This is a genomic window from Streptomyces sp. NPDC001380 (assembly GCF_042895785.1).
In the GTDB taxonomy this organism is placed as follows: Bacteria; Actinomycetota; Actinomycetes; order Streptomycetales; family Streptomycetaceae; genus Peterkaempfera.
In genome coordinates, this window is the sequence record NZ_JBIAWP010000003.1 from 1 (window position 1) to 57,671 (window position 57,671).

Below are 57,671 nucleotides of genomic sequence, written 5' to 3' on the forward strand. Positions count from 1 at the left end.
ACTCATCCACAAACTCGGACCCGGCCTCTACGCAGCCACAGCCTGGACCTCAACCCCCTTGCCACCAGCACAAACAGGCTAACTTCCCGGCCTTGTGGGGCACCCCGGTCGTCGCCGACGGCGTCCTCTTCGTGTCCAGCTTCGAGGTGCACGCCCTGGACATCGCCACCGGCCAGCGCCGTTTCAAGACCCGTGACGTGGCCTGGGCGACGGCCGTGGCCGACGGCCGGGTCCACGCCGCCGACGGCCCGAACCTCCACACCCTGGACGCCGCCGGCGGCGCCGAGCGGTGGCGCTCCGCCCTCGACGGCTGGATCTACTCCCTGGACGCGGCCGACGGCGTTGTCTGCGCGGGCACCCGCGGCGGCGGCGTGCAGGTCCTCTCGGCGGCGGACGGCACCGAGCTGTGGCGGGCGGGAGACGCCCAGCAGGACTACGAGACCCCGCAGTCCGGCCCGGCCCTGGTCGGCGGCTCCGTCCACTACTACGGCGGCGGCCTGCTGCGCGCCGCCGACCTGCGCACCGGCCGGATCCGCTGGACCGTCCCGGTCGGCGAGGACGTGCCGGCGCGGCCGGTGGAGCGCGAGGGCACCCTGTACGTGACCGCGGGCACCCGGGTGCTGGCGCTGGACGCCGCCACCGGCCGGGAGCACTGGCGCTTCGAGGCGCCGGTGGTGCTCTTCACCCCGCCGGCGCTCGACCCGCCCGCGGCGGGCCCGGCGGGCGGCACCCGCACCGCCCCCGGCGTGTACGTCGCCGACTACCTCGGCACCCTCTACGCGCTGGACGCCACCAGCGGCCGCCCCCGCTGGCGCGGCCGCACCGCCAGCCGGCAGGGCGCCGAGCCGGTCGTGGTGGCGGACGGCTCGGTGCTGCTCGCGAGCGGCGACACGGTCTTCGCCTTCGACACGGCCGGCGGCCGCGAGCTGTGGCGGTACGCCGCGCGCGGCGAGGTGGTGGGCTCCCCGGCGGTCTCCGGCGGGCTGGTGCACATCGGCAGCCGCGACCGGTCGCTGCACACCGTCGACCTCGCCACCGGGCGGCTGCGCTGGGAGCTGGGCACCAAGGGCGAGATCACCGGCTCGCCGGTGGCGGCCGACGGCCGGGTCTTCGTCGGCAGCAAGGACCGCTGCGTCTACGCCCTGGACTCGGTGTACGGCACGGCCATCCCCGACGAGCAGCGGTGACGGCGGGGCGGCGGCGGTGACCGCGGGGCGGCGGTGACGGCGGGTCCGTCCCCGGACGCTCCCCCGGACGCACCCTCTGACGCACCCCCGGACGGCACCGCGCCCGGCCCGCCGGCGGAACCGTCCGCCGGCGCGCCGGGCGCGTGAGGGCCGCCCGGGGCGGGGCGGGAGGAGGTACGGGCCGTCAGCCCCGCCGGGCCTCCGGGTGGCGGAGGAGCCAGCCCTCCCACGCGGAGGAGACCATCTCCTCCACGCCGTGGCGGGCGGTCCAGCCCAGCTCCCGGCGGATCAGGTCGGCCGAGGCCACGACCCGCGCCGGGTCGCCGGGGCGCCGCGGCGCCACCTCGCCGGTGGCGTCGTACCCGGTCACCCGCCCGACCACGTCGAGCATCTCCCGGACCGAGACGCCCTCGCCGCGGCCGATGTTGAGGACCAGCGACGTCGCGCCCGCCGGGTCGCCGGCCAGCCGCCCGGCGGCCGCGACGTGGGCGGAGGCCACGTCCGAGACGTGGATGTAGTCGCGGATGCAGGTGCCGTCGGGCGTCGCGTAGTCGGCGCCGAAGATCCGCGGCTCCTCGCCGGCCGTCAGCCGCTCGAAGACCATCGGCACCAGGTTGAGGACGCCGTCGTCGGAGAGCGCGGGGGAGGCCGCGCCCGCCACGTTGAAGTAGCGCAGCGCCACGGTGGAGATCCCGTGGGCCCGGCCCGCCGCCCGCACCAGCCACTCGCCCGTGAGCTTCGTCTCGCCGTAGGGGCTCATGGGGGCGCACGGCGTGGCCTCGGTCACCAGGTCCACGTCGGGCATGCCGTAGACGGCCGCGGAGGAGGAGAAGAGGAAGCGGCGCACGCCCGCGTCCACGACGGCGTCCAGCACCGTCCGCAGGCCCTCCACGTTCTCGCGGTAGTAGTGGAGGGGCCGCTCCACGGACTCGCCGACCTGCTTCTTCGCGGCGATGTGCAGCACCCCCGTGACCCCGTGCTCCCGCAGCGCGCGGTCGACCGCGCCGCGGTCCAGGACCGAGCCGCGGACCAGCGGCACGTCCGCGGGCAGGCGCGCCGCGTCGCCGGTGCTCAGGTCGTCGAGCACGGCGACCGGCTGCCCCGCCGCGCGCATCGCGTGTACCACGTGTCCGCCGATGTAGCCGGCTCCGCCGGTGATCAACCAGGTCATACTCGGATCATAGGACGGGTCGGCGGCCGCCCTTCCCGGTCCCGGAAGCCCCTCCCCGGCTGTCCGGTATGGTGGGGCGAGGACCAGTACGCTCATGAGGAGCGTGCCCGGCCACCGCCGCCCGGCCGGTCCGGGGACCGGTCAGGGATCCGGGCAGGACGCACGGCGGCCGCGGGGGGACTGCGGAGGGCCGGACGGCGGCCCTGCCGAGCCGCGCACGAGGGAGCAGGCACGCATGTCGGTTGGCGAGCCGCGGGTCAGTGTCGTCGTGATCGTTTTCGACGACGCGGACCGCATCGCCGAGGCCGTGCACTCCGCCCTCGACCAGGGCGACGCGGTCGGCGAGGTCCTCGTCGTCGACGACGGCTCCACCGACGCCACCCCCGAGGTCCTCGCCCGCCTCGCCGCCGGGAACCCCCGGGTGCGCGTCCTCACCCGCCCCGCCAACAGCGGCGGCTGCGGGACGCCCCGCAACGAGGGGATCGCCGCCGCCCGCGAGCCGTACGTCATGCTCCTCGACAGCGACGACGTGCTGCCGCCCGGCGCGGCCCGCACCCTGCTGGACGCCGCCACCGCGCACCGCGCCGACGTCGCCGCCGGCGTCGCGGTCCGCCGCGAACTGCCCGGCGGCCCCGACACCCCCTGGCAGCGCGACCTGTACCCGCCCGACGGCGCCGCGCCCCTGCTGCTCCCCGACGGCATCGGCACCCGGCCCGGCTTCCTGCGCGACACCCTCTCCGCCGGCAAGCTCTACGACCGCTCCTTCCTGGAGCGGCACGGCGTGCGGTTCGCCGACGGCGACGTGCACTACGAGGACTTCCTCTTCACCGCCATGGTCTACGCGGCCCGGCCGCGCCTGGTGGCCATCCCCGACCCCGTCTACCACTGGCACGTCCGCCGCGGCGCCGGACGCCAGTCCATCTCGCTGCGCCGCGACGAGATCCGCAACTGGCGGGACCGGGTCGACGCCCACGCCGGGGCGGTCCGGGCCCTGGGCGAGGCCGGGGAGAAGTCCCTCGCCGACGCCGCCGCCACCAAGTTCCTCGACTACGACCTGCGGATGTACGTCCGCGAGCTCGGCGGCCGCTCCGACGCCTACCTGGCCGAATGGTGGACGATCACCCGGGAGTACCTCAAGGGCTTCGACCCCTCCGCGGCCGCCGCGGCGCACCCGGCGGCCCGCTGGATCACCGCCGCGGTCCTCGCCTCGGACCGGCCCGTCGAGGTGAGCCGCCTCATCGAGCTCGCCGCCGGGCCCGCCCGCCTGGTGCCGCCGTACCTCACCGCCGCGGACGGCTCCCCGGTGCTCGGCGCCGGGGACGCGGCCGTCCCCCTGGACGGCCTGGACCGGCTCCCGCTGACCAGGCTGCCGGTCGCGGTGGACGGCGCGGTCCGCATCGGCCGCCGCTGCGAGGTGCGGCTGCGCCTCCACGAGCTGTACGGGAGGCTGGGGCCCGCCGCGCCCGAGTCGGTCGCGCTGGAGCTGCGCTCCCGCTCGGGCGCCCCGCCGGTCGCCCTGAGCCACGCGGCGCCCCTCGTCCGCTCGGCCGGCCCCGCCGCCGGCCCCTCCGACGGCCCCGCCCGCGCGGGCGGCACCGGCCGCCCCGGCGCCGCCGTCAACTCCGGCGACACCTGGACCGCCGCCCTGCCGGTGGACGTCTTCGAACTGGTCCGCGCCGGCCGGGCGGCCGCCCCGATGACCGCCTGGACGCTCTGGGCGGACGTCCGCTTCGCCGACGGCCGCACCCTCACCACCGCCGTCCGCGCCCCCGGCGGCGTCTCGCGCCGCTCCTTCGCCTACCGGCCGCCCGCGGCCTTCGCGCTGGTCCAGGCCCACACCACCGCCTCCGGCGGCCTCGGCCTGCGGATCGCGGGCGGCCTCTCCGGCGTCCGCGAGGTGGCCGGCGCCCGCCTCGCCCGGCTGCTGGCCCGGTTGCAGCACTGACCCGTCCGGCCCCGTCCCCGGGCCGCGGCAGGCGCCCGCGGCCCCTCCGGCCGCATGGCAGGATGAACCGGAGGGCGGTCGCCGAGACCACAGGGACCCGCAGAGCGTGGCTGCCGTCCCGCCGACCTGCTGATAAGGAACTCCTCGATGCCTTCCACCCAGGCGGCCCCGGAGGCCGCCGTGGAGCCCGCGGCTCCCGACGTCAGCGTCGTCGTCATCGTCTACAACGACGCCGACCGCCTGCCGCGCGCCGTGCGCTCCGTCCTCGGCCAGTCGCTGCGCAGCACCGAGGTGCTGATCGTCGACGACTGCAGCACCGACGGCAGCCACGACGTCGCCCTCCGCCTCCAGGCCGAGCACCCCGGACGCGTCCGGGCGCTGCAGCTCCCCGCCAACAGCGGCGGCTGCGGCGCGCCGCGCAACCACGGGGTGGCCGCCGCCCGCGGCCGGTATGTCATGTTCCTCGACAGCGACGACGAGCTCGACCTGCACGCCTGCCGCAACATGCTGGAGGCCGGCGAGCGCACCGGGGCCGACCTGGTCTCCGGCCTCAGCGTGCGCCGCCACCTGGACAGCCGGCACGGCAAGACCGTCGAGTGGTACCCGTGGCTCTACAGCCGCACCCGGCAGCTGGACTCCGTCGACGAGCTCCCCGACCTGCTGGTGTGGGACACCCTCTCCACCAACAAGTGCTACCGGCGCGACTTCCTGCTCCGCGCCGGCCTGGAGTTCCCCGTCGGCATCCTCTACGAGGACCTGCTCTTCTCGGCGCAGGCCTACCTGGCCGCCGACCGCATCGCCCTCATCCCCAACCGCGTCTACTGGTGGGACGTCGTGGAGCGGACGGCGGCCAAGTCGCTCAGCAACCGCCGCCACGAGATCTCCAACTTCACCGACCGCCTGGAGATCCACCGCCGCATCGACCGGATGCTCGCCGACCGGGGCATGACCGCCCTCAAGGCCCGCAAGGACGTCAAGTTCCTCAAGCACGACCTCGTGCTGCACCTGAGGGACCTGCCCTTCCTCCCGGCCGAGTTCCGGCACGAGTTCTCCGGGCACGCCCGCGACTACCTCGCCACCCTCTCCGCCGAGGCGTGGGAGCAGGTGCCCCCCATCCAGCGGATCTGCGCCTACCTCCTGGTCCGCGACGACTGGGCCAACCTCCTCCCCGCCATCGACACCCTGCTCAACCGCGACAAGCTCTCCGAGCCGCTGGTCGAGCGCGACGGGCGCGTCTACTGGTGCGCCGAGCACCTGGACGACGAGGAGGGCCGCCGGATCCTCGACGTCACCGAGGCCGGCTACCACGCCAGGCCCCTGGAGAAGCTCTTCCTCCGCAACCGCCTGACGGGCTACCGGGTCGGGCCCGCGGGCCTGCACCTCACCGGGCGCATCGTCAACCCGCTGGGGAAGGTGGCCCCCGGTGCCCGGCTGGCGGCCCGCCTGGAGTTCACCGCCCGCCGGCGCTCCCTGCAGTCCTTCGCCTTCCCCGTCCGGGAGCTCCGGCACGAGGGCGACGGGATCGCCTGGGAGGCCGTCGCCGACCTCGCCCGGCGCCTGCGCCCGCTCGGCGTCGTCGACGCCGTGTGGGACGTCCGGCTGGTCCTGGAGGCGGACGGACGCCGCACCACCACCCGCATCACGGTCGGCGACCACGGCCTGGAGGACGCGGCCGGCATGCCCGTCCGCCCGCGCCTCACCCGGCTCGTCGGCGACCGGCTGGAGCCGTCCGTGACCGCCCGCGGGCACCTCGCCTTCCACCTCACCGCCGAGGGCGCAGCCGCCCGCCGCACCACCGACCTCATCCGGCGCACCCTGCGCGGCGAGGCCGGGGCCGGCGCCCGCCGCGCCGTCGACGGGGCCAAGTCCGCGGTGCGCGGCGCCCGGAAGCTCAAGCGCAGCCTCAACGACGGCTCCACCAAGCTCCGCGTCTACCACGAGGTCCTGCTCCGGCTGCCCGTGGTCAAGGGGCAGGTGGTCTTCGAGAGCCACCTCGGCAAGCAGTACAGCGACTCCCCGCGGGCCCTCTACGAGGAGCTGCGCCGCCGCGGCGCCCCGATCAGGCCGGTGTGGGCCCACTCCGGCAGCCCGGAGGGCTTCCCCGAGGACGCCCGGCTGGTCAGGCGCTGGTCCTGGCCCTACCTGCGGGCCCTGGCCCAGGCGGAGTTCTGGGTCGACAACCAGGGCTTCCCGCTGAAGCTGGCCAAGCGCCCGGGGACGACCTACATCCAGACCTGGCACGGCTCGGCCCTGAAGAAGATGGGCTTCGACATGCCCGCCTTCAAGCGGATGCCCTACGCCGAGCAGGAGGAGTACCAGCGGGCGCTCGACCGCTTCGACCACTTCCTGGTCCGCAGCGAGCACGACGTGCGGACCCTCGCCCGCGCCTACCGCATCGGCGAGGAGCGCCTGCTGCGCACCGGCTACCCGCGCAACGACGTCCTGGCGCAGCGGAGGCCCCGGGACACCGCGCTGATGGAGAGCCTCGGCATCGACCCGGACAAGCCGGTCGTGCTCTACGCGCCGACCTTCCGGGCCGACGCCGCGGGCCAGGTGCGCGGGTTCACCCTCCCCTTCGACCCGGACGACTTCGCCGACCGCTTCGGCGACCGGCTGACCCTGCTGGTCCGCTGCCACTATCTCAACTCCGTGGTGCTGCCGCCCTCGGTGCGGGGCAGGGTCGTCGACGTCTCCCGGGTGCCCGACGTCACCCCGCTCCTGCTCATGGCGGACGCGCTGGTCACCGACTACTCGTCCGTGATGTTCGACTACGCGCTGCTGGACCGGCCGATGGTCTTCTTCGCGTACGACCTGGAGGAGTACAGCGAGGACACCCGCGGCACCTACTTCGACCTGGTCGAGAAGGCCCCCGGGCCGGTGGTGCGGGACACGGAGGCGCTGTACGCGGCGCTGGAGGACCTGCAGGCCTCCGGGGAGCGCCACGCCGACGCCCGCCGGCGGTTCGTCAAGGAGTACGGCGAGTACGACCAGGGGGACGCCGCCGCCCGGATCGCCGACCTGTTCTTCACCGGAACGGCCCGGGACGGAGCACGCCCGGGCAGCACCCCGCCCGGGGACGCCGCCCCCGGCGCGAGGAGGGACGGAAAGTGACCAGCACCGCCGCAGACACCGCCCCCGCCGGGGCCGCGCCGTCCGCCGCGCGCACCCGCGACGTCTTCATCGTCTCCAACAGCGTGGACGAGATGGGGGGCGTGTGCAGCTGGGCCCACCGGATGGCGGGCCTCCTCACCGATCGCGGCCACCGCCTGCACCTCGTCGGGGTCGTGCCCGTCCCGGAGGACCGCCGGCAGGTGTTCTCCGCCGAGCCGCCGTACCCGATGACGACGCTCTACACCGAGCACCCGCCGCCGGCCTGGTCGCCGCGCGGCGTCCGCGGGCGGCTCGACCTGGCCGCCCGCCGCCGGAACGCGGCCCGGGAGGCCGGGATGGACGCCGCCGCCGCCCGGCTGTCCGCGGTCCTCCGCCAGGCACGCCCCGGCGCCGTCGTGATCGTCACCCAGGTGTGGGCGATGGAGTGGGTGGCCAGGGCCGACCTCTCCGGCCTGACCGTGATCGGGATGAGCCACGAGTCCTTCGACACCTGCCGCGCCTCGTCCCGCTTCGCCCGCGTCAAGCGCTGGTACCGGGACGTCGACCGGCTCGTGGTCCTTACCCCGGAGGACGCCGACCGGTGGATCCGCGAGGGCATGAACAGCACCTGCGGCATCCCCAACCCGCTCCCCTTCGAGACCCCCGCCCCGTCGCCGCGCGAGGAGCGGACCGTCCTCTCCATCGGCCGGCTCTCCGAGGAGAAGGGCTACGACATGCTCCTCGACGCCTGGGCCGAGGCGGTCCGGGGCCGGGAGGGCTGGCGGCTGCGGATCCACGGCAGCGGGCCGGAGGAGGAGCGCCTGCGGCGGCAGTGCACCGCGCTGGCGCTCGACGGCTCGGTGGAGTTCGCCGGCCGCACCGGCGACGTGCCCGGGGCGCTCGCCCGCGCATCGGTCTTCGCGCTCTCCTCGCGCGGCGAGGGCTTCCCGCTCTCCCTGATGGAGGCCATGGAGTGCGGCGTGCCGTGCGTTGCCTTCGACTGCGCCCCGGGCGTGCGGGAGATCGTGCGCGACGGCGAGGACGGCCTGCTCGTGCCGATGGGCCACACCACCGGGCTGGCGCACCGGCTCGGCCGCCTGATGGACGACCGGGAGCTGCGGGACGCCATGGGCGACCGGGCGCGGGCCAACATCGCCCGGTACGCGCCGGAGGCGGTCGTCCGCCGCTGGGAGGAGCTGTTCGACCTGCTGGAACGGTGAGGGACCGTCCGGCGCGGGAGCGCCGGACGCCGGGCCCCCCGGTGCGGGGCCCGGCCGCCCGCACGGGGCCGGCTCTCAGCGCACGGCGACGTGGACGGCCTTCGACCGGGCGGGCCCGGTCCACTTGCTGCCGGCGAACACCCACCGGTACCAGCCGGACTCCGTGAGGCGGACCCCGGCCGACACCTGCCCCAGGGGGTTGGTGACCTCGTCGGCCACCGGCGTCCAGGTGTCGCCGCCGTCCGGGCGGAACAGCAGCTGCAGGTGGTCGTCCGGGCTGCCGTGGTAGTCCCCGCTGTCCCACCACACGCGGGAGAGCCACCCCTGCGCGGTCGCCCGGGACCCGGCCGGGGCCCGGGCGGGCAGCCCGTAGACGCCCAGGCGCGAGGCGCGCTTGAGCGAGAAGCCGCCCGCCGCGCCCGACCGGGCGTCGTCGCCGTCGTTGGCGTTGGCCTGGGCGTCCACGAACCAGGTGCCCGCCTCGTCGTTCCAGACCTGCTTCCGCCCGGTGTCCACCGACACCGTCCCGGTGCAGGTGGAGGTTGTGGCCGACTGCCGGACGCAGCGCATCGGCGAGACCTTGAGGATGCCGTACTTCGGCCCCCACACCCCGACGGGCGAGACCGACCTGATGCCGGAGTCGTCGGTGGCGGTGACGGAGACCCGGAAGGTCTCCCGCCGGTCCGCCCCGAGCACCACGGTCCGGCCGTCGTTGACCACCACGGACGTGATCGCGGTGTCCCCGTGCGAGGGGCTGGTCGCGATCGACGGCACGGTGATGGCCGCCGTCGCGGCGACCGCGGACACGGCGAGGAAGGCTGATCGTCTGCGCATAACCCCCCCAGTATCCCCGTCCGGCCCGGTGGTCCGGCCCGTGCCGCCCGCCGGCCTGGCCCGCCGCCGGTCAGTGCTCCCCGGCACGCAGCGCGCGGAGGTCGACCCGGACCAGGCGCTCGCCCTGCGGTCCGGTGGCGACGGTCGTGAAGACGCGGCCCTTCGGCACCGGCGCCTCCGAGGACGACGTGACGATCCACCGCACGTGGCGGCGGATCAGGATCTCCCGCTCCCGGGCCGCGGTGGTGCCCCGGGCGAAGAAGTCCGCGGTGTCCTTCCACCGCTGCCGCTCGTCGGGCAGGAAGAAGTCCGGGTAGGCCGGCGCCACCGTGGTGGCGCCGTAGGCGGGTGCTATCCGCAGGGCGTGGTAGTCCTCCGTCAGGACGACGTCCCCGTACCGGAGGTAGGGCGTGATCCACCGGTAGTCGCCGAAGAGCGGGACCTGCTGCACCCCCAGGCGGTCCGCCGCGTGCCGGGCCTGCGGCAGGACGAACACGGCCGCCCCGGCCTGGGTCCACGCGCCGACGGCCAGCGCGGCCGCGGTGGCCGCCCCCGCGGCGCGGCGCAGCGCCCCGGGCCGCATCGACGCCAGCTCCACGGCCAGGGCGAGCTGCGCGGCGAGCATCACGCCGGGCCAGACGCGGCCCCACGACCAGTGGCCCAGCAGCCCCCCGGCGGCGAAGAGGGCGCCGCACACCGCGAAGACCAGGACCAGCGGGTCCAGCCCCCGGGTGTGGCGGGCGCGCGCGGCCAGGGCGGGCAGCGCGAGCAGGGCGAGGCCGTTGCGGGCGGGCAGGTCCCGGTAGAGGTTGCGGTGGATCGCGGTGAGGTCACCCTCGGCGCCGGCCAGCCGCCAGACGTCGTAGTACGGCCACAGGACGAGCAGGACGGCCAGGGCGGCGGCGCCCGCCGCCAGGTTCCGCACGGCGCGCGGCGAGCGGGTGGCGGGGGCGCAGACCGCGACCGCGGCCGCCCCGACGAGCGCGACGGCCCCGGTGAACTGGTGCACCAGCACCACGACCCCCGCCAGCAGGCCCAGCAGCACGCAGGGCGCGAACCGCCACCCGGCGTCGCCCTCGCGCCGCAGCCAGGCCCACAGGTGGAGGGTGAGGCCGAGCGCGAAGGTGCTGGGGTAGGCCACGGTGAGGGTGAGCGAGGTGAAGGAGATCCACCCGCTCCACGCGAAGAGCTCCCAGCCCCAGAGCAGCACGACCGCCGGCAGGGCCAGCACGGGCGCCCAGGGGCGGGCGGTCAGGGTGCGGACGAACCGGTGCACGCCCGTGACGAGCGCCGCGGTCGCGGCCACGGCCGCGAGGGAGAGGACGGTGAAGGTGTCCCAGCCCGTGAGCCGTGCCACCGCCCCCAGGAGCAGCATCCACGGCGAGTAGTAGGGGCTGGGCGTGTCCTCGGCGACCAGCGGGTTGCCGGGGTCCGCCAGGTCGTGGCGCAGCCGCTCCACGACGGCGGCGTGCAGCCCCTGGTCGCCCGCCCAGGGGAGCTCGACGCAGAACGGCAGCATCACCAGCAGGGCGAGGAGGCCGAACGCCGCGTAGGGCAGGTGCGGCCGCAGCCTGGGCGCCCACGCGCCGCCGCCGGATCCCGAGGGGGCGTCGGTGCCCGTGCCGGAATCGGGGCCGGGCCCGCGGCCGGTGACGACACCCATGCCGGCGCGCGCGGCTGCGGAGGGGTCCTGGGCCATCTGTTCCGTCCGTCGTGGGGATGGGCGGGTGCGTCGCGGGCGTGCGGCCTCGCGGGCCCGGAACGCCCCGAAAAGGCTACCTGCCGGGGCGCGGCCCGCTGGTGCGCGGCCCGCCGGTGCGCGGCCCGCCCCTCACGGGCGGAGCAGCCACCGCAGCCGCGGCTCCACCAGCGGCCGCAGCACCCGCCGCACCGGGGCCGTCATCAGCACGGTGGCCGTCAGCACGGCCGCGGCGGTCAGGGCCAGCTCGCCGAGCGGGCCGTGCAGGCCGTCGTACCAGCCCCGGTACTGGGCGAGCTTCACCAGCATCGGGTGCAGCAGGTAGGCGTACATGGTGCGGGTGCCCAGGGCGGTGAACCAGGCGGTGCGGGCCGGCACCAGCGAGAGGAAGGCGGCGCAGGCCGCCAGGGTGCAGGCCAGCAGGGCCGCGGACACCGCCAGGTAGTGGGGGAGCGTGGTGTGCAGCTGCCCGTACCCGCGGTCGCGGTTGAGCCAGTCCAGGGTGCGCACGTGCGGCACGAGCACGTACGCCCCCGCCGCGAGCGCCGCCAGCACGGCGGCCGAGGCCGCCCGCACCCGGCGGGTGCGCAGCCGCGCGAGGTGCTCGGGCCGCAGCTGCAGGCCCAGCACGAAGAAGGGGAGGAACTGCAGTACCCGGCCGAAGGAGAGGATGTCGCCGTTGTCGGTCGTCCCGGAGAGCAGGGCGACCAGCACCGCCACGGCGAACGGGTGCCTGACGGACCGCCAGAGCGGCGTGCCCAGCCGCCAGAGGAACAGCGCGACCAGGAACCAGGACGCGTACCAGGGCCGCAGCAGGTCGAGGGAGATGTGCCGCTGGCCCAGGACCTCGCTGCGGAAGAGGCAGTACAGGCAGGTGAAGACCACGTACGGCACGAGGACGCCGCCGACCAGCCGGGCCGTCTGGTCGCGCCGGGCCGCGAAGCCGCGCGAGAGGTACCCGGAGACCAGCACGAACGCCGGCATGTGGAACAGGTACACCCAGGCGTAGGCGGCCCTGACCGCGGTGCTGTCCTGCACCGTGCGCGAGGCGGACCAGGTGTGGCCGGCCACCACCAGCACGAGCAGCAGGAACCGGGCGTTGTCCAGGGACGCGTCGCGGGGGCGGGGGCCCGGCGCTGCCGCGCCGTCCTGCTGCCGGGCCTCCGGTGACGCGGGGGGTGCCGGTACGGCGACGGTGTTCTCCACCGGCGCGATGCTACTCGGGCAGGCGTGGTTCGCACCCGATCCCCCGTGATACAAGAAACGTCAGCAACGAGCCAGAAGGCAAAATCCGGCAAAAGGTATGACCGTCGAACCCTCTTGCCTTGACAGATACGATGAACGGCTTGTGAAGCCGTCACGGGGGCGCTTCGAACGGACGGGGCGTACAACCTTCTCCGTACCCCCTTCGTCGATAGGCATGCTGGAACAGTGGATCGTCGTGCGGGGAGTGGAAGTATGAGCGGCAGTCCGGACGTCTCCCGGATCGTCTCCGCCTATCGGAAGGTCCTCCCCGCGTACACGCGGTACCGGATCGCCCAGCGCGTCACCCCCGAGATCCGCAGCCAGGTCAAGAAGCGCATCGCCGAGGTGGCGACCGTCCCGCAGCAGGTGGAGCGGATACGCGTCCAGCGCGCCGTGCGCCGCCGCCCCGACCTCTACTCCGGACCGGACCGGATCCCCGTCACCGTCGACCACCAGCCCCGCGCCGCCTTCGTCCACGAGGACCTCACCCCCCTGCTCGCCCGCCGGGAGAACCTCGACGCCGTGCTGGACGCCCTGGAGGGCGCGGGCATCGACCACTTCTGCGTCCGCGGCGCCTTCGACCGCTCCTCGACGGTCGCCGTCGCGGACCGGGACCGCCCCCGCGTGCTGCGCGCCCTCGCCCGCCTCTGCGAGCGGACCCCGGGCTGCGTGACCCCCATCCCGCCCGGCGAGAGCCGCGAGCCGCGCTTCTGCGAGCCCGGCCACCAGCCCGGCGTGTGGAAGCGGGCCGCCGCCGCGGGCGCCGTGCGGCTCACCTGGTTCCACACCGACCCCGAGGGACGGCTCGTCCTCGGCGTCCCCTACGGCTGCGACGTCGAGTTCTGGACCGAGGAGACCCCGGGCGTGCTCACCGCGCCGCGCCGCAACCGGGTCACCGAGGTCGTGCCCGCCTCCGGCGCCCCCGTCGAGGCGTCCGACAGCCTCTTCACCCGCCTCGCCCCGGCCGGCCGCGACCCGCTGCCGCCGGTCCGCACCCGCGCCGAGTTCACCGCGGCCCGCCCCGACGACGTCGACTTCCCCGTCGACGTCGTCTACACCTGGGTCGACGGCTCCGACCCGGAGTGGCTCCGCCGCCGCGCCCAGGCCGCCGGGCAGGCTTACCACGCCGAGGCGGCCAACGCCGCCCGCTACCTCAGCCGCGACGAGCTCAAGTACTCGCTGCGGTCGCTGCGGATGCACGCGCCGTGGGTCCGCAACGTCTACCTGGTGACGGACGACCAGATGCCGGCGTGGCTGGACACCTCCGTGCCGGGGCTGAAGGTGGTGAGCCACAAGGAGATCTTCAGCGACACCAGCGTGCTGCCGACCTTCAACTCGCACGCCATCGAGAGCCAGCTGCACCACATCGACGGCCTGGCCGAGCACTTCCTCTACTTCAACGACGACATGTTCCTCGGCCGCGAGGTCGTGCCCCAGGACTTCTTCCACGCCAACGGGCTCACCAAGTTCTTCCCCAGCCCCGCCAACGTGCCGCAGGGCGAGCCCTCCGAGCTGGACGTGCCGGTGTCGGTCGCGGGCAAGAACAACCGCGAGCTGATCGAGGAGCGCTTCGGCACCACCCTCACCCAGAAGATGAAGCACGTGCCCTACCCGCTGCGGCGCAGCGTGCTGCACGAGATCGAGGAGGAGTTCGCCGAGCGGCACCGCACCACCATGGGCAACCGGTTCCGCAGCCTGGACGACCTCTCCATCGCCTCCTCGCTCCACCACTACTACGCCTTCCACACCGGCCGCGCCGTCCCGGGCAACCTGCGCTACAGCTACGTCGACCTCGCCCTGCCGGAGACCCCCGACCGCCTCGCCCGGCTGCTGGCCCGCCGCGACCGGCACGCCTTCTGCCTCAACGACACCGTCTCCACCGAGCGGGACGTGGAGGCGCAGCTCGCCCTCCTGGGACCGTTCCTGGAGGCGTACTTCCCGCTGCCCAGCCGCTTCGAGAAGCGCTGAGGCCGACCGTCCTCCGCGGCCCGCCCCCGGGGCGGGCCGCACACGCATCACACCGATGGAAGAGAACGTGACTGACGTCCATGGCGCGCTGCCCGACACGGCGGCACCCGAGCGCTGCGAGCTGACCTACAAGCTGCACCCGGTCACCGGGTGGGTGCACTCCGGGCTCACGCCCCTGCGGTCCCGGCAGGAGAACCTGGACGCGGTCACCGGCGCCCTGGACGCGGCTGGCGTGGACTGGTTCGCCGTCCGCGGCTTCGACGACCTCGCCACGGCGCTGGGCGTCCACAGCGATGACCGCGAGCGCGTCTTCGCCGCGCTCGCCGACCTCTCCGCCCGCACGCCCGGCTACGTCCAGGCCGTCGTGCCGGCTCCGAGGACATCCGCCCCTCCCGCCCGCGGCGACGACCCGAAGACCTGGGCCAAGCTGGCGGAGGCACAGGTCGTCCGGGCCTTCTGGTACCGCACCGAGCCCAGCCGCTCCCTCGTGTGCGGGCCGGGCTACGGGTGCGACATCGAGTTCTGGGAGCCGGAGGAGCGCCCCGAGCCGGACGAGGACGCCGACGAGGCCCTGGCCGCGGCCCTGGAGGCGGCACCCGAGCGCCTGTCGGCGCCGCGGGCCAACCGGGTCGCCCGCCTCGTCCCCGCCGACGCACCGGCGGTGACGGCGCCCGGCAGCCTCTTCACCCGCCTCGCGCCGGCCAACGGCTCCCCCCTCCCGGCCCTGCGGACCCGCGAGGACTTCACCGTCCCCCTCTTCGACGACTTCGACTTCCCCGTTGACGTCGTCTACACCTGGGTCGACGGCTCAGACCCGGAGTGGCTGCGCCGCCGGGCCGAGGCGTCCGGTGAGACCTACCACCGCGAGTCCGCCTCCCACTCCCGGTTCGTCAGCCGCGACGAGCTGCGCTACTCGCTGCGCTCCCTGCACATGAACGCGCCCTGGGTCCGCACCGTCCACCTGGTGACGGACGACCAGGTGCCGGAGTGGCTGGACACCTCGGCGCCGGGCATCCGGGTGGTGAGCCACAAGGAGATCTTCAGCGACCCGAGCGTGCTGCCGACCTTCAACTCGCACGCCATCGAGAGCCAGCTGCACCACATCGAGGGCTTGGCCGAGCACTTCGTCTACTTCAACGACGACATGTTCGTCGGACGCCCGGTCGGCCCCCAGCTCTTCTTCATGACCAACGGCACCGCCCGGTACTTCCCCGCCCGCGGCCGGGTGCCGCAGGGCGAGGTCAGCGTGCTGGACACGCCCGTCGACGCGGCCACGAAGAACAACCGCCGCCTCCTGCTGGAGCGGTTCGGCCGTTCGGTCACCCAGGTCATGGAGCACGTGCCCTACGCGATGCGCCGCAGCGTGCTCGACGACCTGGAACGGGAGCACCCCGAGGTCTTCCGCGAGACCGCCTCCCACCGCTTCCGCAGCCTCCGCGACCACAACGTCCCCTCCAACCTCGTCCACTACTACGGCTACTTCACCGGCCGCGCGGTCGCCAGCAGCATGCGCCTCGGCTATGTTGCCCTGGCGGCCAAGGACCTCCCGGGCCGTCTGGCGCGACTCCTGCAGCGCCGCGACTGCGACACCTTCTGCATCAACGACACCTTCGCCGAGGACGAGGACGTCGCCGAGCAGGACGAGCTGCTGGCCTCCTTCCTGGAGGCGTACTTCCCGGTCCCCAGCCCGTTCGAGAAGTCCCCGGCGGGTGGCGCGTGAAGATCGCCTTCCTGGTCCACCACATCTACGGCATCGGCGGCACCGTCCGCACCGTCATCAACCTCGCCGAGGCCCTGGCTGCCCGCCACGAGGTCGAGATCGTCTCGGTCTACCGCCGACGCGACGAGCCGCTCTTCTCCATCGACCCCGCCGTCCGGCTCACCCCACTGATCGACCAGCGCCCCGACCCCGACGGGGCCGACCGCAGCGATCCCCTGTACGGCGAGCGCAGCCGCCTGGTCCCCCCGTCGGAGGAGTTCTTCCTCCAGTACAGCGCCCTGTCGGACCGCCGCATCGTCGAGTACCTGCGCGGCACCCGCGCGGACGTCGTCATCGGTACCCGGCCCAGTCTCGCCCTGCTGGTCGCCGAGTACGCGCCCGAGAAGGCCGTCCGGCTGGCCCAGGAGCACATGACGCACACAGCGGTCCCCGCCGGGACCCGCACCGCGATGGCGCGGCTCTACAAGCGCATCGACGCCGCCGTCACCGTCACCGAGGCCGACGCCGGGACCTTCCGCACCACCACGCCCGTCCCGGGCCTGAGGGTCCTGTGCATCCCCAACGGCGTGCCCGAGCCCGCCGTCGCCCCCGCCGACTGCACGGCCCGCACGGTCGTCGCCGCCGGCCGGCTGATCGACTGGAAGCGGTACGACCTCCTGGTCCACGCCTTCGCCAAGGTCCTCGCCCAGGCCCCCGACTGGAGGCTGCGGATCTACGGGTCCGGCACCGAGCGCGGCGCCCTCGTCCGCCTGGTCCACGAACTCGGCGTCCAGAACAGCGTCACCCTCATGGGGAGCGTCTCCCCGATGGACGCCGAATGGGTCAAGGGCTCGATCGCCGCCGTCGCCTCCGACATGGAGCCCTTCGGCATGACCCTGGTCGAGGCCATGCGGTGCGGGGTCCCCGTCGTCAGCACCGCCTGCCCCGACGGACCCCCCGAGATCCTGAGCCACGACGAGGACGGCCTCCTCGTCCCGGTCGGCGACAGCGACGCCTTCGCCGCCGCCCTGCTGGAGCTCATCGGCGACGAGGACCGCCGCCGCCGCATGGGCCGGGCCGCCCTGGAGAACTCCCGGCGCTTCGACCCCGACGTGGTGGCCCGCCGCTACGAGCAGCTGATCGCCGAAATCCGGTCGGAGCGGGGACTCCCCCCGCTGGGGCCCTCGCGCGCGCCCGCCGTCCCGCGGACCGGCGCCGTCGTGACGGCCGCCGCCGCGGCCGCACCCGACGCGTCCCGGGGACGCGGCCTGCTGGGCCGCGTCGCCCGCGCCGCCGCCACCCGCGCCGGCCTCGCCCCGCAGCGCCCCGATACCGCCGCTGCCGACCCCGCCGTCCTGGGACGGGGGGAGCCCGTCGGAGGCTGCACCGCCGACCCCGCCGGCGCCGTCACCGTGACCGTGGACTGGCCCGGCTTCCGCGACGACCAGGCCCGCCTGGTCTGCCGGTCCCGGGCCGACCGCAGGGCCAAGGTCCGCGCCGCCCTCCGGCCGGGTCCGGACGGCCGCCCCGCGGCGCTCCTGCCGGCCGGGTCCGGCAAGCTCACCGAGGGGCGCTGGGACCTCTTCGTGGAGACCGGCGGCAAGCTCCGCCGCCTCCGCGCCGGCCTGTGCGACCTGCGCGCCCTGGAGGGGATCGCCGGACGCACCGTGCAGCTCCCCGTGCGCAGCCACCTGCCATACGCCACCCTGGACGGCTTCCTCGCCGTCCGCTCCTGGGTCCGGGACCGCCACGCCGAGGCCGGCGACATCCACGTCCTCGACGAGGGCATCTCCTTCGAGGGGCGCCTCGTCGCCGAGCCCTTCGGCGGCCGCACGCCCGTCCTCACCGTGCGCAGCCGCGAGGTGCCCGGGCTGGAGTACCGGTACGAGGGGACCAGCTCGGGCGGCGACGACTTCCGCTTCCTGATGCCCGTCGAGGAGATCGCCGACGCCCGGGTCCGCCGGCACGAGGACTGGGACCTGTGGGTCGGCTGCGAGGGCGTCCCCGGGGAGGCCCGGCTGGCCAGGATCCTCACCGACCTCGCCGACCTCAAGGGGGTCCAGGTCTACCCGGCGGTCAGACTCCGCGACGAGACCTCCGACGAGCTCGCGCGCGACATCCCCCGCACCGACGTGCGGGTGCGCCCCTACTGCGCCCAGACCAACGAGATCTCCGTGAACGTCGTCGAGCCCGGGTAGCGGTCCGCCCCGCACAGCCCCGCACAGCCCCGCACACCCCCCGGCCCCGCACCGCCCCCGTCCGGCGTCGCGGGCCCGTCCCGCGAGTGAAGGTCCCGCCTTGTCCACGAGCACGCTCCCCGCGCCGCCCGGCCGCGCCCTCCCCGAACCGTCCGCGCCCCGGACCCCGCCTGCGGGGCGCGACGCGTTCCTCGACAACGCCAAGCTCCTGGGCGTCGTCCTCGTCGTCCTGGGGCACACCTGGGGTCCCCTGGCGGGCGACCCGGGGCAGCACCGCGCGCTGCGCGCCGCCTACATCCTGGTCTACACCTTCCACATGCCGCTCTTCGTCATGATCTGCGGCTGGTTCTCGCGCTCCTTCGCCGAGAACGCCTCCCACCCCGGCCGCCTGCGCAGGCTCGTGACGAGCACGCTCGTCCCCTACCTGCTCTTCGCCCCCGCCTACACCCTCCTCCGCAACCACCGGCAGGGGCACTGGACGGCCCTGCAGCTGCTGAACCCCTGGTACCTCACCTGGTTCCTGGTGGCCCTCTTCGTGTGGAGGGTGACGGCACCGGTCTGGCGCACCGTCAGGGCGCCGGTCGCCGTCGCCGTCGCCGCGATGCTCGCCGTCGGCGCCACCCAGCCCTCCGGGGACCTCGCGCTGGGCCAGGTCGTCCACTTCCTCCCCTTCTTCGTGCTCGGGCTGACCGTCCGGCCCGCCCACCTGGAGAGGCTCCGGGCGTCCCGGTGGCTGCGCCGCGCCGCGGTGCCGGTCCTCGCCGCCGGCTACGCGTGCTGCTACCACCTCGCCCCGTCCGTCCGCACCGAGTGGCTGTACCGCCGCACCGGCCACGAGCGGCTCCACACCGGCCTCGGCACGTGGATGCTCACCACGACCCTCCTCGCCGCCGCGGCGTTCGTGCTCAGCGTCGCCTTCCTCGCCCTCGTGCCCCGCCGCGAGAACCGGCTCACCTCCCTCGGGGCGGGCTCCCAGTACACCTACCTGCTCCACGGCCTGCTCGTGCAGGCCGCCCTCCTGTGGGGCTGGTACCGGCTCGGCTTCACGGGGACCTGGTCGGGCCAAATCCTCCTGACCGCCGCCGCCGTCGCCACTGCCCTGCTGCTCGCCGTGCCACCCGTGCGGCGGCTGACGCGCTGGGCGGTGGAACCGGAGATGCGCTGGGCCTTCAGGGATGCCTGAGCACTGAGTGCCCGCCGCTCCCCCGGCGGAGCAGCAGCAGACCCGAGCGGCCCGTTCGTGGGCGCGATCCCGCCGGGTTCCGTTCCTGCCGTCGGCTCTGCGCCGTCCGACCGGCCCGGCAGGCCCGGACACCCGGTGCTGCCGAGCCCGGGTGCCCCTGCACGGCTTCCCGTCCCGTGCGCTGGCCCCGGGCGGCAGGGTCGGACGGGATCCCTGTCGCATGCCCTCCGGACGACCGGCCACAAGGGTTGATGCTCGTGGGCGGTCGGTGGTCGCCGGACGGGTTGTCCGCTCCGGTCGTCGTCCGGTCGTCGTCCGGTCGTCGTCGGGTCGTCGTCGGGGCGGCGGTGGCCGGTGGGAGGACGCACCGCACGACGCTGACGGGTCGTGGCCGTGGTGCCGTTCCAGGTCGGGCCGGCCCCTGATGTCCCGTCGACCTGCTCGACGACCTGGCGCAGTGGTCCGGACAGCTCGGCTCCGGCCCGCTCCGGTCCGCCCTTGCAGGTCGGCTGCGGCAGCCGGAAGCCGTATCCGACCGGCCGGTGCCCGGCGGCCCTGCGAAGGCGCTTGTTCTGGCCGGGTCGCCGGGACGGCCCCGGGGACGGGTGCCGCAGGCGAGCGCGGGCGCGGCCGAGCGGCTTCACCTCGGAGGTGAACCCGGGCGGGGCCTGCATCACTGCGGGGGTGGCCAGTTCGGCGCCGGTGGGTTTCGGGGTGATTCCGCCAGCCGGTCGCCGCGGCGCGGGATGCGGCAATGCCTGCAGCGGGTCGACCGCCTTCGCGTACGGCGCGATGCTGGGGGGCCAAGTCCGCAATCACGACTGCGCTTTGGGCCCCCTCGCCTCATGCGCGCAGCCGACCTCTCGGAACCGATCATCTAGGATGTGCCTGCCCCGCACCCCGCCCGCACCCCGGCCGCAGGACACCGATGGACTTCACGACCTCCCCCCGCCGGACCGCGCCCGCGCCCGCCCCGCAGGCGCAGGACGGCCCGGCGCCCTCCGCCCGGCGCCCCCTGCCGGCCGCCCTCCGGCGGCACGGAGGGGCCGCCGTGTCCCTCGCCGCTGCCGCCGTGATGCTCGCCGTGGGGCTGTGGGGCCTGGACCGCGGGTCGATGTGGCGGGACGAGGAGGCCACCTTCGACGCAGCGCACCGCACGGTGCCGCAGCTGCTGGCCATGGTCCGGCACGTCGACGCGGTGCACGCCGCCTACTACCTGCTGATGCACGTCTGGATGCTGCCCGGCGGCGGCGAGGTGTGGATGCGGGTCCCGTCGGTGCTCGGCGCGGCCGCGGCCGCCGCGCTGGTGGCGGCGCTGGGCGCCCGCCTGCTGCGGCCCCGGGCCGGGCTGTCGGCGGGCCTGCTCTTCGCGGCGACGCCGCTCGTCACGTTCTACGCCCAGGAGGGCCGCTCGTACGCGCTGGTCTGCGCGGCGGTGCTGCTGGCGACGTACTGCCTGGTGCGGGCGGTGGAGGCGCCGGAGGGCCGGCGCTGGTGGGCCGGGTACGCGGCGGCCGCCGCGGCGGCCTCGCTGCTGCACGAGTTCGCCGTGCTGGCCCTGGCCGCGCACGCCGCCACGCTCCTGCTGTCCCGGGTGCCGCGCCGGGTGTGGCTGCGCTGGGCGGCCGCCGCGGCGGCCTGCTGCGCGGTGCTGGCCCCGCTCGCGCTGTACTCCCGCCGCCAGTCCGGCCAGGTCGGCTGGCTGGAGCGGCCCGGCTGGGACGCCGTGTGGGGGCTGGTGCGGTCCCTCGCGGGCCCCGCGCCCGCCGCCGTGGCCGCGGTGCTCGTGCTGGCCGTGGCGGGCGCCGTCCTCCCGCCGCGCGGCCGGGGCCCGCTGAACCTTGCGGCGGTGGCCGCCCCGCTGGCCGTCGTCCCGCCCGCGCTGCTGCTGCTGGCGTCGCAGGTCCGGCCCGTGTACCACGAGCGGTACGTGCTCTTCTGCGCCGCCGGGCTGCCGCTGCTGGCCGCCGCCGGCGCGGAGCGGGCCGCGGCCCTCCTGCGGTTCCGGGGGGCCGCCGCCCTGCTGGCCGCCGCCGCGGTCGCGGCCGCGGTGCTGCCGCAGCTGCCGCGCCAGTCCGAGTTGCGTACCCTGCAGGCACGCCCGGACGACCTGGCGGGGGCGGCACGGGCCGTGGCGGCCGGGGCCCGCCCCGGCGACGGAGTGGTCTTCCTCACGCCGAACTACCGTGCGGTGGAGCTGGCCTACCCCGGGGCCTTCCGGGACACGGCGGACGTCGCGCTGGAGAGGACCCCCCTGGGGGCGGCCAACCTGCGCGGCACCGAGCGCAGCAGGAGGGAGGTCCGCAGGGCCGTGCTGGCCAGGGACCGGATCTGGCTGGTGGGGCGGGCGGGGCTGCGCGTCAGGGGCGGCGACTCCGGCGCGCGGAACAAGAAGGATGTACTCGGGGGGTCCTACCGGACGGTCACCACCGTGCACGTGCACGGGCTGGACGTGCGGCTGTACGAGCGCAAGGAGAAGGGCTAGCCATGGCCGGAACGACCGACGAGGACCGCGGGCGGAGCTTGCACACCGGGGCCGCCGAGCCTAGCCTCACCGGGGTGTCCACACCGCGACTTAGTATCATCATTCCGGCCTTCAAGGTGCAGGCGTACCTGCGCGAGTGCCTGGAATCCGTCCTCAACCAGTCGTACTCCGACTTCGAGCTGATCGCCGTCGACGACTGCTCCCCCGACGCCTGCGGGGAGATCATGGACGAGTTCGCGGCGGCGGACCCCCGCGTCGTGGTCATGCACCTGCCCGAGAACGTCGGCCTGGGCCGCGCCCGCAACGCCGGCCTGGAGCGCGTCCGCGGCGAGTACGTCCTCTTCCTGGACAGCGACGACACCCTCGTCCCGGGTGCCCTCGCCGCGATAGCCGGGCGCCTCGACGAGACCGGCGACCCCGAGGTGCTGGTCTACGACTACGCCCGCACCTACTGGTACGGCAAGGCGGAGCGGAACTCCCTCGGCGAGCTGCTCCAGCAGAAGGGCCCGGACGTCTTCGACGTCACCGAGCGCCCCGAGCTGCTCAACCTCCTCATGGTGGTGTGGAACAAGGCGTACCGCCGCGACTACATCGAGCGCGTCGGCCTCACCTTCCCGGGCGGGTACTACGAGGACACCCCGTGGACCTACCCGGCCATGCTGGCCGCGCGGACCGTCGCCGTCCTCGACCGCGTCTGCGTCCACTACCGGCAGCGCCGCCAGGGCGGGAACATCCTGCGCACCCGCAGCCGCAAGCACTTCGACATCTTCGAGCAGTACGACCGGGTCTTCTCCTTCGTCGACTCCCGGCCCGAACTGGCCCGCTGGCGCACCCTGCTCTACGAGCGCATGGTGGAGCACCTCGTCACCATCCTCAACAGCCCCGACCGGCTGCCGCCCGAGGCCCGGAACGACTTCCTGCGCCGCTGCGCCGAGCAGTGCCGCCGCTACCGCCCCGCCGGCTTCGTCCCGCCCGTCGGCCGCCCCGGCGTGTACTTCCGCATGGTGGAGCAGGGCTCGTCGCACACCTTCAGCGGCCTGCGCACCGCCCGCACCGTCGCCCGCCGCACCCTCAAGGCCGGCCGGGCCAAGGGCAAGGCCACCAAGAAGCGCCTGATGGACCGGGACTACCAGCTGCAGCGGCTCCGCCCGGTCGACCCGGACCTCGCGGTCTTCTCCGCCTACTGGGACCGTGGCTACGCCTGCAACCCCGCGGCGATCCACCGCAAGGTCCAGGAGCTGGCCCCGGGCATCCGCTCCGTCTGGGTGGTCCGCGCCACCCACAAGCACCTGGTGCCCGAGGGCATCGAGACCGTGCAGCCCGGCTCCCGCGAGTACTGGCACGCGATGGCCCGCGCCAAGTACTTCGTCAACAACGTCAACTTCTCCGACGGCTGGGTCAAGCGCCCCGAGCAGGTCCACCTGCAGACCCACCACGGCACGCCGCTGAAGTCGATGGGCCTGGACCAGCAGGAGTACCCGGCCAGCGGCAACGGCATGAGCTTCCGCAAGCTGCTCAACCGCGTCGACCGCTGGGACCTCAGCCTCTCCTCCAACCGGCACTCCACCCTGGTGTGGGAGCGGGTGTACCCCTCCTCCTGGACCGGTCTGGAGCTGGGCTACCCCCGCAACGACGTGTACTCCACCGCCACCGCCGAGGACGTCGTGCGCATCCGGCGCGAGCTGGGGATCGAGGAGGGCGTCCGCGCGCTCCTGTACGCGCCCACCCACCGCGACTACCGGCGCACCTTCGAGCCGCGGATCGACTTCGAGCGGTTCTGCAGCGAGATGGGCGAGGACACGGTGCTCCTCACCCGCGCCCACTACTTCTACGCCGCGGGCGGCGCCGAGGCCATGTCCCGGCTGAAGCAGGAGGGCCGGCTGATCGACGTCACCGAGCACCCCTCCGTGGAGGAGCTGGCGCTGGCGTCGGACGCGCTCATCACCGACTACTCGTCCCTGATGTTCGACTACGCCAACCTGGACCGCCCGATCGTCGTCTTCGCCGACGACTGGGAGACGTACCGGGAGGCCCGCGGCACCTACTTCGACATCACCGAGCAGGCGCCGGGCGCCGTCGCCCGCAGCGAGGACGAGCTGATCGACGTCCTGCGCACCGGCGAGTGGCGTGGGGTGCAGGCCGCCGAGCGGCGCGCCGCGTTCCGCGAGCGCTTCTGCCCGTGGGACGACGGCCTGGCCGCGGAGCGGGTGGTCCGCCGCCTGTTCCTGGGGCAGGAGGACGGCCTGCCCGCGCCGGTGCCGGTCGCCGACCGCACCCCCGCGCCCGCGCCGGACCGGGCGTACGCCCTGCTCAAGGGCCGCGTCCCCGGCAGCCGCGTCTCCGCCGACACCGCGACGGTGCTCCAGCCCTGACGGCCGTGCGGCCGCGGGAGGCCGGTGCGCTGCTGCGCGCACCGGCCTCCCGCATGTCCCGGGCCGTGCCGGCCCGTCCGGGGACCGGTCAGCCGCGCCCATACCGGTCCTCGGCCTTCCAGAACCAGACGTAGCCCGCCGTCAGCGAGAGCACCGCCCACCCGGCGGCGACCGCCCAGGTCCAGACCGGCACCGCCGGGTAGCTCTCCAGCAGCGCACCGCGGACCAGCTCGATGTAGACGGCGCCCGGGTTCGCCCTCAGCGCCACCGCCGCCGCGTGCGGCAGGTGCCCGCTCACGCGGTCGATGCTGTACATCACGCCGCAGGTGTACATCCAGGTGCGCATCACGAACGGCACGACCTCGCCCAGGTCGCGCACGGTCGCCACCACCCGGGCCAGGACCATCGCCAGGCCGGTGTTGAAGAGGGTCTGCAGGGCCAGCGCCGGCAGGGCCAGCAGCCAGGAGGCGGTCAGCGGCTCGCCGCTGCCCAGCACGACCACCGCGACCACCAGCAGCGACATCAGCAGCTGCTCCAGCTGCACCAGCACCGCCGCCAGCGGCAGGCAGGCCCGCGGGAACTGCACCGCGCGGATCAGGTCCAGCCGGTCGGCCACCGACTTGCCGCCGGTGGTCACCGACTCGCGGGTGTAGGTGAAGACGAAGATGCCGATGCAGAGGAACGAGATGTAGTTGCCGCCGCCGGTGTTGTGCCGCTGCTTCAGCAGGACGCCGAAGATCAGGTAGTAGACGGCGATGTTGAGGACCGGGGTCAGCACCTTCCACAGCTGCCCCAGCCGGGCGCCCGTGTACATCGTGGTCAGCCGCGCCTGGGTGTAGGCGAGCGTGAAGTGGCGCCGCTGCCACAGCATCCGCGTGTACGCGCCGAGCGGCGGCCGCGCCCCGGGCCGGACCAGCCCGTACCGGGCGGCGAGCTCCTGGGCCCCGGGCGGGGCGGGGAAGACGGCCCGGTCGGGCGCCGGGGCGGTGGGTGCGTGCGTCATCAGGCGGTCACCGGGGAGATCATCTCGAGGCCGTGGCGGCTGCGGGCGGAGGCGGAGACGTCCGTCAGGAAGCTCAGCGAGCGGGCGGACGCGTGGGGGGTGAGCCAGTCCGCGTCCACCGCGCAGATCTTCACCCGCACCCCGGTGCCCTCCAGCACCAGGGGGAGGGTGTGCACCACGGTGGACGGGAAGCTCAGCAGCGTCGAGGAGACCGGGCCGCGCCGGGCCTCGACCTCCAGCGGCAGCTGCGGGCGGACGATCTCGGCGCCGGTCGCGGCGGCGATCCGGGCCAGCTTGTCGGGGTGCTCCCGGCGGTGCGCGAAGTACCGGCGCACGCCGTGCTCCGCGGCCAGTCCGGCGACGGTCGCCAGGTAGCGGTCGGCGGCCACCACGCCGGTCTCCACCAGGGAGCTGCCCAGCAGGTCGGCGCCGGGCAGCACGCGCGGCGGGCCGAAGCGGGCCCGGGTCCACGCGTAGTGGTTGGCGGTGCCGCGGGCGCCCGGCGGCGGCTCGACCGCGAGGGAGGTGAACAGCTCCAGCCGGCGCCGCGGGTCCGGCCCGAGGCGGCGGGCGGCCCGCACGGCGGTGCCCGGGACCGGGCCCTCCCGGTGCCAGCGCACCAGCGGCCGGCCGGTGTTCAGCAGGCCGACCAGTTCCACGGTGGCCGTGCCGTCGTCCACCACCACGAGCTCGGCCGCACGCGACAGCGGCAGCAGCGACTGGATGAGCCCGGAGAAGGCGTCGCCTATGAGCAGCCGCGGCGCCCGGGCCACCCGGGGCGCCAGCGCGGCCAGCGAGCGGGCCCGGCCCGCCGCGCCGCCGCGCGGGTCGTAGGCGGTGACCCGGACGCCCTCCGCCGCCGCGAGCACGGACAGGGCCGCGAGCTGGGCGCGGGTCACCGGGTCCACCGGCTGCAGGACGGCTATCGACAGCATCGACGGCGGGGACGGCGGGGACGGCGGCCGCGCCGCCGCGCCGGGGCGCTGCGACGGTACGGCGCCCGCGGCGGGCCCGGCGCCGCGGGCCCGGGCCTTCGCGGGCAGGACGCCGCCGGGCAGCACGTCGTCGGGGAGCACGTCGTCGGGGGAGGCGTCGTCGGGCAGGACGTCGGCCGGCGGCTCGACGGGGAAGTCGGGGAGGGGGAGGCCCGGCAGCGGGTGCCGGGTCCCGGCGGGAGCGCCCTCGCCCCGGTCGGGCCCCTGTGCGTACCGGTGCGCCCACTCCAGAGCGTTCAGCAGCTGGACGGGGCTCTCGACCAGGGCGAGGGTGCGGGTCACGCGGGGACGACCTCCTCGGCGGCGCCCTTCACGCGGCGCAGCTTCTTCATGGCGGCCAGCTCGCCGTCGTAGACCTTCTTCACGCCGTCGCCGAGCGCCTGCTCGATGACGCGGATGTCGCGGACGAGGCGCTGCAGGCCGCCCGGCTCGACGGAGGCCGCCTGGTCCGAGCCCCACATGGCGCGGTCCAGGGTGATGTGGCGCTCGACGAAGACGGCGCCCAGGGCGACCGCGGCGAGGGTGGTCTGCAGGCCGATCTCGTGGCCGGAGTAGCCGATCGGGATGTTCGGGTACTCGGCGCGGAGGGTGTCCAGCATCCGCAGGTTGAGCTCCTCGGCCGGGGCCGGGTAGGTGCTGGTGGTGTGGCACAGCAGGGTGTTCTCGCTGCCCAGCACCTCCACCGCGTGGCGGATCTGGCGCGGCGTCGACATGCCGGTCGACATGATCACGGTGCGGCCGGTGGCGCGCAGGGCGCGCAGCAGGTCGTCGTCGGTGAGGCAGGCCGAGGCGACCTTGTGGGCCGGCAGGTCGAACTTCTCCAGGAACTCCACGGAGGGGACGTCCCACGGGGAGGCGAACCAGTCGATGCCCCGCTTGCGGCAGTGGGCGTCGATGGCGGCGTACTCGGCCTCGCCGAACTCCACGCGGTGGCGGTAGTCGATGTACGTCATGCGGCCCCAGGGGGTGTCGCGCTCGATCTCCCACTGGTCGCGGGGGGTGCAGATCTCCGGGGTGCGCTTCTGGAACTTCACGGCGTCGCAGCCGGCGTCGGCGGCGGCGTCGACCAGCGCGAGGGCGTTCTCCAGCTCGCCGTTGTGGTTGATCCCGATCTCGCCGACCACGTAGACGGGGCGGCCCGGGCCCACCTGGCGGTCGCCGAGGGTGCGGGTGCGGTGGGTGGTCATGGGGAGGGGTTTCCTTTCGACGGGGCTGTGCGGTGCCGCCGGGACGGCCGCGTGGGAGGCGGCCGGTGAGGCCCCGGTGGCGGGGTGGGGGACAGGGGACGGGTGCGGGTCGACGACGGGCGCCAGGGCCCGTGCGCGCGCCAGGTCGGCGGGCTCGTCGATCTCCAGCACCCGTGCGGGGTCGGTGCGGACCAGGGCGACCCGCCCGAAGAAGCGGTGCCCGGCCGCGCGGAGGCCGTCGACGCGCATGGCGTACGCGGCGCCGGTCTCCAGCAGGTCCTCGGGGCGGTCCTGGCGGCGCGGGCGGAACCGGTTGTCGTGGTTGACGCCGACGGCGCCGTACGGGCCGTCGGGCGCGCCGTCGCCGGGCGCGCCGCCGACGGCCGGGGAGCCGCCCGCTGCGGGGGCGGCCGGCACCTCCTCGGCCCGCCACAGGAAGCCGTGGAAGGGCGCGGCCGTCAGGGCGCTGTCGGCGCCGCCGTCGACGACCGCGGCGACCAGGCCGCCGACCTCCTTCGGGGTGACGAACGGCGAGGTGCACTGCACCATCAGCGCCACCTCGGCCGGACCTCCGTGGCGTGCGGCGAGCTCGTCCAGCGCGTGCAGCAGGGCGGACTCGCTGGTGGCCGTGTCGCCGGAGATCGCCGCCGGGCGGCGGACGACCTCCGCGCCGGCGGCCGCGGCCGCGGCCGCGATGCCGTCGTCGTCGGTGGAGACGGCGACCAGGTCGACCCCGGCCGCAGCCAGGCAGGCGCGGACGGCGCGGACGACCAGCGGCACGCCGCCGACCTCGGCGAGGTTCTTGCCGGGGACGCCCTTGGAGCCGCCGCGGGCCGGCACGACGGCGACGACGCGGGGCGGGGGCGTGGTCCGGTGGGTCATGGGGGTGTGCTCCGAGGTCTCGGGGGGCCCTGGGGGCCGGGTGGGCCCGGGGGCTCCGGCGGTCCCGGGGGCCGCGGCGGTGGCGGGGTGCGCCGTCCCGGGCGCGGTCACAGCTGCCCCCAGCGGCGGATCGCGGGCGCCACGTGCTGCACGCCCATCCGGTAGGCCCCGCGGGCGCCCTGGGCGAGCGCCCGGCGGACGGCCCGCCGCGGCCCGGCGCTCTCCGCGCCCGTGCGGGCGGCGGTGGGCAGCGGGGAGCCGTCGGGCGCCAGGCCGTAGCGGGCGAGGACCCCGGGCAGGTAGGCCGGGGCGTTCTCCGCCGTGTAGTAGGGGGAGAGCGGGGGCATCGCGGGCAGGGCCCGCAGCTCCGCGACCCGCTTGCGCAGGCCCTCGTACGGCGCCGGGTCGAGGACGCCCTGGTCGCGCAGCCAGTCCTCGTCGGCGGCGGGCAGGTGGCCCGCGTCCAGCCGGTCCCAGGAGGTGACGCAGCCGGAGCCGGTGAAGTAGTGGTTGCCGAGGGCCTCGCGGACCCCGGCGTCGGCCAGCACCGCGGTGGGGATGCCGCGCTGCAGCGACTCCAGGGCGGCCGTGGAGCTCACCGTGACCAGCAGGTCGGTGCGGTCCAGGACCTCGCCCATGTTGCCGTACACCAGCTCGCAGTTGGCGGGTAGCGGACGGCCCAGCCGCGACACCAGCCGCTGGTACGGGTGCTCCTCCAGGTGCGTGGTGTGCTCGCCCGGCCGGCTGCGCAGCTTCACCAGCACCCGGCGGTCCGGGTGCAGCTCGGCGTGGCGCACGCACCGCTCCAGCAGGTGCAGGCGGGCGTCGCGCGGTTCGGGCACGGAGGGCTGTGCGGCGAAGCAGACCGTGAACGGCCGGTTCTCCGAGGGCCGGTAGCGCTCGCCGGTGCCCGCCAGGAACGGCAGCGCGGCGCGGACCACGCTGCCGGTGTCGACGCCCAGCGGCCCGTACAGGTCGCGGAAGCGCCGGGCGTCGAAGGCGCTGTTGGCCAGCACCGCGTCGGCGCCCGCCCGCAGCAGCAGGCCGTCCGTCAGCTTCTCGTAGACGACGCCGACGTAGCCGGTGACGACCACCGGTCGGCGCGCACGGCCGCGCCAGGCGCGGGCCAGTCCGTGCACCAGCGCCTGCACGCCGCCGCCGACCAGGGCGAGGACGACGACGTCGGCGTCGGCGGGGCCGCCGGGGCCGGGTTCGGCCGCGTCGGCGAGGAAGTCGGCGACCGTGGTCTCCCGCAGGGACGCGGGGGAGACGCCCACCTCGGCGAGCTGGCGCTCGGTCGGGGTGGCCCGGCCGCGCAGCAGGTGCGCGTGGACGTCGGCGCCGCCCTCCGGGCAGAGCTGTCCGGCCAGCAGGGCGCCCCATTTCCAGCGGGTGTCCGAATCGGCCAGGACATCGATACGCATGGAGTGCTCCGGTTCTGTGTGACCCGGCGAGCATAGGGATGCGACCATGGCGCACGGAGGGCTCCACGGAGTCGATCGGAGAAATGAAGAATGGACGGACGGTGAACAGCCCGGCCGCATATCCACCGCGGGTTGACGGAGTGTGGAATTCCGTCCGACATCACGTGAACTCCCCGTCAACGTCGGGCGAACCGGCAGGTCAGGGCGGTCCGGGCTTCATCCTGTGCGCGCCTGCGGGTAGAGTCCGCAGCGAATCCGGTACCTCGGCGGAAGCCGCGCCCCGGATTCCCCGGACCGCCGGTCCGGCCATCCCTCCCCGGGCCCGGAAGGCCCCTCGCCCGGAGCACACGGACACATGCGCGCGTGGAATGCGGACGCGCACGCGGGCCCTGCAGGAGAGAATTCACGTGAAGCTGTCGGTCATCGTCCCCTTCTACAACGTGCAGGCGTACGCGCCCGACACCCTGCGCAGCCTCGCCGCCAACACCCGGCCCGACTTCGAGTTCGTCCTCGTCGACGACTGCTCCACCGACGGCACCCTCGCCGTGCTGGAGCAGTACGCCCGGACCCTCCCCGGGGCGGTCGTCGTCCGGCCCGAGCGCAACCGCGGCCTCGCCGGCGCCCGCAACGTCGGCCTGGAGGCCGCCCGCGGCGAGTACCTCACCTTCCTCGACGGCGACGACTGGATCTCGGCCGGCTACCTGGAGCGGCTCGTCGGCGCCGTCGAGCGGCACGGCTGCGACTTCGTCCGCGTCGACCACGTCCAGGTCACCGGCGTGAAGCGGCAGGTCCAGAAGGCCCCGCAGGCCCGCCGCGACGAGGTCCTCGACCCCCGCGACGGCATCCTCCCCGCCGACCGCGCCACCATGGTCGACTACCCCTACGCCTGGGCCGGCGTCTACCACCGGCGGCTGCTGGAGCGCGGCGCCCTCCACTTCGACGAGGGCCTGCGCACCGCCGAGGACCGCCCCTGGATATGGCGCCTGCACCGGCTCGCCGACTCCTACGCCGTCACCGGGCTGCGCGGCGTCCACTACCGGCGCGCCGTGGCCACCTCGCTCACCCAGGTCGGCGACGAGCGGCAGCTCGACTTCATCCGCGCCTTCGACCTCGTGCTGGAGCAGCTCGCCGACGACCCCGACGCCGAGCTGCTGCTGCCCAAGGCCGTCCGCACCTACTGCGCGGTCCTCGTCCACCACCGCCGCAACGCCGACCGCCTGGAGCGCGACGTCGCCCGCCGCCTGCGGACGCTCTCCGCCGAGGCGCTGCGCCGCATGCCCCAGCACCACCTGGCCGACGCGCTCGACGCCATGGACGCCGAGCGCGCCGCCGTGATCCGCCGGCTGCGCGGCTCGCTGACCGCGGTGGGCGCCCGATGACCGCGCCCGCGACCCCCGGCCCCCGTGAGGAGACCCCCGCCGCCGTGTCCCGTCCCGCCGCCGCACCCGTACCCGCCGCCGCCCCCGCCGGCACCGTGCAGATCTTCGCGGCCTCCACCCTCTACGGGGCCGCCACCGTCTGCGCCGCCCTGGACGCCGGGCTCTTCGGCCCCCGCGCCGACCACCGCCGCATCCTGCTGGTCTGCAACAACGCCGCGATCCCGGAGAATGCCGTCCCGCTGGACCGCACCGCCTCCTTCGCCGCGCTGCGCGACCGCTTCGACGAGGTCCGCTCCTGGAACGAGGAGATCGAGCCCTACCACCCCAGCGGCTGGACCCCCCGCCCGGAGGACGTCCCCATCCTGCAGCGGCTCATGCGGCGGACCTGGGGGCTCGGCGACGCCCCCGTGGAGATCGCGGTCGAGTCCATCCAGGTCAGCCCGGCCCGCGCGATCACCGCCGTCTTCGACGAGGGCCCGGTCCACGTCTACGCGGACGGCCTGATGAGCTACGGCCCCACCCGCAACCCGCTGCCGTACCTGCTGCACGGCCGCATCCGCCGCCTGCTCCACCTCGACCTGGTGCCCGGCCTGCGCCCGCTGCTGCTCTCCGAGTACGGGGTCGAGCCGCAGGCCGTGCCCACCGGCGCCTTCCTCGACGTCCTCGCCTCCGTCGGCCGTGCCGCCCCGCCCACCCCGGCCGTTCCGGCCGTTCCGGCCGCTCCGGCCGCTCCGGCCGCTCCGGCCGGGGTGGACGTCCCGGCCGCCGGGGACGGGTCCGCCCCCGGCCCCGCCCTGCTGCTCGGCCAGTACCTCTCCGCGCTCGGCCTGATCACCCCGGCCGAGGAGGAGGAGCTGCACGCCCGCATGCTCCGCGGCGCCGTCGCCGCCGGCCTCACCGACATCGTCTTCAAGCCGCACCCCAGCGCCCCGTCCCGGCTCTCCCGGGAGCTGGAGAAGGCCGCCGCCGACGCCGGCGCCGCCCTGCGGATCCTCGACGACCCGGTGCTCGCCGAGACCCTGTACGAGCGGCTGCGCCCGTCCCTCGTCGTCGGCTGCTTCTCCACCGCGCTGCTCACCGCGGCCTCCCTGTACGGCATCCCCGCCGCCCGGGTCGGCACCGGGCTGCTGCTGGAGCGCCTGGCCCCGTACGAGAACAGCAACCGCATCCCGGTGACCGTCGTGGACGCGCTGCTGCCCGACCTGGAGGCGCCCGGCTTCACCGCCGCCCTGCCCGACCCCGGCCCGGAGGGGGCCGCCGGGCGGCTCGGCCCGCTGGTCACCGCCGTCGGCTACTGCATGCAGGGCAAGGCCTACCCGCACCTCGCCGCCGAGGCCGCCGACTGGCTGCACGCCCACTACGGGCCGGACACCGCCCGGTACTTCAAACGCCGCCGGCTCACCGCGCTCGGCCTGCCCGGCGGCCTGCCGGGCGGGTTCGCGGGGGGCGTGCCCGCCGGGGCGCGGCTGCTGGGCAGGTCCCCGCTGGTCCGCCGCGTGGTGCGGCAGGCCCGCGCGCGCAGGTCCTCGCCCGGCGTCTCCTGACCCCCGGCGCCCCCGCGACCGCACCCCCGCCGACCGGCGGGGGTGCGACCACGACCGAGGGACGACGTAGTCCCGACCTTCCGTTAGGGTGTGCGGACCGTCGCCCTCCCCTCCGGACGGCGAAGGTGCGCGTACGGAGATGTTCCATCCACGATCCGTTCACGGCAGAAGCGAACGGAACCGACGTGAAGGGCGGCAGCGCCGAATGACCACCCTGGATGCCCCTGCCGCCGAGGCACCGGACACCCGAATAGGGACGGTGCCGGCCCCCCGGCAGCGCGCACACGCAGCCGGGCGCCGGACCGGATCGGCCCCGGGCCGCCTCTACGCCCTCGACGGTCTGCGGCTGCTCGCGGCGCTGTCCGTCCTCCTCTTCCACTACCTCGCGCGGGGCGGCAACGCCAGCCACGCCTGGGGGCAGCAGAGCCGCACCGTGCTGCCGGCCCTGGACCCGGTCGCCGACTACGCCTGGCTCGGCGTGGAGTTCTTCTTCATCATCAGCGGCTTCGTGATCTGCATGAGCTGCTGGGGCCGCGGCCTGGGCCAGTTCTTCCGCTCCCGCGTGACCCGTCTCTACCCGGCGTACTGGACGGCGATCGTGCTCATCGTCGTCGCCGAGACCCTGTACCCGGTCGTGGTGAAGAGCCGCATGAGCATGCACGACATCCTGCTCAACCTGACGATGCTGCACGAGCCGCTCGGCTCGCCGCACGTGGACGGCGTCTTCTGGACCCTCTGGGTCGAGATGCGGTTCTACCTCCTCTTCGCCCTGGTCGTCTGGAAGGGCGTCACCTACCGCAGCACGGTGCTCTTCTGCTCCGTGTGGACCGCCGCGTCGGTGATCGCGGCCATGGTCGACCAGCCGCTGCTCAACGCGGTCCTGGTGCCGAAGTACTCGGCCTACTTCGTCGGCGGCATCGGCCTCTACCTGATCCACCGCTTCGGCTCGCACGCCCTGTCGTGGGGGATCGTCGGCGTCTCCTGGCTGATCGCCCAGAAGATGGTCACCAAGGAGACGGAACGTTTCGGTGACATGATCCACACCCACCTCTCGGGCGCGGTGGGCGCGGCCGTGGTCACCGCCTGCTTCGCCGTGCTCGCCGCCGTCGCCCTCGGGTGGACCTCACGCGTCCGGTGGCGCTGGCTCACCACGGCCGGCGCCCTCACCTACCCGCTCTACCTGGTCCACGAGCACCTCGGCCACCTGGTCATCTACAACCTGCGCGACCAGCTGCCCCCGGCGGGCGTCCTGGCCGTGACCACGGCCGCCATGCTGCTGCTCGCCTGGCTGGTGCACCGCCTCGCGGAGAAGCCGCTCGCCCGGCGGCTCAAGCGGGCCCTGGAGAAGCCGCTGCCGCGCCCGGAGACGGCGGCCGCCGGAGGGCGCTGACACCGGACGGTCCGCCTCCCCGAGGGCCGGTCCGCGCCCCACGGCGCGGTCCGGCCCTCGGCGTGTGCGGGGCCCGGTGCGGCGGGGTGCGCGGCGTCCCCGGGCCGCCGGGCCGCCGGGCCGCCGGGTTGCGGGGTTGCGGGGGTGCCGGGGTGCGGGGTTGCGGGGTTGCGGGGTTGCAGGGGTGCGGGGTTGCGGGGTTGCAGGGGGCCGCCCCGCCGACCGCCGCGGCCACCCGGTGTTCACCCTTCCGCCGGTCCCCGGCCCGCGGGCGTTCGCGGGTGCGCCGCCTCGCGGGCCGAGGGTGCAGGTGCACCCCGGGCCGTGACGGAGCGGGGCGTACCGCCCGCCCGTCGCCCGTCGCCCGTGCGGGCCGCAGCCGCAGGAGCCTCCGCGCGTGATACCGCCGGCCGTCCGACCGAAGCCGCAGCCGCAGGCGCCGTCCGTCCTCGCGGCCCCCACCCGTCCGGCTGCCGCGCCGCCCGCCCCCGCGGCCCGCCCCGGACCCCCGCGCGCCCGCCGGGGCGGCCGGCTGCGCGCCCTGGACGGGCTGCGGCTGGTGGCGGCGCTGATGGTCTGCGCGTACCACTACGCCGGCCGCGGCGGCACGGTGCAGCAGGCGTGGGGGCAGTCGCCCCGCGAGCTCTTCCCCACGCTCCACGGCGCCTTCTCCTACGGCTGCCTCGGCGTGCAGGTCTTCTTCGTGATCAGCGGCTTCGTGATCTGCATGTCGTCGTGGGGGCGCACCCTCAAGGAGTTCTTCGCCTCCCGGGTCTCGCGGCTCTACCCCGCGTACTGGTGCGCCGTCCTGCTGGTCACGGCGGTGCTGGCGCTGCGGCCGGTGGTCGCGCGCCCGCTGCCGCTGGAGGAGGTGCTGGTCAACCTGACGATGCTGCAGCAGCCGATGGGCGCCCACCGGGTGCTCGGGGTGTGCTGGACACTCTGGGTGGAGGCCCGCTTCTACCTGCTCTTCGCCCTGGTGGTGTGGCGGGGGGTCACCTACCGGCGCTCGGTGGCGTTCTGCGCGGTCTGGCTGGTGGCCGCGGTGCTGGCGGCCGCCGCGCACCTGCCCGCGCTGGACCTCGTGGTGATGCCCGACTCCGCGCCCTTCTTCGTCGGGGGCCTGGCGCTCTACCTGGTGAATCGTTTCGGCAGCCGGCCGCTCCTCTGGTCGGTCGTCGGCATGAGCTGGGCACTCGGCCAGTACCAGGCCGTCCGCGGCCTGGTCGGGCCGCAGACGCCCGGCGCCTTCCACCACCGCTCCGCCTGGGTGGTCGTCGCCGTCGTCACGGCCGGCTACCTCGCGGTGGCCGCGGTCGCGCTCGGGTGGCTCGACCGGGTCGACTGGCGGTGGCTCACCGTCGCGGGGGCCCTCACCTATCCCTTCTACCTGGTGCACGAGCACCTGGGCTGGGTGGTGATCGAACTCCTGCGGCGGCAGGCCGGCCTCTCCCCGCACAGCGTCCTCGCCGCCACGGTGGCGGGCATGCTGCTCCTGGCCTGGGTGATCCACCGGCTGGTGGAGCGGACCGTCGGCCCCCGGCTCAAGCGCGCCCTCCTGGCGGCCCCGCGGACGGACTGAGGGGCCGGCCGCCCCCGCCCGCGGCCGTCCCCCCGCCTCCCGGCCGTTCCCGTCCGGCTCCGTCCGGTCCTGTCCGTCCGCGCGGGTCCGTCCGAGCGGGTCCGCCCGCGCCGGTCCGGGATGCCCCGGGCGCCCCGGACCGGCGGCGCGAACGGGTCGGCGTGCCGACACCGCGACCGGCGCCATCTCCGACAAAATGCCTATAACGGACAAGCGGTCCCGGGCATGACCCGCACCCCGGCCGGAGGGCCGCCCACCCCGGGCGGATCCGCTCCCGGACCCCGACCGTCCCCCTCCGGGACCGGCGGCAGCCGTGCACACCCAGCGCAAGGGCCTGCACCGGACGCCGCCGCGTCCGGGCCCTCCCTCCAGGGGGGCCCGCTCCGGCCGGGGCGCGCCCGCTGCCTGTGCGCGCCCCGGCCGCAGTACCGACCCCGGCACCCCGCGGCGGCCCCGACCCCTGCCCGCCCCGGCCCGGTCGGACTGCCCCGCCCTGGTCGGACTGCCTCGGCCCGGTCGGGCTGCCCCGCCCCGGTCCGGCCGTCCCCGCAGGATCGGGACCGCCCTCCGCTCCTCAGCCGCGGACCGCCGTGCGGGTGTGCCAGGGGAGCTCGGCCGTCACCGTGGTCGGGCCCCCGGACGGGCTGTCCACGAGGAGCACGCCGTCGACCGCGCGGACCCGCTCGGCGAGCCCGGCCAGTCCGCCGCCCGCCTCCTCCCGGGCGCCGCCGCGCCCGTCGTCGCGCACCTGGAGCATGAGCCGGTCGCCGCTCCGCCACACGTCCACGGCGGCCGTGCGGGCGCCGGCGTGCTTGGAGACGTTCGTGAGCAGCTCGCTGACCGTGAAGTACGCGATGCCCTCCACGGCGGCCGCGGGCCGGTCGGGCAGGTCCACGGAGACCCGGACGCCGCCCGGGACCGTGCAGCGCGCGGCGACGGAGGACAGGGCCGCGTCGAGGCCGCGGTCGGTGAGGACGGCCGGGTGGATGCCGCGGGCCAGGTCGCGCAGCTCCTGCAGGGCGAGCTTCACCTCGCCGTGCGCCGCGTCGACCACGCGGGCGGCGGTCCCGGGGTCCTCGGCGAGGCGCTCCCGCGCGATCCCCAGGTCCATGGCCAGGGCGACCAGGCGGGCCTGTGCGCCGTCGTGCAGGTCCCGCTCGATGCGCCGCAGGTCGGCGGCGGCCGTGTCGACGACCGTGCCGCGGTCCTCCTCCAGCTCCCGCACCCGCTCCGACAGCGGCGACGGGCTCAGCAGCGCGGCCACCAGCGCCCGGTCCACGGCCGTCAGGCCGCGCACCACCCAGGGCAGCACGGGCCAGCCCACCAGCAGCACGGCCAGCGCCACGGCGAAGGTGAGGGCGCCCCAGGGCAGCAGCACCGTGAAGTACAGGGCCGCCCGCCAGCCCTGGCCGTCGGTGAGCACGGCGGCGATCCGCCCGGCCGCGCCGGGGCGCCCCGGCAGCGGCGGATCCGGCTCGGGGACGCGCAGGCCCAGCAGCCGCGCGGCCCGGACCCGCTCCGCCGAGGCCAGCGCCCGGCACCCCAGCAGGCCCGCGGCCAGCAGCGGCAGGCCCACCACCGTCACGGCCAGGCCGGCGCCCACCGAGACGAGGACGGCCGTGAACACGAAGCCGGCCAGGCCCACCGGCAGGCTCAGCAGCAGGTACGCCGTCGCCGCCCACGTCCGCGCCCCGTACGGGGCGTCGGCCCGGACGCCGGACCCGCCCGCCGTTCCGCCCGCCGTTCCGCCCGCCGGCCCGTCCGCTGTTCCGTCCGCCGGTCCGTCGGGCCGGGTCCCCGGCCCCGCCGCCGCGCTGCGCTGCGACCCCTCCATGGTGTGCACGTCCTCTCTCCTCCGATCCGCCCGGTCCCCGCTGCCCGGTCCCCGGCCCGCGCCCAGCGGCCCCGACAGCTCCAGCCTGCCGTCCCGGAGGCGTGGGGGGCCATGGGGTGGCCGCCCGGTCCGCCGGGGGGACAGCCCCACCCCCCGGGCGGGCCCGGGGCCTCCGCAGGCCCGGGCGGGGAGGCCCCCGCGCGCCTCCGCGCGCCGCACCGCCGGACCCCCGCCGTCCCGCACCTCGGGAGGGGTTCACGGCCCGGGGCCGGGTGCACCTAGACTCCCAGGCGTACGGAACGTCATGGCTGCGTAAAGGGACACCGAGGGACACCGATCATGGAGGCAACGCAGGCGCCCCGCACGGTGGGGCGGCTCGCGCAGTGGGCCGCCGCGTCGGCGGACGGCCCGGCGAGGGACGGCGGCTACTTCGACGCCTACGCCGCGGTCGGGCTGCTGGCCGTCGTCGGCGTGCTCTTCGTCACGGTCGCGTTCACGGCCAACCGGCTCATGCGGCCGGTGGTGCCCACGCCGGAGAAACTGCTCGCCTACGAGTGCGGCGTGGACCCGGTGGGGGAGGGCTGGGCCCAGACCCATATCCGCTACTACGTCTACGCCTTCCTCTACGTGATCTTCGCGGTGGACGCCATCTATCTCTTCCCGTGGGCCACCGTCTTCGCCGCCCCCGGCTACGGCGCCGGGACGCTGGTGGAGATGTTCGTCTTCATCGGGTTCCTCGCCGTCGGCCTGCTCTACGCCTGGAAGAAGGGCGTCCTGGCATGGACGTGACCCCCGTCCGCACCTCCGGGACCTCCGGGACCCCCGGGACCTCCGGCGGCCACAGCGCCGGCCACGGCCACGGTGCTCCGGCCGGCGGCCCGGTGCCGCTCGGCATCCCGGACCCGGCCCGGCCCGGCGCCGCCGTCGAGCAGCGCCGCCTCGGCCCGCTGGCCCGGCTCGCGCCCGACCCGGTGAAGGTCGTCCTCAACTGGGGCCGCCGCTACAGCCTGTGGTGCTTCAACTTCGGCCTGGCCTGCTGCGCCATCGAGTTCATCGCGGCCTCGATGGCCAAGCACGACTTCATCCGCATGGGCGTCATCCCCTTCGCCCCCGGGCCCCGCCAGGCCGACCTGATGATCGTCTCCGGCACCGTCACCGACAAGATGGCGCCCGCGGTCAAGCGCCTCTACGAGCAGATGCCCGAGCCCAAGTACGTCATCTCCTTCGGCGCCTGCTCCAACTCCGGCGGCCCCTACTGGGACTCCTACGCCGTGACCAAGGGCGTCGACCAGATCATCCCCGTGGACGTCTACGTGCCCGGCTGCCCGCCGCGGCCGGAGGCGCTGCTCCAGGGCATCCTCAAGCTCCAGGAGAAGATCGCCGGCGAGTCGCTCGCCGAGCGGTACGCCGACGGCCCCGACGCCGCACCGGCCGCCCCCCGCGTCCCGGACGCGGCGCTGCGCCGCCCGCTGGTCGGCGGCCCGGGGTCCGGCCCCGCCGCCGGCGCGTCCGGCACCCCGCGGTCCGGAGCGGACCGGTGACCCGCGACCGCACCCCGGAGGAGGTGGCCGCCGCCGTCGGACCGTGGGCCACCGCCGAGGAGACCTACGAGCTGCTCACCGTGGACGTCCCCGCCGAGCACTGGACCGAGGCCCTCACCGCCGCCCGCGACACCCTCGGCCTCGCCTACTTCGACTGGCTGAGCGCGGTGGACGAGCTGGCGGAGGGCTTCTCCGTCGTCGCCCACCTCGCCGCCGTCGGCGGGGCGGCCCCCGTCCGCCACCTGCTGCTGCGCACTCGCGTGCCGCGCGACGCCGCCTCCCTGCCGACCGCCACCGGCGTCTACGCCGGTGCGGGCTGGCACGAGCGGGAGACCCACGAGATGTTCGGCATCGGCTTCACCGGCCACCCCGGCCTGGCGACGCTCCTGCTGCCCGACGGCTTCGAGGGCCACCCGCTGCGCAAGGAGTTCGTGCTCGCCGCCCGGGTCGCCAAGGCGTGGCCGGGCGCCAAGGAGCCCGGCGAGAGCGACCACGGCGAGGGCCAGGCGGCGGGCCGCCGCCGGATGCTGCCGCCCGGCGTGCCCGACCCCAACGAGTGGGGGCCGCTCAAGGGCACCCTGCCCCCGGCCCCCGAGCGGCCCGCCCGCGGTGCCCGGGCGGGTGCCGCGGGACGCGCCGCCGCGGGCGCGGCCGGCGCCGCAGCGCCGGGCGAGCGGCCGGTACGGGCGGACCGCCCCCGCCGCGCCCGCAGCGTCAGCGAGGGCTCCGCCAGCCAGGCCACCCCGGCCGCCGGGCCTGCCGCCCCGGCCGGCGGTGACGCCGCCCCCCGCCGGGAGCGCCGCCGCACGCCGGACGCGCCCTGGCAGACCGCCCCGGAACCGCCCGCGACCTCCGCGGAACCGCCCGCGACCTCCGCGGAACCCCGGGTGCCCCGGCCCCCGGTGGACCCTGCGGTCCCGGACGCCCCGGCCGAGCCCGGAGCCCCCGCAGCCCCGCAGCCCGGCCCGGCGCCGCAGGCCGCCCCGGGGCCCGCCGCGCCCGGTACCCCCGGCGCACCCCGCACCCCCGCCGGTGCGGAGGGCACGGCCGAGGCCGACGCCCCGGAGGGCACCGGTGCCGACGGCGACCCCGCCGCCTCCGACGCCCCGCACCCCGAGGCCGATTCCCGCCCCGACCCCGCATCCCGCCCCGACCCCGCATCCCGCCCGGACGGAGACAGCGCATGACCCTGCTCGACGCGCTGCTCCGCTGCGTCGCCGTCCTCGCCGTGTTCCTGGTGTTCCCCCTGGTCATCGGCCAGACCGAGCACAAGGTGATGGCCCACATGCAGGGCCGCCTGGGGCCGATGTACGCCGGCGGCTTCCACGGCTGGGCCCAGCTCGTCGCCGACGGCGTGAAGTTCGCGCAGAAGGAGGACGTGGTCCCCGCCGAGGCGGACCGCCGCGTCTTCCAGCTGGCCCCGGCCGTCGCCCTGCTGCCGTACCTGGTCGTGCTGATCGCGATCCCGGTCGGACCGCACGGCCTCGTCGGCCAGGCGGTCGACGCGGGCCTCTTCTTCGTCCTCGCCGTGATGGGCGTCGGCGTCCTCGGGTCGCTGATGGCCGGCTGGGCGTCCGCCAACAAGTTCTCCCTCCTCGGCGGCATCCGCACCGCCGCCCAGCTGATGTCGTACGAGCTGCCGATGCTGCTCGCCGCCGCCTCGGTGGCCATGGCGGCGGGCACGCTCTCCCTGTCCGGCATCGTCGACGCCTTCCACTGGTGGTGGGTGCCGTGGCAGGTGGTCGGCGGGTTCGTCTTCTTCACGGCGGGCCTCGCCGAGCTGCAGCGTCCCCCGTTCGACATGCCGGTCGCCGACTCCGAGATCATCTTCGGCGCCTACACCGAGTACACCGGACTGCGGTTCGCCCTCTTCCTCCTCTCCGAGTACGCGGGCATCCTCGTCCTCTGCGCGCTGACCACCGTGCTGTTCCTGGGCGGCTGGCACGGGCCGTTCTCCGACGGCCTGGGCTGGCTGTGGACGCTGCTCAAGACCTTCGCCCTGGCCTTCGTGGTGATCTGGCTGCGCGTGACCTACCCCCGGCTGCGCGAGGACCAGCTGATGCGGTTCGCCTGGACCGTCCTCATCCCGCTCTCCCTCGCCCAGCTCGCCCTCACCGGCGTCGTCAAGGTGGTGATCTCCTGATGGCCCCCCTCCCCGGCCGCGGCCTGGCCAAGGGCCTGGCCGTGACCCTGCGGACGATGACCCGCAGGTCCGTCACCGCGCAGTACCCGGACGTGCAGCCGGAGCTGCCGCCCCGCAGCCGCGGTGTGATCGGGCTGCTGGAGGAGAACTGCACGGTCTGCATGCTCTGCGCCCGTGAGTGCCCGGACTGGTGCATCTACATCGACTCCCACAAGGAGACGCTGCCCGCCGCGGACCCCGGCGCGCGGGCCCGCACCCGCAACGTGCTCGACCGCTTCGCCATCGACTTCTCGCTCTGCATGTACTGCGGGATCTGCATCGAGGTCTGCCCCTTCGACGCCCTCTTCTGGTCGCCGGAGTTCGAGTACGCCGAGACCGACATCCACGAGCTGACCCACGAGCGGGACCGGCTGCGCGAGTGGATGTGGACCGTCCCCGCCCCGCCCGCCCTGGACCCCGCGGCCGAGGAGCCCAAGGAGGTCGCCGCCGCCCGCAAGACCGCGGACAAGCAGGCGGCCGCGGCCGCCGCGGCGCGGGAGGCCGCTGCGGCGCCCGCCGCCGTGTCCCCGTCCCCGGACAGCGCAGAGGAGCAGCAGGACTCGTGACCGCCCCCGTCCTCGGCCCCGGCCTCGCCGCCGGACCCCTCGCCGCCGGCTCCCTCTCGCCCCAGGGCCACTCCTTCCTGTCCCCGACCGGGGTCGAGATCGTCTTCGTCCTGGTCGGCCTCGCCGTCCTCGGCGCCGCCGTGCTCTCCGTCACCACCCGGCAGCTCGTCCACGCCGCCCTGTGGCTGGTGGTGGCGCTCGGCGGCCTCGCCGTCGAGTTCCTCCTCCTCACCGCCGAGTTCATCGCCTGGGTGCAGGTCCTCATCTACATCGGGTCCGTCGTCGTGCTCGTCCTCTTCGGCCTGATGCTGACCAGGGCGCCCATCGGGCGCTCGCCGGACGCCGACTCGCGCAACCGCCCCGTCGCCCTCGGCACGGCCGCGGCCGCGGCCGCCACCCTGGTCACCCTCGTCGTCGACGCCTTCCGCACCACCTGGGTCGACCTGGACGCCGGGACCGGCAGCGCGAGGGCGACCGGGTCCAGCCTGTTCCGGCACTGGGTGCTGCCCTTCGAGGCGCTCTCCGTCCTCCTCCTCGCCGCCCTGGTCGGCGCCATCGTGCTCTCCCGCCGCGACGGGGACCGCACCCCGCCGCGCCCGCCCCGCCCCCGGCCCGGCCGGGCCGTCTCGGCTGCCCGCCGGACCCCGGCCGCCCCGGTCGCCCCGACCGCGACCCCCGCCGCCCCCGGGACCTCCGCGAACCCCGCGACGAACCCCGCGACACCCCCGCAGGAGCGCTGACCGCCGATGCACCTCGCCTATCCCGCCGTCCTCGCCGTCCTGCTCTTCAGCGTCGGCGTCTACGGCGTGCTCGCGCGGCGCAACGCCGTCCTCGTACTGATGTCCGTCGAGCTGATGCTGAACGCCGTCAACCTGAACCTGGTGGCCTTCGACGTCTGGCTCCGCGACACCCTCCACGCCGGCCAGGCGCTCACCCTGTTCACCATCACCGTCGCCGCGGCCGAGATCGGCCTCGGCCTCGCCGTCGTCCTCATGGTCTTCCGCAACCGCGGCACCGCCGACGTGGACCGGCTCCGCGACCTCGCCGAGAACGCCGAACCCGCCGACGGCGCCCTCCCCGCCGGGCACCCCGGCCCCTCCCGGGCCGCCGACCAGGAGAAGGGCCGGGCCGCCGCATGACCGTCACCCTCGCCGCGCTCGTCCCCGCGCTGCCCGCGCTCGGCGCCGCAGCCGGCCTCGCCGCGGGCCGCCGCGCGCCCGGATTCGTCCGGCCGCTCGCCGTCCTCCCCGTCGCCGCCTCCGCCGTCCTCGCCCTGCTGGTCGCCCTCGACCTCGGCACCGGCCGCACCCTGGACGCCGCCACCCGGCTCACCCCCACCGGCGGCCCCGCGATCGACCTCGCGATCCACCTCGACGGGCTCGCCACCGCCGTCGCCGTGCTGGTCGGCACCGTCGCCACCTGCGTGCAGGTGTACTCCACCGCCTACCTGCGCGACGACCCCCGCTACCCCTCCTACGCGGCCCTGGTCTCCCTCTTCACCGCCGCGATGATGCTCGTCGTCTACTCCGGCGACCTCATCGTGCTGCTGGTCGGCTGGGAGGTCATGGGCATCTGCTCCTACTTCCTCATCGGCCACCACTGGGAGACCGCGGACGCCCGCTCCGCCTCCCTCAAGGCGTTCCTCGTCACCAAGCTCGGCGACGTGCCGTTCCTCTTCGGCCTCTTCGCCCTCGGCGCCGACGCCGGCACCTTCCGCATCAGCGGCGTCCTGGACGCCGCCGCCCACGGGCACCTCGGCCACCCCACCCTGGTGGCGCTGCTGCTCCTCGCCGGCGTCGCCGGCAAGTCCGCCCAGTTCCCGCTCCACACCTGGCTGCCCGACGCCATGGCCGGCCCCACCCCGGTCTCCGCGCTGATCCACGCCGCGACCATGGTCGCCGCCGGCATCTACCTGGTCGCCCGCCTCCTCCCGGTCTTCCTGCTCTCCGCCGCCGCGCTCGTCGTCCTGGCCGTCCTGGCCGCCGTCACCATGGTCGGCTCCGGCCTGTGCGCCCTCGCCCAGGACGACGTCAAGCGCGTCCTCGCCTACTCCACCGTCGGCCAGCTCGGCTACATGGCCGGCGCCCTCGCCTCCGGCGACCGCGACGCAGCCGTCTTCCACCTCCTCGGCCACGGCTTCTTCAAGGCGCTGCTCTTCCTCGCCGCCGGTGTCGTCATCCACGCCGCGCACACCAACTCGCTCACCGCCATGTCCCGTATGCCCGGGCTGCGCCGCCGCGTCCCCGACGCCTCCTGGACGATGGGCATCGGCCTGGTCGCCCTCGTCGGCCTGCCGCCCCTCACCGGCTTCTTCACCAAGGAGTCGGTGCTCACCGCCGCCGAGCACGCCGCCACCGGCGAGGCCCTCACCCGCGGCCTCGGCCCCGCCGACGCCGTCCCCGCCGCCGCGGGCTGGATCGTCCTCGTCGCCGGAGCGGTCACCGCCCTGCTCACCGGCGCCTACGCCACCCGGCTCTGGCTGCTGGCCTTCCACGCGCCCGCCGCCCGCCCCGTCGTGTCCGCCCTCGCCCCCGACGACGCCCCCGACGGCGCGGCCGGCGGCCGCGCCGCCGAGCCGCACGCCATGCGCTGGCCGCTGTGGGTGCTCGCCGTCCCCACCCTCGCCTTCGGCGTCGCGGGCCTGCGCACCGACTGGCTGCCCTCCCTCCTCGACGGGGGATCGCTCCGCCCCTCCTCCGACACCGCCGTCCTCGGCACCGGCCTCGCCGCCGCCGGCGTCCTCGTGGCGTACACCGCCTGGCGCGCCGCCTCCCGGCAGGTCGCCCGCGCCCAGGCCGACGCCGCCAACACCGCCCTGGAGCGCGCCGCCGCCGAACACGCCGTCCGCCCCGCGGGCACCGAGGCCGCCCCCGAGGAGACCCCGGCCGACCTCGCCGCCGACCTCCCCCCGGCCCGGCCCGCCGGCGCCCCGCCCACCCACGAGGCCATCGACGCCGCGATCGCCGCCGCCGAAGCCGTCGCCCTCACCCCCGACCCGGCCCGCACCCTGCTCGGGCCCCTCCTCACCCCCGCCACCCGCGGCTTCGGCCTCGACCGGCTCTACGCCGCGGTCTTCGCCGCCCCGACCGCCGCCGCCGCACGCCTGGCCCGCTTCCTCGACCGCGAGGTCGTCGAGGGCTACGTCCAGGGCAGCGGCCTCGGCGCCCGCCTGCTCGGCGCCGCCGTCCGCCGCGCCCAGAACGGCAACGCCCAGGCCTACCTCGGCGCCCTGCTCGCCGGGGCCGTCGTCCTCGTCGTCGCCGTGGCGGTGGGCACATGACCGGCCGCCCCGCCACCGCGCCCGCAGCACCAGCCCCCCTCACGGAGACCGCCCGGTGAACGCCGTCCTCATCGCCCTCCTCCTGCTGCCGCTGCTCGGTGCCGCCGCCACCCTCGCCCCGCGCACCTTCGGCGCCGACCCGGAGGTCCGCGGCCGCCGCGCCCTGCGCTTCGGCACCGCCGTCACCGGCCTGGTGCTGCTCCTCGCCGTCGCCCTCGCGGCCGGCTTCGACCACGGCGACCCCGGCCGCATGCAGGCCGTCACCGACGTCCGCTGGATCCCCGCCCTCGACGTGCGGCTCCACCTCGGCGTCGACGGCGTCTCGCTGCCGCTGCTCGTCCTCACCGCGCTGCTCACCTTCCTCTGCGCGCTGTACTCGACCCGCCGCCTGCCCGACGGCCCCGGCACCCCCTCCCCGCTCGCCTTCACCGGCCTGCTGCTCCTCCTCGAGGTCGGGATGCTCGGCACCTTCGCCGTGCTCGACCTGCTGCTCTTCTTCCTCGCCTTCGAGGTCGTGCTCATCCCCATGTACTTCCTCATCGCCCGCTGGGGCGGGGAGGGGCGCGGCCCCGCCGCCAACCGCTTCATCCTCTACACGCTGCTCGGCTCCGCCGTCATGCTGCTCGGCCTGCTCCTGCTCGGCAGCGAGGCCGGCACCTTCGACATGACCGCGCTCGCCGCCCGCCACGGCGACGGCCTCTCCCGCACCACCCAGGTCACCGCCGCCCTCGCCATCGGCCTCGGCCTCGCCGTCAAGGCCCCGATGTGGCCCCTGCACAGCTGGCTGCCCGACGCCCACACCGCCGCCCCCACCGCCGGGTCCGTGCTGCTCGCCGGCGTGCTCCTCAAGATGGGCACCTACGGCTTCGTCCGCGTCGTGCTCCCCGCCACCCCCGACGGCGCCGCCGCCCTCGCCCCCTACCTCGGCGCCCTCGCCGCCGTCGGCATCGTCTACGGCTCCCTCGTCTGCCTCGCCCTCGCCCGCCCCGGCGCCGGGGGCGACCTCAAGCGGCTCATCGCCTACTCCTCCGTCGGCCACATGGGCTTCGTCCTGCTCGGCATCGCCACCCTCACCCCCACCGGCGTCAACGGCGCGCTCTTCGCCAACATCGGCCACGGCCTCATCACCGGCCTGCTGTTCTTCCTCGTCGGCGCCGTCAAGGACCGGTACGGCACCGCCGACCTCGACCGCCTCGCCGGGACCGGCACCGCCACCGGCGCCGCCCTCTACGGGCGCGCGCCCCGGCTCGGCGGACTCCTCGCCTTCGCCGCCGTCGCCAGCCTCGGACTGCCCGGCCTGGCCGGCTTCTGGGGCGAGCTGCTCGCCATGTTCGGCTCCTTCCACCCCGCCGCCGGGCTCTCCCGCCCCGCGTACCTGGTCTTCATGGCCCTGGCGGGCCTCGGCACCCTCCTCACCGCCGCCTACCTGCTCACCGTCGTCCGCCGCGTCTGCATGGGCGACCCCGCGCAGGCCCCCCGCACCGACGCCGTCCCCGCCACCGCCCCCCTCGCCGACGTGCGGGGCTACGAGGCCGCCGCCTGGAGCCCCCTCGCCGCCCTCACCGTCGTCGCCGGGCTGTGGCCCGCCGTCCTCCTCGGCCTGTCCGCCCCCGCGGTCAAGAGCCTCCTCGGAGGCGGCTGACCCGTGCCGCTCCCCAGCCTCCCCGCCACTCCCACCCCCGGGCAGCCCGCCATGACCGAGACGCTCAGCCTCACCGACCTCGCCGTGTCGCACGCGGGCGCGCTCATCCAGTCCGTCGACTGGACCGCGATCGCCCCTCCGCTCGTCGCCGCCGTCGCCGCGCTCGCCGTGCTGGTCGCCGACCTCTTCGTGCCCGCCCGGCGCAAGCAGCTGCTCGGCTGGGGCACCGTGGCCGCCCTCGCCCTCGCCCTGCTCGCCCTCGTCCCCCTGCGCCACGGCGACCGCGCCACCTTCTGCCTGAAAACCGTAGCGGGCACCACCGACAACGCCGGCTGCTCCTACGTCGCCGACCACTTCACGCTGGTCTTCCAGCTGATCGCCCTCGGCGGCGCCCTGCTCACCGCGCTGCTCTCGCTGCACACCGTCGACGAGGAGCGCCTCCCCGGCGGCGAGTACTGGTTCCTGCTGCTCTCCAGCGCCGCCGGGGCCGCCCTGCTCCCCGCCTCCCGCGACCTCGCCACCCTCGTCGTCGCCCTGGAGACGGTCTCGCTGCCCGCCTTCGCCCTGGTCGGCCTGCGCCGCGACCGCCTCGGCGGCGAGGCCGCCCTCAAGTTCTTCCTCTCCTCCGTCACCGCCACCGCGGTCATGCTGCTCGGCGTCGGCTTCCTCTACGCGGCCGGCGGCACCCTCCACCTCACCGCCCTCGCCGACGGCCTCGACCGCGCCCCCGCGCAGCTGCGGCACCTCGCCGAGGCCGGCGCCGCGCTCACCCTCGTCGGCTTCGCCTTCAAGGTCGCCGCCGTCCCCTTCCACTTCTGGCTGCCCGACACCTACACCGGCGCCCCCGTCCCCGTCGCCGCCTACCTGTCGGTCGTCTCCAAGGCCGCCGGACTCGCCGGGATCGCCCTGGTCACCACCCTCGCCCTGCGCCCCTACGCCCCCACCTGGGGCCTGCTGCTGGCCGTCCTCGCCGCCGCCACCATGACCGCCGGCAACACCGCCGCGCTCCGGCAGCGGCCCGACGCCCCGCGCGGCGCGGTCCGCCTCCTCGCCTGGTCCTCCGTCGCCCAGGCCGGGTACCTGCTGGTGCCGCTCGCCGCCGCCGGGTACGGGCACAGCGGCAGCAGCCCGCTGGGCGCCACCGCCGCGTACGCCCTCGTCTACGCGGTGGTCAACCTCGGCGCCTTCGCCGTGGTCGCCGCCGTCGGCCGCACCGCCCCCGGCAACCGGCTCGACGACTACCGCGGCCTCTTCTCCCGCCGCCCCGGCGCCGCCCTCGCGCTCGCCTTCGCCCTGCTCTGCCTGGCCGGCCTGCCGCCGGGCGTGGTCGGCGTCTTCGCCAAGGTCGTGGTCTTCCGCGCCGCGATCGACGGGGGCCTCGGCTGGCTCGCGGTCGTCATGGCCGCCAACGTCGTCGTGGCGCTGTACTACTACCTGGCCTGGACCGCCCGCCTCTTCGCCCCGGCCCCCGCCCCCGAGGCCGGCGCCGAGGGCGCCGCGGCCCGGCCGCCGCGCACCCCGGCCCCCCTGGCGGCGGCCGTGGCCCTCACCGCCGCCGCCGCGGTCGTCCTCTCGGCCGCCCCGCAGCTCGTCCTCCGGGTGGTCGACGCGGCGCTCTTCTGAGCCGCCCCTCCTCCCCGCGGCCGTCCGGGCCGCCCCGGACCGGCACCCGCCCCGTCCGGGCCGCCCCGGGCCCGCACCCGCCCCGTCCGGGCCGCCCCGCTTGTGCGGGGCCCGCCCGCGGGGGAGAAGGGAACCAGAGCAGCGCGTCCCCGCGTTGACCTGAGGAGAAGGCTTCCCCGTCGTACGTCTTGGAGGGCCGTCCGTGCACCGCCAGCACAACGGACTGAGGACCGCCGTCCTGCTCGGCGCCCTCTCCGCGCTGATCATCCTGATCGGCAGCTTCTTCGGCCGCACCGGCCTGCTGGTGGCCGTCGTCGTCGCCCTGGGCACCAACGCCTACGCGTACTGGAACAGCGACAAGATGGCCCTGCGGGCCATGCGCGCGCGCCCCGTCAGCGAGATCGAGGCGCCCTGGCTCTACCGCATCGTCCGCGAGCTCTCCACCTCGGCCCGCCAGCCCATGCCGCGCCTGTACATCTCGCCGACCCCCGCCCCCAACGCCTTCGCGACCGGCCGCAACCCGCGCAACGCCGCGGTCTGCTGCACCGAGGGCATCCTCGGCATCCTCGACGAGCGCGAGCTGCGCGGCGTGCTCGGCCACGAGCTGAGCCACGTCTACAACCGCGACATCCTCATCTCGTCGGTCGCCGGCGCGCTCGCCTCGGTGATCATGTTCCTGGTGAACTTCGCCTGGCTGATCCCGTTCGGCCGCAGCGACGACGACGAGGGCCCGGGCCTGGCCGGCATGCTGATGATCGCGATCCTGGGCCCGATAGCGGCCTCCCTGATCCAGCTCGCCGTCAGCCGCTCCCGGGAGTACCAGGCCGACGCCGACGGCGCCCGTCTCACCGGCGACCCGGCCGCCCTCGCGAGCGCCCTGCGCAAGCTCGACGCCGGCACGAAGCAACTGCCGCTGCCCCCCGAGCCGCAGCTCCAGACGGCGAGCCACATGATGATCGCCAGCCCGTTCCGGCCCGGCGAGCTCGGCTCGCGGCTCTTCTCCACCCACCCGCCGATGGCGGAACGCATCGCCCGGCTCGAGCGCATGGCGGGGTACCGGTCATGAAGACACTGCTGAACGTGATCTGGCTCGTCCTCTGCGGCTTCTGGATGGCGATCGGCTACGTGGTCGCCGGCGTGATCTGCTGCATCCTGATCATCACGATCCCGTTCGGGATCGCCTCGTTCCGCATCGCCGGCTTCGCCCTGTGGCCCTTCGGCCGCACCACCGTGGAGCGGCGCGACGCGGGCGCCGGGTCGCTCGTCGGCAACATCATCTGGATCGTCGTCGCCGGCTGGTGGCTGGCCCTCGCCCACATCACCACGGGCATCGCCCTGTGCCTCACGCTCATCGGCATCCCGCTGGGCATCGCCAACTTCAAGCTCATCCCGATCTCCCTGCTGCCCCTGGGGCGGGAGATCGTCCCCACCGACCGGCCCTTCGCCACCCGCTGAGCGGCTCCGGGCCGGCGGTGCGGCGACGGGTCAGCGGTAGTTGACGAACTGCAGGGCGAAGTCCAGGTCCTTGCCCTTGAGCAGGGCCTGGACGGCCTGCAGGTCGTCGCGGCTCTTGGAGGAGACCCGGAGCTCGTCGCCCTGGATCTGGGCCTTCACGCCCTTGGGGCCCTCGTCTCGGATGATCTTCGAGACCTTCTTCGCGTCCTCCTGGGAGATGCCCTCCTTGATGGACGCGGAGATCCTGTACTCCTTGCCGGAGAGCTGCGGCTCGCCGGCGTCCAGCGCCTTCAGCGAGATGCTCCGCTTCACCAGCTTGGTCTCGAAGACGTCGAGGATCGCCTTGACGCGCTCCTCGGAGTTGGCCTTCATCTCGATCTTCTCGCCCGACCAGGCGATCGAGGCGCCCACGTTCTTGAAGTCGAAGCGCGTCGCGATCTCGCGGGAGGCCTGGTTGAGGGCGTTGTCGACCTCCTGCCGCTCGACCTTCGAAACGATGTCGAAACTGGAGTCGGCCATGCTGTGGGTTCTCCTTGGCGGTGGTACGTCACTGGCTGGGACCAACCCTATCGACCGGGGCCCCCGGGGGCGCCCGACGAGCCCGGCCCGGTCGACCCGCCCGTGATCAATGGAGTGGCGGAGCACCCCTGGGCATCGGGTATTGTTTACGTCGTCGAGCGGGGCTCAGCCCGGCAAGACGACCCGGCGGGTTGCCCGAGCGGCCAAAGGGAGCAGACTGTAAATCTGTCGCGCAAGCTACGCAGGTTCGAACCCTGCACCCGCCACTTGCAGTAAGAACGGCCCCTGACCAGCGGAAACGTGGTCAGGGGCCGTTCTCATTCCCGGATCGGCCCGACGCTGACCGATGGGCCGAATGGGTGTGTTTGTCCCGCCCTGTCTCACCTGAATTTCGGTGCTGACCAGTGCGTGTGGGGCATCCGTGGGGCAGCGTGGGGCGAGTCTCGCCTACTGCCCCTACTTCTCCAGGGCCTGCGAGATCCGCTGGTTAGCCTGGGCCGTCGCCCCGTCCAGGCACTTCGCGTAGACCCGCAGCAGCACGGCGATGCTGTGACCCGCCCGCCGGGCCACCTCCGCCGGGTCCACCCCGGAGTTCAGCCACAGGGAGACCGCGGCGTGGCGCAGGTCGTACGGCCGGGACGCGAGGGGAGAGGCCACCTGCGCCGGGGTGAACGCGCCTTCCCGTGCCCTCGCCCAGACGACGCCGTAGCCGCTCTCCTGCACGATGCCGCCCCGCGCCGTCCGGAACAGCCGGCCATCCGGTCCGGTCCCGTGGAGTTCGATGTGCCGGCGCAGCAAATCCACCAGGACCGGCGGAATGGGGATGCTGCGGGTCTCCTTGCGAGGGCGCCACTTGAGCCCGCGCTGGTCATGGGCGGCGCCGCCGTCGGTCCAGGAACGGCCCACACGGGGCCGTGAACCGTCGATGACCAGGTTCCCCCAGCCCTCGGCGGGGAGGTCGCAGTTCGGCGCACGAAGCCACACGGCCTCGGCCGGCCGCAGCCCGGCGTGGTAGAGGCAGCCGAAGAACGCCTCCAGGTGCACACCCCGCTTCCCCTGAGCCCGGACGGCCTCCAGAAGCTCGCGCGCCTGGCGCGGGTTGACCACGCACGCTGGCTCCACCTGCTCCACCGCGGGGGGAACCTTCCACTGCACCTGTGACAGCGGGTTGTGCGGCAGCCGTCGGGCCTCCACCGCGTAGCCCAGGGAGTGATGGAAGATGGCGCGCTTCCTGCGGACCGTGGAAGGGGCGGCCGGCTTCCCATCCAGACGCAGCGTGAACGCCGTGAGCACCCGCCGCATCAGAAGCGGGTCGTCCAGCGCGCTCATGGGCAGTGCGTTGCGGTCGACCCACTCCAGTGCCTTGCGGATCTCCTCCGGGGGATCGTCCCGCCAGCGGTTGACGTTGAAGGCCCACCCGTACAGAGCCGTGCGGAGCACCGCGGGCTCCGGCATCCCGCGGCGGGAGGAGACCATCACGGGCGTGGCGGTGGCCAGGGCATCGGCCAAGGTGGTGCGCGTTTTCGCGGGCGAGGTGGGCCACTGCATCTCGATGTAGTCCCGGGCGTGGACGCACCAGCTCACGTCGTCGCGCGCCCGGATCTCGGACATGGGGAGTCCGCTCAGTTCGTCGAACGGCTCCCCGGCCCGGATCGCCCGCATCAGTTCGGCCCGGCGGCCGTCGGCCAGGGTCTTCGTGCGGAAGGTGGCCGAGTGGGCCGTGCCGCCCACCTTCCAGCGCAGTTCGGCGGAGGTCTGGTTGCGGTCGGTGCGCTGCCGGATCGCCCACATGCGGACGTCATAGGTCGGCTTGGCCAAGGTGGTGGATCTCCTCTCGAAGGCGGGGCCCGGCAGATGCCGGGCCCCGCGATGCTGGTCCGCCTGGATCAGGCGGCGGTCTCCGCCCGGCTGGCCCACCAGGCGTCCATGTCGGCACGGTGAATGCGGATCTGCCCGTTGGGGAGGGTGTGGATCCTCGGGGCCTGTCCGCGGGCCCGCATGCGGTAGAAGGCGGCACGGGACATGCGGATCTCTTCCAGGACCTCGGAGAGCTTCAAGGACTCCGGCTTGGCCATGCTCAGGTCTCCTTCTCGGCGTGCTCGGTGGGCGGAGTAGTGGTGAGGTAGAGCCGGACCAGCGGGGAGGCCGGCCGGTCGGGGGAGGGGCGGCTGGCGGCGAGGATGTCCACGACGGTGGCGAGGGCTTCGGCGGTGCGGCGGCACTCGTCTTTGGTGCCGTGCAGGCGGATGCGCACGGTCTCCCTTCGGGTGTGGTCGGCCTTGGCGGCCAGGGCCGGCGGCGCCGAAGGCCTGCGCCTGTCCGAGGTGCGGATTTCTGCGTCATTGCGTCATCAGCGTCATACAGGCTTCTGACCTGCGGTTTCGTGTGACGCAGCGGCCGGGGCCTGCGTCATCGGCGCGTCATGGGCTGCGTCATCACATGACGCAGATGACGCAGGATGACGCAGGCGCGGCCGTCTGCGTCATGGCCGTATCCGCAGGTCAGGGCCCGTTTTTCGGCTCGCATGACGCAGATGACGCAGCGTCTTCCCTCTTAGGACAAAAGAGGGGGTGTCTGTAGGTGGTCAGGCGCGCTCAGAGCGAAGAGAAGGAGCCGCTGCGCGGCGCGCACTCGGGCGGCTTCGCCGAACAGCAAGAAGAGCACCCGCGCGCGGGGCCGGGTGCTCTTCTTGCTTGTCCCCGGGCGGTGGGGCTGCGGGTCAGAACACCACCTTCTGCTCATGCGGGGGTGCGGGGGTCGGTCGGGTCATCTCCAGGTAGCGGCCCTCGCAGGTGCGGCCGGTGTCGATGAGGACGCCGCGGGCGGCGAGGGTGGGTTGGAGGCGTTTGAGGCGGTCGGAGAGGACTTTGCCGGTGGTCGGCCAGCCCTTGGGCAGGGGGCGGCTGTCGTCGCCGCTGTAGAGGCGGCTGAGGCAGGCCAGCCATTCGGTGGAGGTCATGCGCTGCGCGGTGCCGGGGTCGAGGGTGTCGGCGTGTCTGAGGACGGTTTGGGCGAGGAGGTCGCCCTCGATGACGTCGTCGTTGAGGTCGTCCAGGCTGGCCCGGTAGGCGGCGAGCGCTCCGAAGCCGGTCGCGGCGTCGAGCTGGGCGCACAGGTGGGCGAAGTCGGCCATCCGCAGGTCGGTGGGGGTCTCGGCCTCGGCGGCGCGGACCTTGACGGTGAGGTCGAGGAGGGAGCCGAGGATGACGGGCAGGGCTTGGGCGTACTCCGTCCACAGTTCCGCCTCGGTGCGCCGGATACCGGGGCGTTCCAGGCGCAGGGGCAGGAGGCGTTCGGCGAGGTCGGGGCGGATGACGCCGACGTCGATGCCGGTCAGGAGCAGGGGGCGGCGGTAGCGGGCGCGGAAGACGTCGCCGTCGGTGAACAGGGCGCGTTTGACGTTCTCGGCGCCGGTGACGATGCAGCACATGGCGTCGGAGAGGTCGGGGGTCATGTGGGAGAGGTTGTCCAGAGCGGTCACCCAGCCCGCGGCGACCGCGGCGATGAGGTTCTCCTCGTCCTTCGGCGCGCGGCGCAGGTCGCCGCTCATGCCCTCGATGACCCGCACCAGCATCCGTCCGCCGGTGGACTTCCCCGCGCCCTGGGGGCCGGTGAGGAAGGGGGCCGGGACGGGCACGGACGGGCCGAGGCAGCCGATCAGCCAGGCGAGGGCCAGGCATTCGGTGGCGGCGCCGGCGAAGTTGCACAGCCGCAGCAGCAGGTCGATGCCCTTGCCGTTGGTGTCCTTCGCCGGGAGCGGGAGTTCGCCGGTGAGTTGGGTGCGCCGCCAGCACACCTCGCGCGGGTCGGGGGTGAGGACGTCCCACCCGGTGGGGTGGATCCGCACCGACTGCCCATCGGCGCGTCCCAGGTCCAGCCAGGTCGCGCCGTCGAACCCGGGGGCGACGCGGATGTGGACGGCCTCGGTGTCCTCGGTCAGGGCGAGGGCCTCGATCAGGTCGAGGGCCTCTTTGAGGGCGGTGCCGTTGAAGACGCCGAGGCCGTCCTTGTACAGGCCGACCATGAGTTCCTGGCGGTGGCTGCCGGTGGTGCCCTGGGAGCGGATCGGGCGCGCCACGGGGTGGCCGTTCCTCTGCGCGTACACAGTGCCGTCCGCGGTGCGGAAGTAGCGGAAGTGCGCCTGCGCGTAGTCGGCGATGACCTCGCGCGCGGGGGTCTTCTCGTCCTCGGACATGGTCACAGTCCCAACCGGGTGCGGGCGTTGGTCCAGGCGTCGGCGCAGTGCCGGGGCGACTCGCCCTTGTCCTGGGCGGCGGCGAACAGCCGCGCGGTGTGCGCCGGGGTGAGGCAGCCGCACCACCCGTGCGTGGAGAGCACGGCGAGGAAGGTGCGGTAGACGGTCGCGTGCACCGCGGCGGCGGCCTGGGTGATGCGCTGCTCGGCCATGGCGATACCGCGCTCCAGGTAAGCGGGCGTGCGGTGCGGACACCTCCCACCCCCGGCCAGGGGGAGCAGGGGCACGGGGGCGGGCGCCGGCCGGACCGCGGCGGGCGCCTTGGCCCTCAGCGCGCGGACAGCCGCCGGCAGGTCAGCCAGGGTGCCGGTGCCGGGCCCGAGCCAGCGGGCGTAGGCCATCGTGGACTTCAGGTCCACGCCAGGCCGGACCGCGTTGGCCGAGGCCATCGCCCCGCGGTAGATCCAGTGCTCCCCGCGCGTGGTCGGCACGGTCCGGGTGGGCGGCAGGGCCTCGCGGGCCCAGGCGATGGCCGCCGGGTCGTCGAGGTCCACCACGGTCAGCCCGGCGCCGCCGGGGTGGTAGGCGACGGCTACGGCCTGCCGCCAAGCGGAGGCCCACGCGTCGGAGGTGAGCACCGCCGGGTCGGTGGTGGCGGCGGCCCACGCGTGACAGGGGGCCGGGCAGGAGCAGGGGCCGGGGGTCTTCATGGCCGGCCGGCCGCCGCAGGCGCTGCCGGTGCAGGCGGGGCAGTTGCCGAACGGGACCTTGCCCGCCCGCAAAGGCAGCACCGGCAGTCCGGCCGCGGCCAGGTCCAGCGCGGTCCGCAGGAGGTGGGCACTCACGCGGCCACCTCCATCCCGGACACGGCCAGGGCAGCGCGCAGGTAGACCACCGCGCGGCGGACGTGGAAGGAGGCGGTGGCGGGGGCGTAGCCCTCACGGGCGGCGATCGCCCGCTGGGAGAAGCCCTCGCAGTGCAGCAGCAGCGCCGCGCGCTGCCGCCCGGTCAGTGCGGTGGCCATGGCGTCCCGCCACCGGGCCGGCAGGCCCGGCTCCGTGGCGGGTTCGGCGAGGACCGCCTCTTCGGCCGCCGGCGCGGTGGCGCAGTGCCAGGCGGGGGCATCGTCGGCGGTGGGGGTCTCGTGGGCGGAGGCGCAGCGGTAGTGGTCGGCGGCGGCGTGCCGGACCAGCACGGCGAGGTAGGCGTGGAGGTGCTCGGGGTCGGACAGCGGCCGGGGGTGGGCGGCGAGGTACGCCCACACCTCGGAGGCGATGTCCTGCGCCAGCGTGGCGTCTCCGGTGGCGGCGCGGGCCTGGGTGAGGACGTGGGTGCGGTAGGCGCGGTAGAGGGTGTCGAGGTCGGCCGCGTGCGGGGACTGCGGGATGGGCGTGCTGGGGTGCATCCTGGTGACTCCTGTCTGTCGTGTGCGACGTGCAGGAACGGGCGGCCGGCAGACCTTTGGCGAGCGATGCCGGCCGCTTCTTGCTGAGCGGGCTGGTGCTGGTCAGCGGTGGGTGATGGTGCCGTGGGCGCGGCCGAACAGGCCGGTGGCGGTGATGTTCTGCGTGATGTGCGGCCCGGCCTGTCCGCCGGCCCCGCCGCCGTGGCTGCGGCCGAAGGCTGTGCGCAGGAAGAGGGTGAGGCCGGCGATGGAGGCGGAGCCGAGGGCGAGGGCGAGGGAGGCGGTCATGAGTCCTTCCGAGGCCGAGGCGATCATTCCGGCGCCGTAGCCCACCCCGGCGGTGGCGGCGCCGACGCCGAGGCCGCCGGAGACGGCGACCAGCGCGGCGCCCTTCGCCCGCCCGGAGACCCGGGTGTCCACCGGCGCCGGGGCGGGCTGCGGCGTGGGCGTGGGGGTGGCGGTGGCGAGCAGCAGGGCGAGGTGCTCGGGGGTGAGGGCGGCGGGGAGGATGACGCGGTCTGTGTCCTGCCGGAGCGCGACCGGGCCCGGCACGGGGTGGTGCCGGTAGACGGAGTCGGCGGGCGTGCGGGGCGCGGGGGCGGTGTCCACGGGTCTCCTCCGGTCAGTGCAGGCGGGTCAGGGCGGTGAGGACGGACGCGAGCGCGGCGTTCACGGGCTCGGCGAGGCCGGTGGCGGCGATGGTGAAGCCGGAGAGCCAGACCATGGCGGCGGTGCCGAGGGTGACGCGGCGGGCCCAGATCAGGACGCCGGTGATCACGGCGAACAGGAACGCGGTGGACAGGGTGACGAGCACGGCGGACTCCGGTTCTCTTCGGTGTGCGGGCAGGGCGAGGCGGACCACGTTCGTCACGGAGCGTGGCCGTACTGGGTAGTGGGTACTGGGTAGTGGGTAGTGGGGTCCCCGCTAAAAGCCACCCGTGAGGGCCCTCAGGGGCTCTACTGGTGTGGTCTAGTGGGTAGTGGGGTGCGCCCCACTACCCACTACCCGGTAGCTGTGCGTGACCGGTTCTCAGGTGTGGTCGGGGTGGACGTAGACGGAGTGCGGGCCGTTGTCCCGGTAGGCCAGCTCCCCGCGGTCGGCGGCGGCCCGCAGGGCGGCGCGGACGGTCTTGCGGTCCCGGCCGACGGCGTCGGCGACGGCGGAGGGCTTCATGCCGGCGGTGCCGGCGGCGGCGATCAGGGCGACGGCCTCGGGCAGCCAGTCCGGCCCGCCCGCCGCGGCGGGCTCGGGGGCATCGGGCCGGCGGCGCTGGTAGGAGAGGTTCAGCCCGGCCGGGCGCTCGGGCTCCGGGGTGGGGCGGGGTTCGTCGGTGGTGCCGTAGGTGGCGTCGATCTCGCGCATGAACCGGTCCGCCAGCGCGTCCGCGTCCTCGGCCGGGCCGGGGGCGGGGCGCTGGTAGGAGAGGTTCAGCCCCCCGGGACGGCCGGGCCGGGGCGACTCGTAGACCGAGCCGTCCTCGGGGCCGGCCTCCTCCGGGCCCGTCTCCTCGCCGGTGTCGTTGCCGGGGTGCTGCCAGAGCCAGCCGGCGCGGTCCGCCTCCCAGCGCCGGGCGTAGTCCTCACCCGCCGCGCGGGCGGAGACGGCGTCCAGGGTGGGGCGGCGGTCGTTGGTGGCCAGCACCACCTGGCGGACCATGGCCGGGCTGGTCCGCCAGCCCTTGAAGCCGGTGGGGGCGAACCCGTCGGCGCCGGCCTGCCCGATGACGCCGCAGCCCTTCGCGGTGAG

General features: G+C 75.2%; 45 protein-coding genes, 1 tRNA gene and 1 pseudogene (1 of these 47 running past the window's edge). 27 read left to right on the forward strand and 20 right to left on the reverse strand.

Going from position 1 to position 57,671, the window contains the following annotated elements; genetic code table 11:
* Positions 1–92: 92 nt before the first annotated feature.
* A complete protein-coding gene (locus ACFY07_RS04865; protein WP_390867426.1) occupies positions 93–1,187 on the forward strand; it encodes a PQQ-binding-like beta-propeller repeat protein in 1,095 nt (364 codons plus the stop codon).
* A gap of 184 nt (positions 1,188–1,371) precedes the next feature.
* On the opposite strand, the gene galE is transcribed toward ACFY07_RS04865, so the two are convergent.
* Positions 1,372–2,358: a UDP-glucose 4-epimerase GalE gene (gene galE, locus ACFY07_RS04870; RefSeq protein WP_390867427.1), complete on the reverse strand. Its 987-nt coding sequence runs from the start codon at positions 2,356–2,358 to the stop codon at positions 1,372–1,374.
* Positions 2,359–2,593: 235 nt separating this feature from the next.
* On the opposite strand from galE, the gene ACFY07_RS04875 reads away from it, so the two are divergent.
* The 3 genes from ACFY07_RS04875 (at position 2,594) to ACFY07_RS04885 (ending at position 8,613) form a co-directional block, all read left to right on the forward strand.
* Complete coding sequence (locus ACFY07_RS04875; RefSeq protein WP_390867428.1) at positions 2,594–4,303, forward strand: glycosyltransferase; 1,710 nt, start codon at positions 2,594–2,596, stop codon at positions 4,301–4,303.
* A gap of 147 nt (positions 4,304–4,450) precedes the next feature.
* On the forward strand, positions 4,451–7,414 hold the full coding sequence (locus tag ACFY07_RS04880; protein WP_390867429.1) for a CDP-glycerol glycerophosphotransferase family protein: 2,964 nt from the start codon (positions 4,451–4,453) through the stop codon (positions 7,412–7,414).
* Positions 7,411–8,613, forward strand: coding sequence for a glycosyltransferase (locus tag ACFY07_RS04885; protein ID WP_390867430.1), 1,203 nt, complete (start codon positions 7,411–7,413; stop codon positions 8,611–8,613). Before ACFY07_RS04880 ends, ACFY07_RS04885 begins: the two co-directional genes overlap by 4 nt.
* Before the next feature lie 75 nt (positions 8,614–8,688).
* Here ACFY07_RS04885 and ACFY07_RS04890 read toward each other — a convergent pair whose 3' ends face one another.
* The 3 genes from ACFY07_RS04890 to ACFY07_RS04900 form a co-directional block, all read right to left on the reverse strand.
* Positions 8,689–9,447 carry a hypothetical protein gene (locus ACFY07_RS04890; protein ID WP_390867431.1) on the reverse strand — a complete coding sequence of 253 codons (759 nt, stop codon included), beginning with the start codon at positions 9,445–9,447 and terminating at the stop codon, positions 8,689–8,691.
* Positions 9,448–9,517: 70 nt separating this feature from the next.
* A complete protein-coding gene (locus ACFY07_RS04895) occupies positions 9,518–11,146 on the reverse strand; it encodes a hypothetical protein (RefSeq protein ID WP_390867432.1) in 1,629 nt (542 codons plus the stop codon).
* 132 nt (positions 11,147–11,278) lie between these two features.
* The gene (locus ACFY07_RS04900) at positions 11,279–12,352 is read right to left on the reverse strand and encodes an acyltransferase family protein (protein ID WP_390867433.1); all 1,074 of its coding nucleotides are present in this window, start codon (positions 12,350–12,352) and stop codon (positions 11,279–11,281) included.
* A gap of 252 nt (positions 12,353–12,604) precedes the next feature.
* Between ACFY07_RS04900 and ACFY07_RS04905 the strand changes: the two genes are divergently transcribed.
* From ACFY07_RS04905 to ACFY07_RS04930, 6 genes are all read left to right on the forward strand, one after another.
* Positions 12,605–14,359: a stealth family protein gene (locus tag ACFY07_RS04905; protein WP_390867434.1), complete on the forward strand. Its 1,755-nt coding sequence runs from the start codon at positions 12,605–12,607 to the stop codon at positions 14,357–14,359.
* Between the two features lie 67 nt (positions 14,360–14,426).
* The gene (locus ACFY07_RS04910) at positions 14,427–16,079 is read left to right on the forward strand and encodes a stealth family protein (RefSeq protein ID WP_390867435.1); all 1,653 of its coding nucleotides are present in this window, start codon (positions 14,427–14,429) and stop codon (positions 16,077–16,079) included.
* Complete coding sequence (locus ACFY07_RS04915) at positions 16,076–18,256, forward strand: glycosyltransferase family 4 protein (protein WP_390867436.1); 2,181 nt, start codon at positions 16,076–16,078, stop codon at positions 18,254–18,256. Before ACFY07_RS04910 ends, ACFY07_RS04915 begins: the two co-directional genes overlap by 4 nt.
* Positions 18,257–18,356: 100 nt before the next feature.
* Positions 18,357–19,439 carry an acyltransferase family protein gene (locus tag ACFY07_RS04920; RefSeq protein WP_390867437.1) on the forward strand — a complete coding sequence of 361 codons (1,083 nt, stop codon included), beginning with the start codon at positions 18,357–18,359 and terminating at the stop codon, positions 19,437–19,439.
* Positions 19,440–20,490: 1,051 nt separating this feature from the next.
* Positions 20,491–21,924, forward strand: coding sequence for a glycosyltransferase family 39 protein (locus ACFY07_RS04925; RefSeq protein WP_390867438.1), 1,434 nt, complete (start codon positions 20,491–20,493; stop codon positions 21,922–21,924).
* A gap of 2 nt (positions 21,925–21,926) precedes the next feature.
* Complete coding sequence (locus tag ACFY07_RS04930) at positions 21,927–24,296, forward strand: CDP-glycerol glycerophosphotransferase family protein (protein ID WP_390867439.1); 2,370 nt, start codon at positions 21,927–21,929, stop codon at positions 24,294–24,296.
* An 88-nt stretch (positions 24,297–24,384) separates the two neighbouring features.
* Here ACFY07_RS04930 and ACFY07_RS04935 read toward each other — a convergent pair whose 3' ends face one another.
* The 5 genes and pseudogenes from ACFY07_RS04935 to ACFY07_RS04955 form a co-directional block, all read right to left on the reverse strand.
* Positions 24,385–25,299, reverse strand: coding sequence for an ABC transporter permease (locus ACFY07_RS04935; protein ID WP_390867440.1), 915 nt, complete (start codon positions 25,297–25,299; stop codon positions 24,385–24,387).
* Positions 25,299–26,576 (reverse strand): hypothetical protein, encoded by a 1,278-nt coding sequence (locus ACFY07_RS04940; RefSeq protein WP_390867441.1) that lies wholly within the window; start codon positions 26,574–26,576, stop codon positions 25,299–25,301. Before ACFY07_RS04940 ends, ACFY07_RS04935 begins: the two co-directional genes overlap by 1 nt.
* Positions 26,573–27,481 (reverse strand): N-acetylneuraminate synthase family protein, encoded by a 909-nt coding sequence (locus ACFY07_RS04945; protein ID WP_230649083.1) that lies wholly within the window; start codon positions 27,479–27,481, stop codon positions 26,573–26,575. The genes ACFY07_RS04940 and ACFY07_RS04945 overlap by 4 nt, the downstream gene beginning before the upstream one ends.
* A 492-nt stretch (positions 27,482–27,973) precedes the next feature.
* Positions 27,974–28,363: pseudogene (locus ACFY07_RS04950) on the reverse strand (cytidylyltransferase domain-containing protein); the annotation flags it as partial.
* Between the two features lie 107 nt (positions 28,364–28,470).
* On the reverse strand, positions 28,471–29,787 hold the full coding sequence (locus tag ACFY07_RS04955; protein ID WP_390867442.1) for a DUF6716 putative glycosyltransferase: 1,317 nt from the start codon (positions 29,785–29,787) through the stop codon (positions 28,471–28,473).
* A gap of 368 nt (positions 29,788–30,155) precedes the next feature.
* On the opposite strand from ACFY07_RS04955, the gene ACFY07_RS04960 reads away from it, so the two are divergent.
* The 4 genes from ACFY07_RS04960 (at position 30,156) to ACFY07_RS04975 (ending at position 35,682) form a co-directional block, all read left to right on the forward strand.
* On the forward strand, positions 30,156–31,166 hold the full coding sequence (locus ACFY07_RS04960; protein ID WP_390867443.1) for a glycosyltransferase family 2 protein: 1,011 nt from the start codon (positions 30,156–30,158) through the stop codon (positions 31,164–31,166).
* Positions 31,163–32,710, forward strand: a complete 1,548-nt coding sequence (locus ACFY07_RS04965; RefSeq protein ID WP_390867444.1) for a polysialyltransferase family glycosyltransferase — start codon at positions 31,163–31,165, stop codon at positions 32,708–32,710. The genes ACFY07_RS04960 and ACFY07_RS04965 overlap by 4 nt, the downstream gene beginning before the upstream one ends.
* Positions 32,711–32,915: 205 nt before the next feature.
* Positions 32,916–34,100 carry an acyltransferase family protein gene (locus ACFY07_RS04970; protein ID WP_390867445.1) on the forward strand — a complete coding sequence of 395 codons (1,185 nt, stop codon included), beginning with the start codon at positions 32,916–32,918 and terminating at the stop codon, positions 34,098–34,100.
* Between the two features lie 397 nt (positions 34,101–34,497).
* On the forward strand, positions 34,498–35,682 hold the full coding sequence (locus ACFY07_RS04975; protein ID WP_390867446.1) for an acyltransferase family protein: 1,185 nt from the start codon (positions 34,498–34,500) through the stop codon (positions 35,680–35,682).
* A gap of 574 nt (positions 35,683–36,256) precedes the next feature.
* Here the strand turns inward: ACFY07_RS04975 and ACFY07_RS04980 are convergent.
* Complete coding sequence (locus ACFY07_RS04980) at positions 36,257–37,516, reverse strand: sensor histidine kinase (protein WP_390867664.1); 1,260 nt, start codon at positions 37,514–37,516, stop codon at positions 36,257–36,259.
* Between the two features lie 339 nt (positions 37,517–37,855).
* Here ACFY07_RS04980 and ACFY07_RS04985 point away from each other — a divergent pair, with 339 nt between their 5' ends.
* The 12 genes from ACFY07_RS04985 (at position 37,856) to ACFY07_RS05040 (ending at position 49,805) form a co-directional block, all read left to right on the forward strand.
* Positions 37,856–38,305: an NADH-quinone oxidoreductase subunit A gene (locus ACFY07_RS04985; RefSeq protein WP_230648916.1), complete on the forward strand. Its 450-nt coding sequence runs from the start codon at positions 37,856–37,858 to the stop codon at positions 38,303–38,305.
* A complete protein-coding gene (locus tag ACFY07_RS04990; RefSeq protein ID WP_390867447.1) occupies positions 38,296–39,057 on the forward strand; it encodes an NADH-quinone oxidoreductase subunit B in 762 nt (253 codons plus the stop codon). The genes ACFY07_RS04985 and ACFY07_RS04990 overlap by 10 nt, the downstream gene beginning before the upstream one ends.
* The gene (locus tag ACFY07_RS04995; protein WP_390867448.1) at positions 39,054–40,244 is read left to right on the forward strand and encodes an NADH-quinone oxidoreductase subunit C; all 1,191 of its coding nucleotides are present in this window, start codon (positions 39,054–39,056) and stop codon (positions 40,242–40,244) included. The genes ACFY07_RS04990 and ACFY07_RS04995 overlap by 4 nt, the downstream gene beginning before the upstream one ends.
* Positions 40,241–41,200 carry an NADH-quinone oxidoreductase subunit NuoH gene (gene nuoH / locus ACFY07_RS05000; RefSeq protein WP_230648910.1) on the forward strand — a complete coding sequence of 320 codons (960 nt, stop codon included), beginning with the start codon at positions 40,241–40,243 and terminating at the stop codon, positions 41,198–41,200. Before ACFY07_RS04995 ends, nuoH begins: the two co-directional genes overlap by 4 nt.
* The gene (locus ACFY07_RS05005; RefSeq protein WP_230648908.1) at positions 41,200–41,805 is read left to right on the forward strand and encodes an NADH-quinone oxidoreductase subunit I; all 606 of its coding nucleotides are present in this window, start codon (positions 41,200–41,202) and stop codon (positions 41,803–41,805) included. Before nuoH ends, ACFY07_RS05005 begins: the two co-directional genes overlap by 1 nt.
* 77 nt (positions 41,806–41,882) lie before the next feature.
* Entirely contained in the window at positions 41,883–42,545 is a 663-nt protein-coding gene (locus ACFY07_RS05010; RefSeq protein ID WP_230649081.1) for an NADH-quinone oxidoreductase subunit J, read from the forward strand.
* A 6-nt stretch (positions 42,546–42,551) separates the two neighbouring features.
* A complete protein-coding gene (gene nuoK, locus ACFY07_RS05015) occupies positions 42,552–42,944 on the forward strand; it encodes an NADH-quinone oxidoreductase subunit NuoK (RefSeq protein ID WP_390867449.1) in 393 nt (130 codons plus the stop codon).
* Entirely contained in the window at positions 42,941–45,085 is a 2,145-nt protein-coding gene (locus ACFY07_RS05020) for an NADH-quinone oxidoreductase subunit L (protein WP_390867450.1), read from the forward strand. The genes nuoK and ACFY07_RS05020 overlap by 4 nt, the downstream gene beginning before the upstream one ends.
* A 55-nt stretch (positions 45,086–45,140) precedes the next feature.
* Positions 45,141–46,727 carry a NuoM family protein gene (locus tag ACFY07_RS05025; protein ID WP_390867451.1) on the forward strand — a complete coding sequence of 529 codons (1,587 nt, stop codon included), beginning with the start codon at positions 45,141–45,143 and terminating at the stop codon, positions 46,725–46,727.
* A gap of 51 nt (positions 46,728–46,778) precedes the next feature.
* Positions 46,779–48,350 carry an NADH-quinone oxidoreductase subunit N gene (locus tag ACFY07_RS05030; protein ID WP_390867452.1) on the forward strand — a complete coding sequence of 524 codons (1,572 nt, stop codon included), beginning with the start codon at positions 46,779–46,781 and terminating at the stop codon, positions 48,348–48,350.
* 202 nt (positions 48,351–48,552) lie between these two features.
* Positions 48,553–49,416 (forward strand): zinc metalloprotease HtpX, encoded by an 864-nt coding sequence (htpX, locus tag ACFY07_RS05035; RefSeq protein ID WP_390867453.1) that lies wholly within the window; start codon positions 48,553–48,555, stop codon positions 49,414–49,416.
* Positions 49,413–49,805, forward strand: coding sequence for a YccF domain-containing protein (locus ACFY07_RS05040; RefSeq protein ID WP_390867454.1), 393 nt, complete (start codon positions 49,413–49,415; stop codon positions 49,803–49,805). The genes htpX and ACFY07_RS05040 overlap by 4 nt, the downstream gene beginning before the upstream one ends.
* Positions 49,806–49,835: 30 nt before the next feature.
* On the opposite strand, the gene ACFY07_RS05045 is transcribed toward ACFY07_RS05040, so the two are convergent.
* On the reverse strand, positions 49,836–50,324 hold the full coding sequence (locus tag ACFY07_RS05045) for a YajQ family cyclic di-GMP-binding protein (protein ID WP_230648895.1): 489 nt from the start codon (positions 50,322–50,324) through the stop codon (positions 49,836–49,838).
* Positions 50,325–50,509: 185 nt separating this feature from the next.
* Between ACFY07_RS05045 and ACFY07_RS05050 the strand changes: the two genes are divergently transcribed.
* A tRNA-Tyr gene (locus ACFY07_RS05050) sits at positions 50,510–50,590 on the forward strand.
* A gap of 190 nt (positions 50,591–50,780) precedes the next feature.
* Here the strand turns inward: ACFY07_RS05050 and ACFY07_RS05055 are convergent.
* The 9 genes from ACFY07_RS05055 to ACFY07_RS05095 form a co-directional block, all read right to left on the reverse strand.
* Positions 50,781–52,115: a tyrosine-type recombinase/integrase gene (locus tag ACFY07_RS05055; protein WP_390867665.1), complete on the reverse strand. Its 1,335-nt coding sequence runs from the start codon at positions 52,113–52,115 to the stop codon at positions 50,781–50,783.
* Positions 52,116–52,210: 95 nt separating this feature from the next.
* Positions 52,211–52,399 (reverse strand): helix-turn-helix transcriptional regulator, encoded by a 189-nt coding sequence (locus ACFY07_RS05060; RefSeq protein ID WP_390867455.1) that lies wholly within the window; start codon positions 52,397–52,399, stop codon positions 52,211–52,213.
* A 2-nt stretch (positions 52,400–52,401) separates the two neighbouring features.
* On the reverse strand, positions 52,402–52,578 hold the full coding sequence (locus ACFY07_RS05065) for a hypothetical protein (protein WP_390867456.1): 177 nt from the start codon (positions 52,576–52,578) through the stop codon (positions 52,402–52,404).
* A 465-nt stretch (positions 52,579–53,043) separates the two neighbouring features.
* The gene (locus ACFY07_RS05070) at positions 53,044–54,519 is read right to left on the reverse strand and encodes an ATP-binding protein (protein WP_390867457.1); all 1,476 of its coding nucleotides are present in this window, start codon (positions 54,517–54,519) and stop codon (positions 53,044–53,046) included.
* Between the two features lie 2 nt (positions 54,520–54,521).
* Entirely contained in the window at positions 54,522–55,364 is an 843-nt protein-coding gene (locus ACFY07_RS05075) for a bifunctional DNA primase/polymerase (RefSeq protein ID WP_390867458.1), read from the reverse strand.
* Positions 55,361–55,924 (reverse strand): RNA polymerase sigma factor, encoded by a 564-nt coding sequence (locus ACFY07_RS05080; protein ID WP_390867459.1) that lies wholly within the window; start codon positions 55,922–55,924, stop codon positions 55,361–55,363. Before ACFY07_RS05080 ends, ACFY07_RS05075 begins: the two co-directional genes overlap by 4 nt.
* A 102-nt stretch (positions 55,925–56,026) precedes the next feature.
* On the reverse strand, positions 56,027–56,533 hold the full coding sequence (locus tag ACFY07_RS05085; RefSeq protein WP_390867460.1) for a hypothetical protein: 507 nt from the start codon (positions 56,531–56,533) through the stop codon (positions 56,027–56,029).
* A 13-nt stretch (positions 56,534–56,546) separates the two neighbouring features.
* Positions 56,547–56,795 carry a hypothetical protein gene (locus tag ACFY07_RS05090; protein ID WP_390867461.1) on the reverse strand — a complete coding sequence of 83 codons (249 nt, stop codon included), beginning with the start codon at positions 56,793–56,795 and terminating at the stop codon, positions 56,547–56,549.
* Between the two features lie 159 nt (positions 56,796–56,954).
* Positions 56,955–57,671 carry the 3' portion of a hypothetical protein gene (locus tag ACFY07_RS05095; RefSeq protein WP_390867462.1) on the reverse strand. Its footprint extends 1,515 nt past the window's final position, so only the last 717 of its 2,232 coding nucleotides appear in the window; its start codon lies off the right edge, out of view; its stop codon occupies positions 56,955–56,957.

Coding starts and splice junctions, on each gene's coding strand:
- ACFY07_RS04980 (WP_390867664.1), bottom strand. CDS start 37,516: ATGGAGGGGTCGCAGCGCAGCGCGGCGGCGGGGCCGGGGACCCGGCCC.
- ACFY07_RS04895 (WP_390867432.1), bottom strand. CDS start 11,146: ATGGCCCAGGACCCCTCCGCAGCCGCGCGCGCCGGCATGGGTGTCGTC.
- ACFY07_RS04990 (WP_390867447.1), top strand. CDS start 38,296: ATGGACGTGACCCCCGTCCGCACCTCCGGGACCTCCGGGACCCCCGGG.
- ACFY07_RS05005 (WP_230648908.1), top strand. CDS start 41,200: ATGGCCCCCCTCCCCGGCCGCGGCCTGGCCAAGGGCCTGGCCGTGACC.
- ACFY07_RS04965 (WP_390867444.1), top strand. CDS start 31,163: ATGACCGCGCCCGCGACCCCCGGCCCCCGTGAGGAGACCCCCGCCGCC.
- ACFY07_RS04905 (WP_390867434.1), top strand. CDS start 12,605: ATGAGCGGCAGTCCGGACGTCTCCCGGATCGTCTCCGCCTATCGGAAG.
- ACFY07_RS05030 (WP_390867452.1), top strand. CDS start 46,779: ATGACCGAGACGCTCAGCCTCACCGACCTCGCCGTGTCGCACGCGGGC.
- ACFY07_RS04955 (WP_390867442.1), bottom strand. CDS start 29,787: ATGCGTATCGATGTCCTGGCCGATTCGGACACCCGCTGGAAATGGGGC.
- ACFY07_RS05045 (WP_230648895.1), bottom strand. CDS start 50,324: ATGGCCGACTCCAGTTTCGACATCGTTTCGAAGGTCGAGCGGCAGGAG.
- nuoH (WP_230648910.1), top strand. CDS start 40,241: ATGACCCTGCTCGACGCGCTGCTCCGCTGCGTCGCCGTCCTCGCCGTG.
- galE (WP_390867427.1), bottom strand. CDS start 2,358: ATGACCTGGTTGATCACCGGCGGAGCCGGCTACATCGGCGGACACGTG.
- ACFY07_RS04880 (WP_390867429.1), top strand. CDS start 4,451: ATGCCTTCCACCCAGGCGGCCCCGGAGGCCGCCGTGGAGCCCGCGGCT.
- ACFY07_RS04875 (WP_390867428.1), top strand. CDS start 2,594: ATGTCGGTTGGCGAGCCGCGGGTCAGTGTCGTCGTGATCGTTTTCGAC.
- ACFY07_RS05020 (WP_390867450.1), top strand. CDS start 42,941: ATGACCGTCACCCTCGCCGCGCTCGTCCCCGCGCTGCCCGCGCTCGGC.
- ACFY07_RS04985 (WP_230648916.1), top strand. CDS start 37,856: ATGGAGGCAACGCAGGCGCCCCGCACGGTGGGGCGGCTCGCGCAGTGG.
- nuoK (WP_390867449.1), top strand. CDS start 42,552: ATGCACCTCGCCTATCCCGCCGTCCTCGCCGTCCTGCTCTTCAGCGTC.
- ACFY07_RS04890 (WP_390867431.1), bottom strand. CDS start 9,447: ATGCGCAGACGATCAGCCTTCCTCGCCGTGTCCGCGGTCGCCGCGACG.
- ACFY07_RS04935 (WP_390867440.1), bottom strand. CDS start 25,299: ATGACGCACGCACCCACCGCCCCGGCGCCCGACCGGGCCGTCTTCCCC.
- ACFY07_RS05060 (WP_390867455.1), bottom strand. CDS start 52,399: ATGGCCAAGCCGGAGTCCTTGAAGCTCTCCGAGGTCCTGGAAGAGATC.
- ACFY07_RS05080 (WP_390867459.1), bottom strand. CDS start 55,924: ATGCACCCCAGCACGCCCATCCCGCAGTCCCCGCACGCGGCCGACCTC.
- ACFY07_RS05070 (WP_390867457.1), bottom strand. CDS start 54,519: ATGTCCGAGGACGAGAAGACCCCCGCGCGCGAGGTCATCGCCGACTAC.
- ACFY07_RS05040 (WP_390867454.1), top strand. CDS start 49,413: ATGAAGACACTGCTGAACGTGATCTGGCTCGTCCTCTGCGGCTTCTGG.
- ACFY07_RS05055 (WP_390867665.1), bottom strand. CDS start 52,115: ATGTGGGCGATCCGGCAGCGCACCGACCGCAACCAGACCTCCGCCGAA.
- ACFY07_RS04970 (WP_390867445.1), top strand. CDS start 32,916: ATGACCACCCTGGATGCCCCTGCCGCCGAGGCACCGGACACCCGAATA.
- ACFY07_RS04945 (WP_230649083.1), bottom strand. CDS start 27,481: ATGACCACCCACCGCACCCGCACCCTCGGCGACCGCCAGGTGGGCCCG.
- ACFY07_RS04960 (WP_390867443.1), top strand. CDS start 30,156: ATGCGGACGCGCACGCGGGCCCTGCAGGAGAGAATTCACGTGAAGCTG.
- ACFY07_RS04930 (WP_390867439.1), top strand. CDS start 21,927: ATGGCCGGAACGACCGACGAGGACCGCGGGCGGAGCTTGCACACCGGG.